The organism is Leeuwenhoekiella nanhaiensis (assembly GCF_002744755.1).
GTDB lineage: Bacteria > Bacteroidota > Bacteroidia > Flavobacteriales > Flavobacteriaceae > Leeuwenhoekiella > Leeuwenhoekiella nanhaiensis.
Genome location: NZ_KZ319287.1, coordinates 749,536 through 807,206 on the forward strand (window position 1 = coordinate 749,536; position 57,671 = coordinate 807,206).

57 protein-coding genes and 1 tRNA gene (2 of these 58 only partly in view) are annotated in these 57,671 nt (G+C 42.7%); 33 read left to right on the plus strand and 25 right to left on the minus strand.

Annotation, left to right across the window (positions count from 1 at the left end):
• Positions 1–381: the 3' portion of a hypothetical protein gene (locus tag CJ305_RS03255; RefSeq protein WP_099644785.1), read on the plus strand. Its footprint begins 357 nt before the window's first position; 381 of the gene's 738 nt are visible here — the last part of the coding sequence; its start codon lies beyond the left edge, outside the window; the stop codon is at positions 379–381.
• Between the two features lie 82 nt (positions 382–463).
• Positions 464–1,498 carry a hypothetical protein gene (locus CJ305_RS03260; protein ID WP_099644786.1) on the plus strand — a complete coding sequence of 345 codons (1,035 nt, stop codon included), beginning with the start codon at positions 464–466 and terminating at the stop codon, positions 1,496–1,498.
• Between the two features lie 54 nt (positions 1,499–1,552).
• Here the strand turns inward: CJ305_RS03260 and CJ305_RS03265 are convergent, their stop codons facing one another.
• On the minus strand, positions 1,553–1,939 hold the full coding sequence (locus CJ305_RS03265) for a hypothetical protein (protein WP_099644787.1): 387 nt from the start codon (positions 1,937–1,939) through the stop codon (positions 1,553–1,555).
• 167 nt (positions 1,940–2,106) lie between these two features.
• Here CJ305_RS03265 and dnaG point away from each other — a divergent pair, with 167 nt between their 5' ends.
• Entirely contained in the window at positions 2,107–4,065 is a 1,959-nt protein-coding gene (gene dnaG, locus CJ305_RS03270; protein WP_099644788.1) for a DNA primase, read from the plus strand.
• On the opposite strand, the gene CJ305_RS03275 is transcribed toward dnaG, so the two are convergent.
• Positions 4,062–4,700 (minus strand): response regulator, encoded by a 639-nt coding sequence (locus tag CJ305_RS03275; RefSeq protein ID WP_189319372.1) that lies wholly within the window; start codon positions 4,698–4,700, stop codon positions 4,062–4,064. The genes dnaG and CJ305_RS03275 overlap by 4 nt on opposite strands.
• A gap of 96 nt (positions 4,701–4,796) precedes the next feature.
• The gene (gene nadE / locus CJ305_RS03280; protein WP_099644901.1) at positions 4,797–5,588 is read right to left on the minus strand and encodes an NAD(+) synthase; all 792 of its coding nucleotides are present in this window, start codon (positions 5,586–5,588) and stop codon (positions 4,797–4,799) included.
• Positions 5,589–5,681: 93 nt separating this feature from the next.
• On the opposite strand from nadE, the gene gldB reads away from it, so the two are divergent.
• Genes gldB through CJ305_RS03295 form a run of 3 tightly spaced genes read left to right on the plus strand, consistent with a single transcriptional unit; the run spans position 5,682 to position 7,349 of the window.
• The gene (gene gldB / locus CJ305_RS03285; RefSeq protein ID WP_223248787.1) at positions 5,682–6,656 is read left to right on the plus strand and encodes a gliding motility lipoprotein GldB; all 975 of its coding nucleotides are present in this window, start codon (positions 5,682–5,684) and stop codon (positions 6,654–6,656) included.
• A 3-nt stretch (positions 6,657–6,659) separates the two neighbouring features.
• On the plus strand, positions 6,660–6,983 hold the full coding sequence (gldC, locus tag CJ305_RS03290; protein WP_099644790.1) for a gliding motility protein GldC: 324 nt from the start codon (positions 6,660–6,662) through the stop codon (positions 6,981–6,983).
• 3 nt (positions 6,984–6,986) lie between these two features.
• The gene (locus CJ305_RS03295; RefSeq protein WP_099644791.1) at positions 6,987–7,349 is read left to right on the plus strand and encodes a GTPase; all 363 of its coding nucleotides are present in this window, start codon (positions 6,987–6,989) and stop codon (positions 7,347–7,349) included.
• On the opposite strand, the gene yihA is transcribed toward CJ305_RS03295, so the two are convergent.
• Positions 7,336–7,944 carry a ribosome biogenesis GTP-binding protein YihA/YsxC gene (gene yihA / locus CJ305_RS03300; RefSeq protein WP_099644792.1) on the minus strand — a complete coding sequence of 203 codons (609 nt, stop codon included), beginning with the start codon at positions 7,942–7,944 and terminating at the stop codon, positions 7,336–7,338. The two genes, CJ305_RS03295 and yihA, sit on opposite strands and share 14 nt — an antisense overlap.
• 12 nt (positions 7,945–7,956) lie before the next feature.
• Positions 7,957–8,721 (minus strand): alpha/beta fold hydrolase, encoded by a 765-nt coding sequence (locus CJ305_RS03305; protein WP_099644793.1) that lies wholly within the window; start codon positions 8,719–8,721, stop codon positions 7,957–7,959.
• A gap of 250 nt (positions 8,722–8,971) precedes the next feature.
• On the opposite strand from CJ305_RS03305, the gene mraZ reads away from it, so the two are divergent.
• The 16 genes from mraZ to CJ305_RS03390 all read left to right on the plus strand — a co-directional run bounded on the left by mraZ (position 8,972) and on the right by CJ305_RS03390 (position 26,225).
• Positions 8,972–9,445, plus strand: a complete 474-nt coding sequence (gene mraZ, locus CJ305_RS03310) for a division/cell wall cluster transcriptional repressor MraZ (RefSeq protein WP_099644794.1) — start codon at positions 8,972–8,974, stop codon at positions 9,443–9,445.
• Complete coding sequence (gene rsmH / locus CJ305_RS03315) at positions 9,432–10,328, plus strand: 16S rRNA (cytosine(1402)-N(4))-methyltransferase RsmH (protein ID WP_099644795.1); 897 nt, start codon at positions 9,432–9,434, stop codon at positions 10,326–10,328. Before mraZ ends, rsmH begins: the two co-directional genes overlap by 14 nt.
• Positions 10,329–10,334: 6 nt before the next feature.
• Positions 10,335–10,652: an FtsL-like putative cell division protein gene (locus CJ305_RS03320; RefSeq protein ID WP_099644796.1), complete on the plus strand. Its 318-nt coding sequence runs from the start codon at positions 10,335–10,337 to the stop codon at positions 10,650–10,652.
• A gap of 7 nt (positions 10,653–10,659) precedes the next feature.
• Complete coding sequence (locus tag CJ305_RS03325; protein WP_099644797.1) at positions 10,660–12,651, plus strand: penicillin-binding protein; 1,992 nt, start codon at positions 10,660–10,662, stop codon at positions 12,649–12,651.
• On the plus strand, positions 12,648–14,111 hold the full coding sequence (locus tag CJ305_RS03330; RefSeq protein WP_099644798.1) for a UDP-N-acetylmuramoyl-L-alanyl-D-glutamate--2,6-diaminopimelate ligase: 1,464 nt from the start codon (positions 12,648–12,650) through the stop codon (positions 14,109–14,111). The genes CJ305_RS03325 and CJ305_RS03330 overlap by 4 nt, the downstream gene beginning before the upstream one ends.
• Positions 14,112–14,137: 26 nt before the next feature.
• Positions 14,138–15,367: a phospho-N-acetylmuramoyl-pentapeptide-transferase gene (mraY, locus tag CJ305_RS03335; RefSeq protein ID WP_099644799.1), complete on the plus strand. Its 1,230-nt coding sequence runs from the start codon at positions 14,138–14,140 to the stop codon at positions 15,365–15,367.
• A 68-nt stretch (positions 15,368–15,435) separates the two neighbouring features.
• Positions 15,436–15,816, plus strand: coding sequence for a four helix bundle protein (locus tag CJ305_RS03340; protein ID WP_099644800.1), 381 nt, complete (start codon positions 15,436–15,438; stop codon positions 15,814–15,816).
• 39 nt (positions 15,817–15,855) lie between these two features.
• The gene (murD, locus tag CJ305_RS03345) at positions 15,856–17,187 is read left to right on the plus strand and encodes a UDP-N-acetylmuramoyl-L-alanine--D-glutamate ligase (protein ID WP_099644801.1); all 1,332 of its coding nucleotides are present in this window, start codon (positions 15,856–15,858) and stop codon (positions 17,185–17,187) included.
• A gap of 132 nt (positions 17,188–17,319) precedes the next feature.
• A complete protein-coding gene (locus tag CJ305_RS03355) occupies positions 17,320–18,522 on the plus strand; it encodes an FtsW/RodA/SpoVE family cell cycle protein (protein WP_099644802.1) in 1,203 nt (400 codons plus the stop codon).
• Between the two features lie 208 nt (positions 18,523–18,730).
• Positions 18,731–19,843: an undecaprenyldiphospho-muramoylpentapeptide beta-N-acetylglucosaminyltransferase gene (gene murG / locus CJ305_RS03360; protein ID WP_099644902.1), complete on the plus strand. Its 1,113-nt coding sequence runs from the start codon at positions 18,731–18,733 to the stop codon at positions 19,841–19,843.
• A gap of 8 nt (positions 19,844–19,851) precedes the next feature.
• Positions 19,852–21,201: a UDP-N-acetylmuramate--L-alanine ligase gene (gene murC, locus CJ305_RS03365; protein ID WP_099644803.1), complete on the plus strand. Its 1,350-nt coding sequence runs from the start codon at positions 19,852–19,854 to the stop codon at positions 21,199–21,201.
• The gene (locus CJ305_RS03370; protein WP_099644804.1) at positions 21,198–21,914 is read left to right on the plus strand and encodes a cell division protein FtsQ/DivIB; all 717 of its coding nucleotides are present in this window, start codon (positions 21,198–21,200) and stop codon (positions 21,912–21,914) included. Before murC ends, CJ305_RS03370 begins: the two co-directional genes overlap by 4 nt.
• 3 nt (positions 21,915–21,917) lie before the next feature.
• Positions 21,918–23,264, plus strand: a complete 1,347-nt coding sequence (gene ftsA / locus CJ305_RS03375) for a cell division protein FtsA (protein WP_099644805.1) — start codon at positions 21,918–21,920, stop codon at positions 23,262–23,264.
• Positions 23,265–23,352: 88 nt separating this feature from the next.
• Positions 23,353–25,365 carry a cell division protein FtsZ gene (ftsZ, locus tag CJ305_RS03380; protein ID WP_099644806.1) on the plus strand — a complete coding sequence of 671 codons (2,013 nt, stop codon included), beginning with the start codon at positions 23,353–23,355 and terminating at the stop codon, positions 25,363–25,365.
• 177 nt (positions 25,366–25,542) lie between these two features.
• Complete coding sequence (locus CJ305_RS03385; protein ID WP_099644807.1) at positions 25,543–25,992, plus strand: GatB/YqeY domain-containing protein; 450 nt, start codon at positions 25,543–25,545, stop codon at positions 25,990–25,992.
• Positions 25,993–26,151: 159 nt separating this feature from the next.
• Positions 26,152–26,225 (plus strand) — tRNA-Arg (locus CJ305_RS03390).
• A gap of 78 nt (positions 26,226–26,303) precedes the next feature.
• On the opposite strand, the gene CJ305_RS03395 is transcribed toward CJ305_RS03390, so the two are convergent.
• A complete protein-coding gene (locus CJ305_RS03395; RefSeq protein WP_099644808.1) occupies positions 26,304–27,152 on the minus strand; it encodes a M57 family metalloprotease in 849 nt (282 codons plus the stop codon).
• A gap of 243 nt (positions 27,153–27,395) precedes the next feature.
• Between CJ305_RS03395 and CJ305_RS03400 the strand changes: the two genes are divergently transcribed.
• The 6 genes from CJ305_RS03400 to CJ305_RS03425 all read left to right on the plus strand — a co-directional run bounded on the left by CJ305_RS03400 (position 27,396) and on the right by CJ305_RS03425 (position 33,194).
• Positions 27,396–28,385, plus strand: a complete 990-nt coding sequence (locus tag CJ305_RS03400; protein WP_099644809.1) for a hypothetical protein — start codon at positions 27,396–27,398, stop codon at positions 28,383–28,385.
• 621 nt (positions 28,386–29,006) lie between these two features.
• Complete coding sequence (locus CJ305_RS03405) at positions 29,007–29,519, plus strand: hypothetical protein (RefSeq protein ID WP_223248788.1); 513 nt, start codon at positions 29,007–29,009, stop codon at positions 29,517–29,519.
• 122 nt (positions 29,520–29,641) lie between these two features.
• On the plus strand, positions 29,642–30,361 hold the full coding sequence (locus tag CJ305_RS03410; protein WP_099644811.1) for a hypothetical protein: 720 nt from the start codon (positions 29,642–29,644) through the stop codon (positions 30,359–30,361).
• Between the two features lie 112 nt (positions 30,362–30,473).
• Positions 30,474–31,550: a peptide chain release factor 1 gene (gene prfA, locus CJ305_RS03415; RefSeq protein WP_099644812.1), complete on the plus strand. Its 1,077-nt coding sequence runs from the start codon at positions 30,474–30,476 to the stop codon at positions 31,548–31,550.
• A gap of 18 nt (positions 31,551–31,568) precedes the next feature.
• Positions 31,569–32,390, plus strand: coding sequence for an orotidine-5'-phosphate decarboxylase (gene pyrF / locus CJ305_RS03420; protein WP_099644813.1), 822 nt, complete (start codon positions 31,569–31,571; stop codon positions 32,388–32,390).
• A gap of 18 nt (positions 32,391–32,408) precedes the next feature.
• A complete protein-coding gene (locus CJ305_RS03425) occupies positions 32,409–33,194 on the plus strand; it encodes an ABC transporter substrate-binding protein (protein ID WP_099644814.1) in 786 nt (261 codons plus the stop codon).
• Between the two features lie 8 nt (positions 33,195–33,202).
• Here CJ305_RS03425 and CJ305_RS03430 read toward each other — a convergent pair whose 3' ends face one another.
• From CJ305_RS03430 to purU, 3 genes are all read right to left on the minus strand, one after another.
• Positions 33,203–34,189, minus strand: a complete 987-nt coding sequence (locus tag CJ305_RS03430; protein WP_099644903.1) for a carbohydrate kinase family protein — start codon at positions 34,187–34,189, stop codon at positions 33,203–33,205.
• A 7-nt stretch (positions 34,190–34,196) separates the two neighbouring features.
• Positions 34,197–34,898, minus strand: a complete 702-nt coding sequence (locus CJ305_RS03435; protein WP_099644815.1) for a DUF4197 domain-containing protein — start codon at positions 34,896–34,898, stop codon at positions 34,197–34,199.
• A 109-nt stretch (positions 34,899–35,007) separates the two neighbouring features.
• The gene (gene purU, locus CJ305_RS03440) at positions 35,008–35,862 is read right to left on the minus strand and encodes a formyltetrahydrofolate deformylase (RefSeq protein WP_099644816.1); all 855 of its coding nucleotides are present in this window, start codon (positions 35,860–35,862) and stop codon (positions 35,008–35,010) included.
• 164 nt (positions 35,863–36,026) lie between these two features.
• Here purU and CJ305_RS03445 point away from each other — a divergent pair, with 164 nt between their 5' ends.
• Positions 36,027–39,476 (plus strand): methylmalonyl-CoA mutase family protein, encoded by a 3,450-nt coding sequence (locus CJ305_RS03445; RefSeq protein ID WP_099644817.1) that lies wholly within the window; start codon positions 36,027–36,029, stop codon positions 39,474–39,476.
• A gap of 531 nt (positions 39,477–40,007) precedes the next feature.
• On the opposite strand, the gene CJ305_RS03450 is transcribed toward CJ305_RS03445, so the two are convergent.
• Positions 40,008–40,532, minus strand: coding sequence for a hypothetical protein (locus tag CJ305_RS03450; protein WP_099644818.1), 525 nt, complete (start codon positions 40,530–40,532; stop codon positions 40,008–40,010).
• Positions 40,533–40,622: 90 nt separating this feature from the next.
• Complete coding sequence (locus CJ305_RS03455) at positions 40,623–41,006, minus strand: hypothetical protein (RefSeq protein ID WP_099644819.1); 384 nt, start codon at positions 41,004–41,006, stop codon at positions 40,623–40,625.
• 113 nt (positions 41,007–41,119) lie between these two features.
• Here CJ305_RS03455 and CJ305_RS03460 point away from each other — a divergent pair, with 113 nt between their 5' ends.
• Positions 41,120–41,623, plus strand: coding sequence for an Lrp/AsnC family transcriptional regulator (locus tag CJ305_RS03460; protein ID WP_099644820.1), 504 nt, complete (start codon positions 41,120–41,122; stop codon positions 41,621–41,623).
• Here CJ305_RS03460 and CJ305_RS03465 read toward each other — a convergent pair.
• The 6 genes from CJ305_RS03465 to CJ305_RS03490 all read right to left on the minus strand — a co-directional run bounded on the left by CJ305_RS03465 (position 41,582) and on the right by CJ305_RS03490 (position 46,964).
• On the minus strand, positions 41,582–42,793 hold the full coding sequence (locus CJ305_RS03465) for an NRAMP family divalent metal transporter (protein WP_099644821.1): 1,212 nt from the start codon (positions 42,791–42,793) through the stop codon (positions 41,582–41,584). The two genes, CJ305_RS03460 and CJ305_RS03465, sit on opposite strands and share 42 nt — an antisense overlap.
• Positions 42,794–42,798: 5 nt before the next feature.
• Positions 42,799–43,356 carry an RNA polymerase sigma factor gene (locus CJ305_RS03470; protein WP_099644822.1) on the minus strand — a complete coding sequence of 186 codons (558 nt, stop codon included), beginning with the start codon at positions 43,354–43,356 and terminating at the stop codon, positions 42,799–42,801.
• The gene (locus tag CJ305_RS03475; RefSeq protein WP_223248793.1) at positions 43,347–44,438 is read right to left on the minus strand and encodes a glycosyltransferase; all 1,092 of its coding nucleotides are present in this window, start codon (positions 44,436–44,438) and stop codon (positions 43,347–43,349) included. Before CJ305_RS03475 ends, CJ305_RS03470 begins: the two co-directional genes overlap by 10 nt.
• A gap of 30 nt (positions 44,439–44,468) precedes the next feature.
• Positions 44,469–44,669 (minus strand): membrane or secreted protein, encoded by a 201-nt coding sequence (locus CJ305_RS03480; RefSeq protein ID WP_099644824.1) that lies wholly within the window; start codon positions 44,667–44,669, stop codon positions 44,469–44,471.
• Between the two features lie 88 nt (positions 44,670–44,757).
• Positions 44,758–45,774 (minus strand): UDP-N-acetylmuramate dehydrogenase, encoded by a 1,017-nt coding sequence (gene murB / locus CJ305_RS03485; protein ID WP_099644825.1) that lies wholly within the window; start codon positions 45,772–45,774, stop codon positions 44,758–44,760.
• Entirely contained in the window at positions 45,774–46,964 is a 1,191-nt protein-coding gene (locus tag CJ305_RS03490) for a pyridoxal phosphate-dependent aminotransferase (RefSeq protein WP_099644826.1), read from the minus strand. Before CJ305_RS03490 ends, murB begins: the two co-directional genes overlap by 1 nt.
• Positions 46,965–47,074: 110 nt before the next feature.
• Here CJ305_RS03490 and CJ305_RS03495 point away from each other — a divergent pair, with 110 nt between their 5' ends.
• Positions 47,075–48,448, plus strand: a complete 1,374-nt coding sequence (locus tag CJ305_RS03495) for a pepsin/retropepsin-like aspartic protease family protein (RefSeq protein ID WP_099644827.1) — start codon at positions 47,075–47,077, stop codon at positions 48,446–48,448.
• 50 nt (positions 48,449–48,498) lie between these two features.
• Here the strand turns inward: CJ305_RS03495 and CJ305_RS03500 are convergent, their stop codons facing one another.
• Positions 48,499–48,885 carry a DUF1573 domain-containing protein gene (locus CJ305_RS03500; protein WP_099644828.1) on the minus strand — a complete coding sequence of 129 codons (387 nt, stop codon included), beginning with the start codon at positions 48,883–48,885 and terminating at the stop codon, positions 48,499–48,501.
• A gap of 209 nt (positions 48,886–49,094) precedes the next feature.
• On the opposite strand from CJ305_RS03500, the gene CJ305_RS03505 reads away from it, so the two are divergent.
• Positions 49,095–51,728, plus strand: a complete 2,634-nt coding sequence (locus CJ305_RS03505; protein WP_099644829.1) for a valine--tRNA ligase — start codon at positions 49,095–49,097, stop codon at positions 51,726–51,728.
• A 21-nt stretch (positions 51,729–51,749) separates the two neighbouring features.
• On the opposite strand, the gene CJ305_RS03510 is transcribed toward CJ305_RS03505, so the two are convergent.
• The 6 genes from CJ305_RS03510 to rsfS all read right to left on the minus strand — a co-directional run bounded on the left by CJ305_RS03510 (position 51,750) and on the right by rsfS (position 56,561).
• Positions 51,750–52,025 carry an acyl-CoA-binding protein gene (locus tag CJ305_RS03510; protein WP_099644830.1) on the minus strand — a complete coding sequence of 92 codons (276 nt, stop codon included), beginning with the start codon at positions 52,023–52,025 and terminating at the stop codon, positions 51,750–51,752.
• Between the two features lie 7 nt (positions 52,026–52,032).
• The gene (locus CJ305_RS03515) at positions 52,033–52,689 is read right to left on the minus strand and encodes a phosphatidylserine decarboxylase family protein (RefSeq protein WP_099644831.1); all 657 of its coding nucleotides are present in this window, start codon (positions 52,687–52,689) and stop codon (positions 52,033–52,035) included.
• Positions 52,679–53,482: a phosphatidate cytidylyltransferase gene (locus tag CJ305_RS03520; protein WP_099644832.1), complete on the minus strand. Its 804-nt coding sequence runs from the start codon at positions 53,480–53,482 to the stop codon at positions 52,679–52,681. The genes CJ305_RS03515 and CJ305_RS03520 overlap by 11 nt, the downstream gene beginning before the upstream one ends.
• A gap of 1 nt (position 53,483) precedes the next feature.
• A complete protein-coding gene (locus tag CJ305_RS03525; RefSeq protein ID WP_099644833.1) occupies positions 53,484–54,098 on the minus strand; it encodes an LUD domain-containing protein in 615 nt (204 codons plus the stop codon).
• 103 nt (positions 54,099–54,201) lie between these two features.
• A complete protein-coding gene (ftsH, locus tag CJ305_RS03530; RefSeq protein WP_099644834.1) occupies positions 54,202–56,181 on the minus strand; it encodes an ATP-dependent zinc metalloprotease FtsH in 1,980 nt (659 codons plus the stop codon).
• Positions 56,182–56,189: 8 nt separating this feature from the next.
• Positions 56,190–56,561, minus strand: a complete 372-nt coding sequence (gene rsfS / locus CJ305_RS03535) for a ribosome silencing factor (RefSeq protein ID WP_099644835.1) — start codon at positions 56,559–56,561, stop codon at positions 56,190–56,192.
• Positions 56,562–56,644: 83 nt separating this feature from the next.
• Between rsfS and CJ305_RS03540 the strand changes: the two genes are divergently transcribed.
• Entirely contained in the window at positions 56,645–57,373 is a 729-nt protein-coding gene (locus tag CJ305_RS03540) for a biotin--[acetyl-CoA-carboxylase] ligase (protein WP_099644836.1), read from the plus strand.
• Here CJ305_RS03540 and CJ305_RS03545 read toward each other — a convergent pair whose 3' ends face one another.
• On the minus strand, positions 57,374–57,671 hold the 3' portion of the coding sequence (locus CJ305_RS03545; protein ID WP_099644837.1) for an SRPBCC family protein. 95 nt of this gene lie beyond the right edge of the window; only the last 298 of its 393 coding nucleotides appear in the window; its start codon lies off the right edge, out of view; it ends in the stop codon at positions 57,374–57,376.

Consider the following 57,671-nt stretch of genomic DNA (forward strand, 5'->3'; position numbering starts at 1 on the left):
ACCGTAAAACCTGTACCTGCTCATACTCCTGTTGAAAAAACCGCGTCTGTCGCAGTTCAGGAAACAGGAAGTGAATCTTTAGAAAAACCGGTTCAGCAAAAAATAGATGCTGAGGTTGAGAAGCTTTTAACTACGGTTACTGAGCAGCAAAACGAAGGCGTCGCGTTTTCTGATGCCGAAATTGACAAACTGCTGCGCGATGCACAACGCGATATCATTTCTGAACAACTACTGGCTAACGACCGCAATGCGGTAAGTGCTGAGGCGCTGCTCTACGAGGTCGAAGAAGAATTGGATCCTTCTTTTAAAGACCGCGTTTTTGAAGCCTTAAAAGAAGGCTTTTTAAAAGCACGTGAGGCTGTGGCTTCGCGCAACAATTAATAAACATTCATTCATCAATCTTTGGGAAGCTGCTCTCCGCCTTTGGGGCGGAGGGAGGTGACCTGAAACTAAACTAAACATTATGAGAACTTTAATTTTACTTTTTATCGTAGTTTTGGGATTTGCGACCCAAGACATTCAGGCTCAGAGTGAGACCAAAACAGAAAGCATTGAGCAATTAAATGCTCAGAAAGAACAGGTGGTTGTCGATGAGAAAGAGGCACTGAAAATTGAAGTGCTTGCCATCAACAAGCGTTTTGAGAATGGGGAAATCAGCAAGGAAGAGGCTGATCTTTTGAAAAAGGAAGCAGCGACCAAGCACGCCCGAAATATCGAAGACAAGCTTGCGATCATCGAAAGCAAGATTGACTTGCTGGAGCGTAATGAGGATTCTATTGAAGAAGATTCGGTTTTTGGGATTTTTATTGGAAACGAAAAATTAAGACTGGGCAGTGAAAAGGAAGAAGTGGTTTATGATCGCCGTACCACATCAGACCTGGTTTTGGGTATCGGCTTTAATAACGCGTTGAGTGACGGTCGTTCGTTAAATGATTCACCTTATAAAATTGGAGGTAGTCGGTTTTTTGAGTTGGGTATTGCCTGGAAAACCCGCGTGTTTGATAATACCAATTTCTTGAGATTGAAATACGGTTTCAGTTTTATGTTTAACGGTTTAAAGCTGGATGATAACCAGTATTTTGTAGAAAATGGTGATCAGACGGTTTTAGAAACCTACCCCACTAACCTTGATAAATCTAAATTTAGAATGGATCATCTGGTTTTTCCGGTGCATTTTGAGATAGGGCCCTCAACCAAGCGTACGGGTGACAATTACATCAGGTATTCTACTAAAAACCAGTTTAAATTGGGTTTAGGAGGTTACGCCGGTTTCAATTTGTTGACCATTCAAAAACTGAAGTATGAAGAAAACGGAGATGAGCGTAAAGATAAATTCAAGCAGAATTTCAACACCAACAATTTCATTTACGGCGTAAGTGGTTATCTGGCCTTTGGAGATACTGCGCTGTATGTAAAGTACGACCTGAATCCCATATTTAAAGACAACCCTATTGAAGAGCGTAATTTTTCTGTAGGTCTGCGTTTTGATATGGACTAAGCCCCAAACCCAAGCCCTTAAAGCTTTAGTTTTTGAAGCAGTATATATGTGGATTTAATAGGTCAAAACTGCCTTGCCTTCTTCGCAGACCACTCCGGTAGGTTCAACAGTTACGGCACAGTCACCGGCGACTCCCCATTTTTGGTTATAGATGGTCTGAGCTTCTATATGCTCTTCAATTTTTTGGAATAAGAGTTCGGTGTCAATGTCTTTGTGGTAAGCGATAAATCCGGTATATCCCCCACAGGATTTACTGCCGATACCGGTAAACTCCCACTCCGTAGCATCAGTACAGTCTTTACTGTTTGCCAAAAGTTCAATTTCTGAAAGCAGTTGATTGAGATACGCGAGGTCTTGCTCCCGTGTCGATTCCTGATCAGCATCACAGGAAATTAGCAAAACTGTAAAAACACTAACCGCAATGAATAGTAGTTTTCTCATAATGTGGTTTTTAGGTTAGATGCTGATTTAAGTTATTGGTTGCGTGAGTATAGAAAATAATTTTCGGCTGGGTTTCGAATCGTTCAGCTGTTTTTATTGTAGTAAATTTGCAACCCTGTTTTTACCTTTAGCAGAAACTAATTCCAAATAAAAAATTACAGCCATCCTTGATTTCAAAAACCACCATAGACAATGTATTTGAGACTGCTCGTGTAGAGGAGGTGATTGGTGATTTTGTGCAGTTAAAAAAGTCGGGTTCTAATTTTAAAGGTTTGAGTCCGTTTACAGATGAGCGCTCGCCAAGTTTTATGGTTTCTCCGGTAAAGCAGATCTGGAAGGATTTTTCAAGCGGAAAGGGAGGCAATGCCGTGGCTTTTTTGATGGAGCACGAGCATTTTACCTATCCCGAAGCCATTAAATATCTGGCCAAAAAATACAATATTGAGGTCGAAGAAACCGAGCAAACCGATGAGCAAAAGGAGCTCGCCGGCGAGCGCGAGAGTATGTATGTGGTGTCTGAATTTGCCCGCGACTGGTTTCACAGAACCTTACTAAAAACCGAACAAGGAAAAGCCATTGGTCTCAGCTATTTTAAAGAGCGTGGTTTTACTGATGAAACCATAGAAAAATTTCAACTTGGGTACTCTCCCGATGAATGGGAGGCCTTTACCAGTGAAGCGCTGCGCAAAGGCTATAAAATGGAATATTTAGAGAAAACAGGGCTTAGCATCGTAAAAGAGGAAAAGCAATTTGACCGTTTTAAAGGTCGTGTCATGTTTCCCATACATTCGCTAAGCGGAAGGGTTTTAGGTTTTGGTGGACGTATCCTCACTAACGATAAAAAAGCCGCAAAATACCTCAACAGTCCCGAAAGTGAGATTTACCACAAATCTAAGGTGCTTTATGGGATTTATTACGCCAAGCAGGCCATCGCCAAAGAAGACAATTGCTATCTGGTTGAAGGCTATACCGATGTGATTCAAATGCATCAGCTGGGTATTGAAAATGTGGTGTCTTCTTCAGGTACCGCGCTTACACCAGAGCAGATAAGGCTTATCAATCGTCTGACGCCAAATATCACGGTGCTTTTTGATGGGGATGCTGCCGGGCAGCGCGCTTCGCTTCGGGGAATTGATCTCATCCTGGAGCAGGGGATGAATGTCAAGGTGTGTAGTTTCCCTGAAGGGGAAGATCCCGACAGTTTTTCGCGCAAGCATACCTTAACCGAAGTAGAAGATTTTTTAAAGGACAACGCTAAAGATTTTATTCAGTATAAGGCTTCCTTACTCGTAGAAGAAGCCGCAGGAGATCCTATAAAAAAAGCCGCTCTCGTCAGAGATATGGTTGAAAGTATCTCTAAAATCCCTGATGTTATTAAGCGCGAAATCTACGTTCAGGAATGCGCGCGAATTATGGACATCAACGAGGCAGTCTTGTTTAATACATTGGCTCAGTTGCGCAATACCGGTAAAAAGGAAGCGCAAAAGGAGCAGGCTAAACCTGCGCAGGGCGAAATGCAGGTCGTTCAAAAAGAACAGGTTGAGAAAATTGACCGGCAGTTTGTTTTAGAGCGGAAGCTTATTGAGTTATTGTTGCTATATGGAAATCAAAAGGTATCTTTTGATGATGTTGTGGTCAATGAGACCGAAGATGGCGACCTGGTAGAAGAAGCGGTAGTACTGGATTTGGATGTGTACGAAAAGATTTATCTGGACCTGCAGGAAGATGAGACCGAATTTGCCAATGAACGATTCAGGATCCTTTACAAGAAACTGATTGATGCGTTGATGCAACAGCAGGGAAATTTTAAAATTGATCAGTTTATAAACAGCGTTGAGCCGGAAGAAGGCGCGCTTATTTCAGATATTGTTCTGGAGGAAGAAAAGTACAGCTTACACCGCTGGGATTCTCAGGAGATTTACGTTAAACTCAAGAGCCAGACTATTCCTCAAATGGTCTCACAAACCATTCTATACTTACGGCGTTTTTACATCACCCGCAAGATCGAAGAGCTCGCAGAGTCTATCAAAGAGCAAAACGAATCAGTACGTGATGTATTGATGGAGATCAAGGATTACCAGGAACTCAATAAATTAATCGCCCAGCGGCTTAACAGGGTGATTTAAAGATCTGAAGTCTGTAATAATCGGGCTTGCTGAATCAATTCTGCCAGGCTGCTCGCATCCAGTTTCTTAAGTAAACGGGTTTTATACGTACTCACGGTCTTCTCATTGATATCCAGAGTTTCGGCAATATCTTTATTGCGCTTTCCTGCTGAAAGCATATTGAGTACTTCAGTCTCCCGGGTAGAAAGTTTTTTATAGCGGTAAGCCAAAGAATTATTTTTGGAAGGATCTGTATTGGATAACATCTCCACCAGCGAGTTGTTGAGGTAAATCCCTCCTCGGGCTACCTGTACCAAAGCTTTTAGAATCACTTCAGAATCTGCTGTCTTGCATACATAACCCATCGCGCCGGCCTTAATCGCGCTCAACGCATACATTTCTTCAGGGTGTATACTGAGAACCATAATTTTAATTCCCGGAAAGAGTTTACGCAATTCTTTGATAGCCGAAAGCCCTTGTAGGTTAGGCATATCAATTTCCATCACAACAAGGTCAGGCACCTGTTCTTCCAGTGATGGAATGAGGTCTTTGCCTTCAACGATGGTGTCAATAATTTCGTGAGGAGTTTCTTTTAAAATATGTGACAGACCGTCAATAATTATTGGATGATGATCTGCTATCGTGAGTGTAATCATACAGGGACTTTCCTAGATTTTCCTTCAAATGTAAAGCCTACATTTTAAAATGCAAATGCTTTTCGCTGTAAGAATAAATTTACAGGTTAAAAGTCATTATTCCTTCAAATTTTCAGGAATAATACAAACAGGAATAGGTTCCATTTTGTGTTTGTTGGCTGTATTGAAACGTTTGTAAATCTCAAAAACCTGTCGTTTATGACCTTCAAAGTCGGTTGCAGTCTTTCCTTTTTCATCCTGTAGCATAGCCCATTCCAGGTCATCATAACTGGCGCCTATTTGATCTTCATCGCTTCGGTCATCTCCCCAAAGTCCGTCTGTAGGTTTAGCTTGTTGTATACTTTCGGGTACGCCTAAGGCTGCAGCAATATTGTAAACTTCGCTTTTCATCAAATCTGCAATCGGGCTGAGATCGACCCCGCCGTCACCGTATTTGGTATAAAAACCAACACCAAAATCTTCTACCTTATTACCGGTTCCGGCAACGAGGTATTTATGTAAACCTGCGAAATAATACAGCGTACTCATGCGCAGTCGGGCACGGGTATTTGCCAGCGAAAGAAACAAATCATCGCTCTCAGAGGCCAAAGGAAGCGCAGATTTAAGCGTCTCAAAGGTGTCTGTGAGATTTACCCGCACATCTGAAACATTGGCAAAACGTTGCTTTAATTGGGCAATATGCTCCTGAGCACGGGTGACGTGGCTGGGTGGCTGATGTATGGGCATTTCGACACATAAAACGCGCAGACCGGTTTTTGCGCAAAGACTTGACGTGGTTGCACTGTCAATACCCCCGCTGATGCCTACAACAAACCCGGAGATGTTTGCGTTTGTGGCATAGGTTTTTAACCAATCTACTATGTGATCGATGACTTTTTCGGTTTGCATAAGTAACAGGATTTGTGGTTTGTAAATAGTACCTTTGCGGCGCAATTTTTTATGAGTGTGAATTTACTAAATTTAAAATGGTTAAACAGGCAGATGCCCTCAGGACGCGGCGTATTTAGCATTTTTTTAATGCTCCTGGCGGTATTTTTCACAAGTTGTAAAAATGAGGTGAAAATACCCGATGAAATTTCAGAAATCCCTGTTTCATTAACTGTAAAACGGTTTGACAAACAGTTCGCTCAGGTTGATTCAGCTTCGCTACCCGCTTTGATTGAAGAGTTTCCGTATCTCTTTCCGGGAGATTACCCGCAAGCTTTTTGGCAGGAAAAGTTACAGGATACCATTCAGCTGGAGCTCAATTCTGAAGTGGAGAAGGCTTTTCCTGATTTTGAAAAGGAGACTGCTGCACTTGATGATTTATTTAAGCACATAAAATACTATTATCCAAAAACGTCTCTGCCCGAAGTGGTTACTGTGACCTCAGATGTCTCGTTTCGTAGACCGGTTATTTTAACCGATAGCTTACTGATTATTGGGCTGGATAATTATTTAGGCCCCAAACATCATTTTTATACCGGGATTCAGCGTTATTATGCTCAAAACTTCCGAAAGGAGCAGATTGATGTAGATGTAGCTGATGCTTTTGTGAACAAATGGGTAAAACGAGAAGGCAATCGCCGATTTCTGGATGAAATGATTTACCATGGTAAACGCCTGTTTATGATGGAGCAGCTGTTAACGCTGAAAGATAAAAATGAAATCATAGATTATACGCCTGAACAATATGAGTGGGCGATGGCTAATGAGACCGATATCTGGACCTATTTTGTAGAAAACAAACTCTTATTTGATACCGATAGTAAGTTGTTAAGTCGGTTTATCAACCCGGCCCCGTTTTCAAAATTCTATCTGGAATTTGATAACGACAGTCCGCCAAGACTGGGTCGCTATATCGGCTGGCAGATCGTCAAGGCTTATATGGAGCGCAATAACATACCTTTGCAGATGTTACCCGCTAAATCTGCAGACGAGATTTTTAAAGAAGCAAATTACAAACCCCGCAGATAAACTATGAAAACCGAAATAAAACTCAGCGTAGAATTAGACTCCAACCGTGTTCCCGAAAAAATACATTGGGATGCTCCTGACGGAGGCGTAAAAAATGAAGCGGCAAAAGCCCTGATGCTCGCCCTGTGGGATCATAAAAAGCAGGAAGCTGCGCGCATTGATTTGTGGACCAAAGATATGCCGGTAGATGAGATGAAGGTGTTTTTTCATCAAACCCTGGTGAGTATGGCGCAAACTTTTAAGCGTGCCACAGATGATGATAAGATGGCGGCTACGATGATGGATTTTTGTGATTATTTCGCCGAAAAACTGGAGCTTAAAAAATAAGGAGTGAAACTCCTGTTAGTCTATAACGCCCGTTCGGGTGGGTTGCAAGCCGCTTTAGATAATTTGCATAAGATCGTAAGTCCGGCTACTTATGCCTGCGATTTATGCAAGTTGACACACGGCAATCTTACCATACGTAAACGCTGGAAGCAATTTTTAAATCAAAGCGATTTAGAAATTAGCGTCTATCACAAAGATGAATTTCAGAACGAGTTTGGAAACGAAGCTCTCGCGTTTAAGCTGCCGGTAATTCTGGAGCAGAAGCGTGATAGGCTCACTCTGTTTATTTCGCAAAGCGAAATTCAAACACTTAAAGACGATGCGGCTCTAATCGAATTGATAAAAGCTAAATCTACGACTCTTTAAGCTGTTCATTAATCTGCTCAATATAATTGATGATCTCGTCTTTCCCGGTGGTGCTTGTGGCGCTGCTTACGAAATAATTTGGCATTTCGGCCCAGGCACCGGCCAGTAGCTCCTGTTTGTAGTTCTCAATATTGCGCTCCAGAGCTTTGGGCTTTAGCTTGTCGGCTTTGGTGAAAATAATCGAAAACGGAATCTGCTTCTCACCAAGATATTCCATAAATTCTTTATCAATAGGCTGCGGTTCGTGCCTGCAATCTATAAGCACAAAGGCCGAAACCAGCTGTTCCCGCTCTTCAAAATACTGGGTAATAAATTTCTGAAACTCCTTTTTTACTTTTTTAGAAACCCGGGCATAGCCATATCCGGGTAAATCAACGAGATACCAGGATTGATTGATAATAAAATGGTTGATAAGCTGGGTCTTTCCCGGCCTTCCGGAAGTCTTGGCCAGGTTTTTACGATCGGTAAGCATATTGATCAAACTAGACTTTCCTACGTTTGACCGTCCAATAAATGCATATTCAGGCAGGTTATTTTTAGGGCATTTAGCCACATTAGAATTACTTACCAGAAATTCAGCAGTTTTAATAGACATAACAGCTTGGTTTTAGAAGTTTCGTTTCTTTAGCCACTCGGCTAAAATACCGTTGAATTCTTCAGGGCGTTCCATCATGGCGGCGTGGCCACATTTATCAATCCAGTAAAGGTCTGAATCAGGTAACAGCTTATTAAAATCTTCTGCTACTTCGGGTGGAGTTACATTATCGTTGCGCCCCCAGATGATGCAGGTAGGCGTTTTCATATGCGGTAAATCCTGAGCCATATTGTGGCGTATCGCACTTTTGGCGATAGCGAGGGTTTTGATGAGTTTATTGCGGTCATTTACCGTTTCGTAAACTTCATCTACAATTTCTTTGGTCGCAACCGCAGGATCGTAAAACACATCTTCAGCCTTCTTTTTGATGTACTCATAATCTCCACGCTTCGGGTAGCTTTCACCCATAGCGCTCTCATAAAGTCCGGAACTTCCGGTAATGACTAGAGCTTGCATCACATCAGGATAGAGCTTGGTGTGATATAAGCCGATGTGACCACCCAGAGAGTTCCCGAGCAAGATCACTTTATCAAACTTTTTAAGCTTGATAAAATCGTTAAGGTACTTGGCAAAAGTTTTTACCCCGGTCTTAATGAGGGGCATGGTGTAAAGCGGCAGTTCGGGGATAACGACTTTGTATCCGTTTTCCGAGAAATATTCGGTTACCGCGTCAAAATTACTCAAACCACCCATAAGCCCGTGAAGAACTACGATTGGGGTACCTTCGCCGGCTTCAATGTAGGTGAATTTCCCCTCTTTTTTTAATTGGTGCTTCATAATTGGTGGCAAGACGCTTTGAGACAAATATAGACATTTAGCCCAAAAACAAAATCGAAAATTGCAAAGGCATTTGGCAAGCCGGTCTGGTTTGGCTAACAACTGGTTTGAAGACAAGCGTCTAGGGCTTCAATTTAGATTAAAAAAATAAACAAGTGGAGTGATTTATCAACAAAGTGGTAGAAAGTGGGAAAATGTGGTAATAAATTCTATATATTTGAAGTTATAATACCTAAAACCTACTGTATTCGTGCTCAGCCTGATAGGGACATATGAGTGTAAAGTTGACGCTAAAGGAAGGCTCATGATGCCGGCTGCGTTGAAAAAACAGCTTGCAAAAGAGTTGCAGGAGGGGTTTGTGGTAAAGCGATCGGTTTTTAATTCGTGCCTGGAGTTGTGGCCTATGTCTGAATGGCAGGTAATGATGCAAAAACTGAATGGTCTCAATCGTTTTGTAAAGAAAAACGTGGAGTTCATACGTCGTTTTACTGCAGGAGTGAAGGTGGTTGAGGCAGATGCATCCGGAAGGTTGCTCATTCCGAAAGATCTGATCGCCTTTGCATCAATTAATAAGGATATCGTGTTGACCTCAGGAGGAAACATCATTGAAATATGGGATTTAGTAGCCTACGAGGCTGCAGTAAGTAATGAAGATGGTGATTTTGCTTCTCTGGCAGAAGAGGTAATGGGCGATCAAAACAGCATACCAGATGGACTATCATGATCCCGTATTACTGCACGAAAGTGTTGACGGTTTGGCGATTAAACCCGGTGGGATCTATGTAGATGTCACTTTTGGTGGTGGCGGGCATTCCAGAGAGATTTTAAAACGCCTGGATGCTTCCGCAAAATTGTTTGCTTTTGATCAGGATCAGGATGCTTTGGCAAACGCGATTGACGACGAGCGGTTTACCCTAATCCCGGAAAACTTTCGCTTTGCGAAACGTTTTTTAAGGTTTTATGGCGCAGCTCAGGTTGATGGTATTTTGGGGGATTTCGGGGTTTCGTCACATCAGTTTGATGTGGCAGAACGCGGATTTTCAACCCGTTTTGATGCGAAGCTCGATATGCGGATGAATCAGAAAGCGAGACTTTCTGCGCATCAGGTGGTGAATGAATATGAAGAGGGAGAGTTGAGCCGGGTACTGTTGCAGTATGGTGAATTGCGTAACGCGCCTAAGCTGGCAAGAACCCTGGTTTCCGTGCGTAAAGAGAAAAGCATTGATACCACCGAGGATTTAAAAGAAGCGCTACAGAGCTTTTTGCCGCGTGGGCGTGAACATAAAATACTGGCTCAGATTTATCAGGCGATTCGCATCGAGGTTAATGAAGAGCTAGAGGTTTTGAAAGAGTTTTTGCAGCAAACGGAAGATTTGCTCAAGCCGGGAGGCAGGCTCAGTCTCATCTCGTATCACTCGCTCGAAGACCGGCTGGTAAAGCGCTATATGCGCAACGGCTTATTTGAGGGAGAGCCTGAGAAAGACATGTTTGGGAATTTTAGTGTCCCGTTTAAAAAGGTAGGCGGACTCATTGTTCCGTCACGAGAAGAAATAAAAAAGAATAACCGTGCGCGCAGTGCCAAGCTGCGAGTGGCAGAAAAGATCTAGCAGCAGTTGAAAGAAGGTATTTATAACATACTTAAAGGTAAGTTTCTTTTTAGCGATGACGCTATGAAGAACTGGCGCGTGATTCTGTTTCTGTCATTTCTGGCGATCATTATGATTGGCAGTTCGCACCGGGCAGATAAGAAAGTGCATTACATCGCCCAGCTTAATGCTGAGGTTAAGGAATTGCACAGCGAGTTTGTAGATACGCGGCTTGAGGCACGCCGGCTTAAAATGGAAAGTGTCGTCACCAGAAAAGTAGAAAAGCTGGGTCTGGCGCCTTCTTTAACGCCGCCCAAAAAGATAAAAGTAGTAGAAACCCCGTAAGTTCAGCATGGCGACTAGTGAAAAGAACATATTGAACCGGATGTATTTAGTGGCAGGAGGTATGTTTCTCTTCGCCCTGCTTGTTGCGTTTAAACTTTGCAATATTCAGCTGGCTGAAGGGGATAAATACAAGGCTCTTGCCGAGGCGCGGACTGAGCGTATGTTTACCATACCTGCAAACCGCGGCAATCTGTATGCCGGCGATGGGAGTTTGCTGGCTACATCGGTGCCCAAGTATACCATTCGCTTTGATGCGCTGGCTCCAAAGGAAGAGGACTTTGAAGAAAACGTTCAGGCGCTTGCGCAGGGACTTTCAGAACACCTGGGTAAACCTGCTTCGCATTATGTAAGCGAATTGCGTCGCGCCCGCCAAAACAAAAACCGCTATTTATTATTGGCCCGCAACCTGGGGTATTCTAAATATCTGGCGATTAAAAAACTTCCGCTTTTTAACAAAGGTCCCTATAAAGGTGGCATCATAACCGAGCAACGTACCGTGCGTGAGCATCCGCTTGAGAAAATCGCAGAACGTACTATTGGCTACGATCGTTTAACCGAATACGGCCGTTACAGCGAAGCCGGTCTTGAAGGGGCTTACGGCCCCTATTTACGCGGAAAGGAAGGTCGCAGGCTAAAACAACGCATTGCTAAAGGTCAGTGGAAGCCGCTGGGCGACGACAATATCGTTGAGCCACAGGATGGCTATGACGTGATTTCAACCATTGATGTCAATATTCAGGATATCGCGCATCATGCGCTTTTAGCTTCGCTGGAAAAATTTGAGGCTGATCACGGCTGTGTGGTGGTAATGGAAACCAAAACCGGAGAAGTAAAAGCCATTTCCAATCTGGGTCGTACCGAAGATGGAAACTACTACGAGGACCGAAACTATGCGGTTTACGAATCGGCTGAGCCGGGCTCAACCTTTAAGCTGATGGCTATGGTGGCTGCGCTTGAAGATCGCGTGATTGATAGTAGTACCGTGGTAGATACCGAAAACGGAAGGGTTCGGTTTTACAATCGCACCGTGTATGACTCGCACTGGGGAGGCTATGGCAAGATCTCAGCTGCACGCGCTTTTGAACTTTCTTCCAATACGGCTTTCGCCAAAATGATCAACGAAAATTACAAGGATGATCCCAAGCGCTTTTTAAAGCGACTGTACAATATGGGGCTTAACGATAAACTGGGTCTTGAAATTAAGGGAGAAGGTACTCCGCGTTTCCCGTATCCCGGCGATAAGAACTGGTACGGTACGACCCTTCCGTGGATGGCCTTTGGATATGGTGTCTCGCTTACACCCTTGCAAACATTGACGTTTTACAATGCTATTGCCAACGATGGGGAGATGGTGAAGCCCAGATTCATCAAAGAGATCAAAAAGTGGGATGTTTCCGTAGAGAAATTTGAAAAGGAAGTCATCAATCCTGCGATTTGCTCACAAACCACGATTGATAAAGTTAAGGATATGATGCTGCACGTGGTAGAGCGGGGGACAGCACAAAATATTTATTCCAAAGAATTTTCGATGGCCGGTAAAACCGGAACCTGCCAAACCGAATACTGGTTAGAAGAAGGGAAGTACATCAGTTCGTTCGCGGGCTATTTTCCGGCAGAAAACCCGGAGTATTCGTGCATCGTGGTGATTCACAAACCCAATAAAAAATTAGGCTACTACGGTAATGTGGTTGCCGCTCCGGTTTTCCGAAAGATCGCTCAAAAGATTTACAGCGATACTCCTTTGGTAGATGAGGTACAACTGGCTTCGGCAAACCTGCCTAAGGTAGATCAGGATTTTGAAACCTATTATACAAAAGCCCAAAAAGCAGATGTGACTATGCCTAACGTAAAGGGTATGCCGGCGATGGATGCTGTGGCGCTTTTAGAAAACCTGGGTCTTAAAGTAGAATTTAACGGAATTGGGAAGGTTAAAAACCAGTCCCTGCAAGCCGGAAAGAAAATAGCTAAGAATCAAAAAGTAGTTCTCGAACTGTCGTGATCGTATTAAAAGACATATTATTTAAAGTAACCTTAGAGTCGGTAACCGGTAATCCCGGGGTGCCGGTAAATGCAATTCATTTTGACTCCCGTAAAGTGGGTCTCAATGATGTATTTGTGGCGCTTCGCGGAACTCAAAGTGATGGTCATGCTTTTATCAAAAAGGCAGTTGATCAGGGTGCGATTGCGGTTATTTGCGAGGAACTTCCGGAGGATTTTGTAAATGGGGTGACCTATGTGCAAACTTCAGATACGGCTCAGGCATTGGCTATTATGGCTTCTAACTACTACGGGAATCCTTCGGCTAATTTAAAGCTTGTAGGCATTACGGGGACTAACGGTAAAACTACAATTGCAACGCTGCTTTATCAATTGTTTACCAAAGCCGGTTTTAAAACCGGTTTGCTTTCAACCGTGAAAGTTTTGGTAGCCGAACACGAATATCCTGCAACGCATACCACGCCAGACTCCCTTACGATAAATAAGTATCTGGCTGAGATGAACGAAGCCGGTGTGGAGTATTGCTTTATGGAAGTAAGCTCTCACGGTATTCACCAAAAGCGATCTGAAGGTTTACAATTCGCCGGTGGAATTTTCACAAACCTCACCCACGATCACCTGGATTATCACGCGAGCTTCGCCGAGTATCGCGATGTGAAAAAGTCCTTTTTTGACAACCTGCCAAAGTCTGCCTTTGCACTCTCAAACATAGATGATCGCAACGGGCAGGTAATGTTGCAAAACACCAAAGCAAAGAAAGTTACCTACGCGCTGAAATCGTATGCAGATTATCGTGCACAGATTTTGGAAAATCAGCTAAGCGGCCTGTTGCTTAAAATCAATGATCAGGAAGTTTGGGTAAAATTGATAGGCTCGTTTAACGCGTATAATGTTTTGGCGATTTATGCTGCTGCGGAATTACTTGGCTTAACCCAGCTAGAGGCGCTTCAGTATTTGTCTGAGCTTACCAGCGTAAGCGGTCGCTTTCAGTATTTGATTTCGCCCAAAAAAATCACGGCTATAGTTGATTATGCCCATACACCCGATGCACTTAAAAATGTGCTGGAGACGATCAATGATATCCGTACCAAAAATGAAAAGCTCATTACGGTGGTTGGCTGTGGCGGAGATCGGGATCGTACCAAGCGCCCTAAAATGGGCAGGATTGCAGCAGCTTTAAGCACTCAGGTGATTTTCACAAGCGATAATCCGCGCACCGAAAATCCCGAAGCCATTATTGAAGAGATCGAAAAAGGAGTAGAGCCGGTTGATTATAAGAAAACCCTATCGATCACCTCACGGAAACAGGCGATCAAAACCGCCTGCCAGATGGCCGAAGAAAACGACATCATCCTGATTGCCGGAAAAGGGCACGAGACCTATCAGGAGATTAACGGAGTGCGTACAGACTTTGATGATTTTAAAATCGTAAACGAATTATTAACCCAACTCAACAAATAAAAACCACACCCTAACCAAACAACCAGATGCTGTATTACCTATTTGAATATTTAGAGCGCGCATACAACTTCCCGGGAGCGAGTCTTTTTGGCTTTATCACCTTTAGGGCAGCTGTCGCGATCATTATGTCTCTGGCGATTTCGACCATTTGGGGTAAGCGTATCATTTTGTATTTACAGAAGAAACAATTGGGTGAGTCGATTCGTGATCTGGGGCTTGAAGGTCAGGTAGAGAAAGCTGGTACACCTACAATGGGTGGAGTGATTATCATCCTAGCGACTTTGGTGCCGGTGTTCCTTCTTGCAAGGCTTGAAAATATATATGTTATCCTGCTTATCATCACGACGCTGTGGATGGGAGCCATAGGTTTTATGGACGATTTCCTGAAAATCAGAAAGAAAAACAAAGAAGGTTTACAGGGGAAGTTTAAGATTTTCGGTCAGGTAGGACTGGGGATCATTGTGGGGGCAACGATGTTTTTCCACCCCGGGATAACCGTTAAAGAAGAAAACCCGGGATCAGATACGCTTACCGAAGCTGTTGAGACACAGGAACGCGAGACAGCACAGGAAGAAAAGGCGCTTACGACCACCATTCCCTTTGTGAAAGATAACGAGATCGACTATAGCATTTTGGTAAGCTGGATGGGTGACGATTATGTGAAATATGCCTGGTTGCTGTTTATACCTATTGTGATTTTTATCGTAACCGCGGTATCAAATGGAGCTAATCTAACGGATGGGATAGACGGTCTTGCGGCGGGATCTTCGGCAATAATCGTATTAACACTTGGCATATTTGCCTGGGTGTCGGGTAACATCATTTTTAGTGATTACCTGGATGTGATGTACATACCCCGATCTGGTGAGATGGTAATTTTCATCACTGCTTTTGTGGGAGCACTTATTGGGTTCCTCTGGTACAATACCTTTCCCGCACAGGTTTTTATGGGTGACACGGGTAGTTTGACTATTGGTGGAATCATCGCGGTAATCGCGATTGCCATCCGGAAGGAATTACTCATTCCCATTTTATGTGGAATCTTTTTTATGGAAACGCTATCTGTGATGCTGCAGGTAAGTTGGTTTAAATACACCAAAAGCAAAACCGGTGAAGGACGGCGCATCTTTTTGATGTCACCGCTACATCATCATTACCAGAAAAAGGGAATTCACGAAAGTAAAATTGTGACCCGGTTCTGGATTATCGGCATTTTACTGGCGATCATCACCATTGTCACTTTAAAAGTCAGATAGGGTTAGAAATATCAAGTACAAAATACAAAATACGAAGTAAATAGATTAAGAAAATAAAGGAAAACTGATTGAGTCGAGAGTTAAAAAATAGAACTATAGAATTTGCAATTGCGTGTGGTGAGTTGTGTTCAAAACTTCCCGTTAACAGAAGATACGATGCATACTGCAGGCAACTCATAAGATGTTCAGCCTCGGTTGGTGCAAATTATAGAGCTGCTTTAAGGGCAAAATCAGATAGAGATTTTTTAAACAAGCTGAAGATTGTTGAAGAGGAAGTTGACGAAAGTCAATTTTGGCTGGAGCTATTGGAGCGAATAGGGGAGAAAGAAATACACAGAATTAAAATTTTACAAAAAGAAGCGTCTGAACTTACTGCAATTTTCGTGGCGAGTATTAGGAAGGTAAGATCTAAAATAAAAGAGACCAAAAATGGGCCAGGCACCAAGTAAATCTATTTTGTATTTCGTATTTCAAATTTCGTATTTCTTATGAGACTAGTAATACTGGGAGGTGGAGAAAGCGGAGTAGGAACCGCAATTTTAGGTAAAAAGCAGGGGTATGCGGTTTTTGTTTCCGATTTCGGAACGATCAAAACCAAATACCGGGACGTTCTTAAAAATTATGAGATTGAATGGGAAGATGGCGGTCATACCGAAGCCAAAATCCTCAATGCAGACCTGGTGATGAAGAGTCCGGGAATTCCTGATAAAGCACCGCTAATTCAGAAGTTGGTTGCAGCAGGAATACCAGTGATATCAGAGATTGAGTTTGCTTCCAGATATACCAATGCCACATTAATAGGCATTACCGGAAGTAATGGTAAAACTACCACTACGCTGATGATGGCTCAGATTTTAAAACAGGCCAAATTTAAAAGTGTGGCGGCGGGCAACATTGGAGACAGCTTTGCACGATGGGTGGCCCTTGATGATCAGGATTATTACGCGTTGGAGATCAGTAGTTTTCAGCTGGATGGGATTGTAGGTTTTGCGCCGCATATCGCGATTTTGACCAACATCACTCCAGATCATTTGGACAGATATGAATATAAGTTTGAAAATTACATCCGCTCAAAATTCCGCATAGCAGAAAATCAAACGGAGAACGATTACCTCATCTACGATGCAGATGACCCGGTAATCACAGATTGGCTGGAGCAACATCCGGTAAAGGCCAGGTTGATGCCTTTTTCAATTTCAACAACAGTAAAACAGGGAGCATTTTATGCTCAGGACGAAATAACAATTATAACTGACGATACAAGCATGACGATGTCAACAAAATCAATGGCGATTAAAGGCCAGCACAACACCAAAAACGCAATGGCAGCAGCTACTGCGGCAAAACTTTTAAGCATTCGCAAAGCGACCATCCGGGAGTCTTTAGAAGGATTTCAGGGTGCAGAACACCGTCTGGAGCACGTGCTTAAAATCAATCATGTATCGTATATCAACGATTCTAAAGCCACTAACGTCAATGCTACTTTTTATGCTTTAGATAGTATGAGTGCCCCTACGGTATGGATTGTAGGAGGTGTTGATAAAGGCAACGATTACAAAGATTTGTTTCCGTTAGTTAATGAAAAAGTGAAGGCGATCATTTGCCTTGGGAAGGATAACAGTAAGCTGTTGCAGGCATTTGGAAATATGGTTGAAACTATTGTGGAAACCCAGTTCATGTCTGAAGCAGTAAAAGTTGCCTATAAGCTAAGCGAAAAGGGAGATGCTGTATTGTTATCACCTGCATGTGCAAGTTTCGACCTTTTTGAAAACTACGAAGACCGCGGGCGTCAGTTTAAAGAAGCTGTGAGGAATTTGTAAAATACGAAAAGTAGAAAGTAAAAGGTGAGAAGTAAAAGGAATAAAACAATTCAACTTTTTTTCACAGCTTAAGAAACCGAAAACCGAAAACCGAAAACCGAAAACCGAAAACCGAAAACCGAAAACCGAAAATTGAGCAGTACTAAAAACATATTTTCAACCTTAAAAGGAGACCGGGCGATCTGGGCGATAACCGCATTTTTGGCGTTGTTTTCCTTTTTGCCTGTGTTTAGTGCGAGCAGTAACCTGGCTTACCTCTACGGCAATGGCGATACGTTTCCGTTTTTAGTAAAGCATTTTATGCATTTGGTGTTGGGCTTTGCTATTATTTACGGGGTTCATAAGGTACCGGCGCATTACTTTAAGGGCCTGTCTATTATCGGAATTCCTATCGTATTGCTTTTGTTGCTCATTACCTTAGTTCAGGGAACTACCATTGACGGAGCGAACGCCAGTCGCTGGATTAAAATACCTTTTGTTGGAATTACATTTCAGACTTCGACTTTGGCTTCGGTGGTGCTGATGATCTACATAGCGCGCTATCTGTCTCGCATAAAGGACAAAACCATCACATTTAAAGAAAGTATTTTGCCGCTTTGGGTACCTGTGGCTTTGGTAGTAGGGCTCATTTTACCGGCAAACTTTTCAACCGCGGCGATCATTTTTGCGATGGTGCTTACGCTGGTTTTTATGGGTGGTTATCCTTTTAAATATCTAGGAATCATTGTTGCGGCGGGCTTGCTAACCCTCACACTTTTTATTCTTACTGCGAAAGCATTCCCCGGGGTTTTTCCTAACCGGGTAGATACCTGGATGAGCCGGATTGAGAATTTTACCGGAGAAGAAGATGGTGAAGGCGATTACCAGATTGAAAGAGCAAAAATTGCGATTGCGACCGGGGGAATCACAGGTGTTGGGCCCGGTAAGAGCGTGCAGAAAAACTTTTTGCCTCAGTCTTCATCAGATTTTATTTACGCCATTGTGGTGGAAGAATTTGGTTTGATTGGGGGTCTTACGCTCCTGCTGATGTACTTGCTGCTATTGTTCCGTATTCTGGTTGTGGCGAATAAGGCAACCACGGTTTTTGGAAAGTTAACAGCCATCGGGGTTGGGTTGCCTATAGTGTTTCAGGCGCTGATCAATATGGCAGTGGCGGTAGAATTATTTCCGGTGACCGGGCAAACGCTCCCGCTCGTGAGTAGTGGAGGTACCTCGATTTGGATGACCTGTTTAGCGATTGGTGTGGTTTTAAGCGTAAGTGCAAAACGCGAAGAGGCAAAAATTAAGGAAGAAGAAGAAATGAATCCGCTTGATATTTTGAGTGAAGCGATTTAGAAATACGAAATACGAAATACGAAATACGAAATACGAAATACGAAATACGAAATACGAAATACGAAATACGTTTTTTAAAGAACCAAGAACACAGAAGTGAAAAGTAAAAGGTAAGTGGTGAAAAGTGAAAGAAATAAAACGATTCAGCGATTCAAAAAATTCACGATTCAACTTTTTTTCACAGCTTAAGAAAACCGAAAATAACGAATTGAAGACTTATAAATTCATATTATCTGGCGGCGGAACCGGGGGGCATATTTACCCGGCGATTGCGATTGCAGATGCTTTAAAAGCAAAGTATCCGCAGGCGGAATTTCTTTTTGTGGGTTCGCAGGATCGTATGGAGATGCAAAAAGTGCCTCAGGCGGGTTATAAAATTGAAGGACTTTGGATTGCGGGAATTCAGCGGAAGCTTACCTGGTCAAATCTGATGTTTCCGTTTAAGCTAATCAGCAGCCTGTTTAAATCGGCACGCATCATTAAAAAATTTAAGCCCGATGTGGTGATAGGTACCGGCGGTTTTGCCAGTGGACCTTTACTGGAAATGGCGACCCGCTATCACGTGCCGGCCCTGATTCAGGAGCAGAATAGTTTTGCAGGGATTACAAATAAACTTTTGGCTAAAAAAGTGCAGAAAATCTGCGTGGCCTATGATGGGATGCAGCAATTTTTTCCGGAAGAAAAAATAGTAAAGACCGGTAATCCCGTGCGTCTCGATTTGCTAAAAACCGAAGAAAACCGCGAGGCAGGACTTACAAAATTCAATCTGGATCCCAATAAAAAAACCTTGCTTATTCTGGGTGGAAGTCTGGGTGCGAGAGCTATCAACAGATTAATTGATCGTGAATTGCAGTTTATTCTCGATCAGGGTTTACAGGTAATCTGGCAATGCGGACAGTTGTATTATGAGGAATATAAAGCTCATAACAATACAGAAAACGTACAGGTGCTGGCGTTTATAGATACGATGAATCTGGCTTATGCCGCGGCAGATGTGATTATTAGTCGAGCCGGTGCAGGTTCGGTTTCTGAATTGGCGCTGGTAGGTAAGCCGGTGATTTTTATCCCGTCACCCAATGTGGCCGAAGATCATCAGACTAAAAATGCCGAAGCGGTAGTAGCTAAGAATGCGGCGATAATGTTGAAGGAAAGCGAACTCGAAACGCATTTTGAACCGGAGTTTAAAAAATTGATTGGTGACGAAATTCGCCAAAATGAATTGGGCGCAAATATTAAAAAGTTGGCTTTACCACAGGCGACACAACGTATTGTACGGGAAGTAGAAAGCCTGCTGAAACTGAGCAAACAAGATAAAGAATAAAGAACGAATTGAAGAACCTCGATAACATATCACACGTTTATTTCATCGGCATCGGCGGGATTGGGATGAGTGCGCTGGCACGCTATTTTAAGGCGGCCGGTAAAGCTGTTGCTGGGTATGATAAGACTCCTTCGGGCATTACAGATGCTTTGGAAGATCTGGGTATTGCCATTTCGTTTGAAGATTCAGCAGAAACCATTCCTTCGGCATTTAAAAACAAAGAAACTACGCTGGTGGTGTATACGCCTGCGGTTCCTAAAGCGCATAAAGGCTATCAGTACTTTGTACAACAAGGATTTGATATTCAGAAACGTGCAGCGGTACTAGGCTTTTTAACCCGCGAAAAGTTTTGTCTGGCTGTCGCCGGTACTCATGGTAAAACCACAACCAGTGCTATGCTGGGTCATCTCATGGCGGCTTGTGATTTACCGGTTACTGCATTTTTAGGCGGCATTGCCGAAAACTACCAGAGTAACCTCATTCAACAGGGTGAAGATATCGTGGTGGTTGAGGCTGATGAGTTTGATCGCTCGTTTATGCAATTGTATCCCAATATTGCAGCCATTACCTCAATGGATGCAGATCACCTGGATATTTACGGGGATGCTGAAAGCTTGCAGCAAAGTTTTCGTGATTTTGCAGCGCAGGTGAAAGAAGACGGGGTGTTGTTTGTCAAAAACGGACTCCCATTAGACGGAATAACGGTTGGGGTCGAAGATGATTCGGCCTATACCGCTTTAAATATTAGAATAGAAAACGGGGCGTATCGGTTTGATTTAAAACATCCCGATGGCCTGATTGAAGATTTAGTGCTTAACCTGCCTGGTAGACATAATTTGTCTAACGCGATAACCGCTTTGGCGATGGCTTTACGATACGGCTGCCCTGCCGAGAAGCTCGCCAAAGCACTATTCGCCTTTAAAGGGGTTAACCGCAGATTTACCTATAGAATTAACACAGATGCCGAAGTGCTCATAGACGACTATGCGCACCATCCTACCGAAATAGATGCCGTGCACAGCGCGGTACGCGAAATGTATCCGGGTAAACGGGTGCTTGCGGTTTTTCAGCCGCATCTGTACAGCCGTACCCGTGATTTTATGGAAGATTTTGCAGCCAGTTTGTCGCAGTTTGATGAACTCCTGTTGCTTGATATTTATCCGGCACGGGAAGAACCTATTGAAGGCGTGAATTCCCGGAGTTTATTGAATTTGATCACTACTCCGCGTAAGGAATTGGTTCAAAAACAGGAACTCCGCGAAAAACTGGAAGCTTCCGAGGCATCGGTAAAAGTGATGATGGGCGCAGGTGATATAGGGGAAGAGATTTTAAAACTCACTAAAACTTTAAGTCTATGAAGATCAATTGGTTTTACATAAGGATGGTGGTTTTGGTGTTGGTGACCTTGTTTCTGGTGGCTTTTTCGCACAAGCGAAATGCTTCGCGAAAGGTGAAGCGGGTGGAAGTATATTTTGAGGCCGGGGCAAACCTGTTTATTACGGAGGAAACGGTTGATAAATTGTTGATACAAAATCAGAAAGCCCTTGAGGGACAGGCTAAAGAAATTCTAGATTTGAGAAACTTGGAGCAAAAACTCGACGCGCACGCAATGATTTCTGATGCAGATGTTTACCTCACCCTAGATGGTGTTGTGGGAGCAACTGTTAAACAACGAAAGCCCCTTGCGCGTGTGCAGGCTCAGGAATCGTATTACATTGATGAAACCGGGGCAGCGATGCCTTTGTCTTCTAATTATTCTGCCCGCGTACCGCTCATTACGGGTTTGACGCGTGAGCAGATTGATGAAGTATATCCGCTATTGAGCTATTTACAGGAGGATGAACTGTTGCAAAAACAGATAATCGGGATAGAACGGACTAAGGGCGGGGACTATATTTTAACACCTCGGGTGTTAGACTATAAGATCAATTTGGGAAAGGTTAGCGGCTTGCAATCTAAGTTTGCAAATTATAAGGCTTTTTACCAAAAAGCTATTAAAGATAGCAGTCTTGCGGTGTATAAAACCGTTGATTTACGCTATAAAGGACAGGTCATAGGGACAAAAAAATAAGTTATGGAGCAGAAAGACATAGCAGTAGGACTGGATATCGGTACAACTAAAATTGTAGCGATGATTGGCCGTTATAATGAATACCACAAACTCGAGATTCTGGGCATAGGTAAATCGAAGAGCCTTGGCGTACATCGGGGTGTGGTAAACAACATTACCCAGACCATACAGTCTATTCAACAGGCGGTGCAGGAAGCAGAAAGCGTTTCGGGGATGAAGATTGAAGATGTTGTGGTAGGTATAGCGGGGCAGCACATACGCAGCCTGCAGCATAGCGATTACATTACGCGTCCTGATGCAGATGAAGTGATAGGACCTAAAGATATTGACACCCTGTGCAATCAGGTACATAAACTCGTGATGCTTCCGGGAGAGGAGATTATACACGTGCTTCCGCAAGAATATAAAGTAGACGGTCAGGCCGAGATCACCCAGCCTATCGGGATGTACGGCGGCAGACTGGAGGCTAATTTTCACGTTGTGGTAGGTCAGGTAAGCAGCATCCGTAACATTGGGCGTTGTGTAAAAAGTGCCGGTCTTAATCTCGATAAAATTACTTTGGAGCCTTTGGCTTCGGCTAATGCGGTGTTGAGTCAGGAAGAAAAAGAAGCCGGTGTTGCGTTGATTGACATAGGTGGTGGTACAACAGATCTTGCCATTTTTAAAGATGGAATCATCAGACATACGGCGGTTATTCCTTTTGGTGGTAACGTAATCACCGAAGATATTAAAGAAGGTTGCAGCATTATTGAAAAGCAGGCTGAATTGTTAAAGATCAAATTTGGCTCTGCCTGGCCTGGAGAGAATAAGGATAATGAGATTGTTTCCATCCCCGGTTTACGCGGAAGGGAGCCTAAGGAGATTACCCTTAAAAATCTTTCAAAAATCATTCATGCGCGCGTGGTTGAGATTATTGAGCAGGTGTATCTCGAAATAAAAAATTACGGTCACGAGGAGCAAAAGAAAAAACTTATTGCGGGTATTGTGCTTACAGGTGGTGGCTCGCAACTCAAGCACCTGAAGCAGCTGGTAGAATATATCACGGGTATGGATACGCGTATAGGTTATCCTAACGAGCACCTGGCCGGCGATAGTGATGCAGAAACTACGAGTCCGCTTTACGCGACGGCTGTAGGTCTGGTTATGAACAGTCTGGAGCACCGTAGAAATGAAGTAGTAGAGCAGCAGGATACTGCTGTAGTTGAAGAAGAACCTGTAATTCAGGATTCTGAAATTGACGATGAGATCGAAGAACCCCAACTTCAACAGCCTAAAGAGAAAAAGGTGCGTAAAAGCATTTTTGACACCTGGGCTGAGAAGTTCAAAGATTTTTTAGATAACGCAGAATAAAAATTGACAACAACCAACTAAAGCTTGCATACCCGTTTGCTTTAGCGATGAAAAAGAAAACAACAGAAACCGGTAAAACGAATATATTATGAGCAACACAGATTTTGAAAACATTTCGTTTGATTTGCCCAAAAATCAAAGCAACGTGATCAAGGTAATTGGCGTAGGCGGAGGCGGTAGCAATGCTATCAACCACATGTTTAGCCAGGGTATTAAGGGTGTGGACTTTGTGGTCTGTAACACAGACGCGCAGGCACTAGAAAACAGTCCGGTGCCTATTCGCATTCAGCTGGGTGTGAGCCTTACCGAAGGTCTTGGCGCCGGTGCCAATCCCGAAGTAGGAGAGCAGGCAGCTATTGAAAGCCTTGAAGAAGTAAAGCAAATGCTGGGAACTAACACCAAAATGGTATTTATCACAGCCGGTATGGGTGGTGGTACCGGTACGGGTGCGGCTCCGGTAATTGCAAAAATGGCTAAAGAGATGGATGTGCTTACCGTGGGTATTGTCACTATTCCGTTTCAGTTTGAAGGTAAGATGCGTAACGAGCAGGCTCAGCTTGGGGTAGAGCGTTTACGTTCTCACGTAGATTCACTTATCGTGATCAACAACAACAAGCTGCGCGAGGTTTACGGTAATTTGGGCTTTAAGGCCGGTTTCAGCAAAGCTGATGAGGTGCTTGCAACGGCCTCAAGAGGTATTGCAGAGGTGATTACGCATCACTATACGCAGAACATTGACCTTCGTGATGCAAAAACCGTATTAAGTAACAGTGGAACTGCCATAATGGGTAGTGCCAGTGCCAGTGGTGGTAGTCGTGCTCAGGACGCCATTAGAAAAGCGCTTGACTCTCCGTTATTAAATGACAATAAAATCACCGGTGCTAAAAACGTATTGTTGCTCATCGTTTCGGGTACCGAAGAGATTACTATTGATGAAATAGGAGAAATCAACGATCATATTCAGGATGAGGCCGGTCACAGCGCAAACATCATTATGGGTGTGGGTGAAGAAGAAAGCCTGGGTGACGCAATTTCGGTTACCATTATCGCAACGGGGTTTAATGTTGAACAACAAAACGAGATCGTTAACACCGAAACCAAAAAAATTATTCATACGCTTGAAGACGAGCAGCGTGCACAGCACGATCTTTCGCCTAAAAGCACCGGCCGTACCTTAGACTTTTCGGCGCCAGCCCAAAAAGAAGAGCCAAAGCCAGAAAAAAAACCTATCGTACACACGCTTGATGATACCGATGATCCTATGGATCTAATGGTTAACAAGCCCAGGGAAGAAGCGCCTAAAAATGAAATGGATCTGATTCCTACGACCGATTTAATTCGGAATATTCAGGTGGTTTATGAAGAAGTTATTGATTACAGCTCCGCATCTGAACCTGTAGCCGAATCGAATGATGAGGAGCTTGAGTTTAAGATTGTAAGCGTTGAGGAGCCAAAACGGGAACCAGTTATTAAGCCTAAAGAAGAAGAACAGTTTACGCTCTCTTTTGATCTTCCGTTAAATGAAGAGAAACCTCTTAAGCCTGAAATTAAGAAAGAGGAAGAACCTCAGGAAATTGTCTATACATTAGACGACGATATCAGCGAAATCGAAGTGAACAGTCCTATCGAGATTGTTTCGGTGACCGAAGTTAATGAGAACGGCGAGAAGCGTTACAGTCTGGATGATTATATGGAAATGGAGGAGCATTTGAATAGTGCAAAACCCGTACAAACAAAGAAACAGGAAGTTAAAAAAGTAGAGGAAGAGCCTCAGGTAAAGCAGGTGCAGGCTAAAGCTAAACCTGAAGAGCACGTAGAAGAAGGTGATGAAGATCCTACAAACACACCCATTTCGCAGTTGCTTACCGAGCGTGCGGCAGAGCGCAGACGTATGATGAAGGAGTTTAATTATAAATTCCACAACAACCAGTCGCGCATTGATGAGATTGAAAAGCAGCCGGCTTACAAGCGTATGGGAGTAAATCTTGATGAAAACCCTTCGGCAAAAGGGTCTATGTCCAGAACTTCATTAAGTACAGATGAAAATGATGAGATCCAGTTGCGTAAAAACAACTCGTTCTTACACGATAATGTCGATTAGTTAGTAAAACCGATGTGAAAGGGCCGGTAGCGTGAGTTACCGGCTTTTTTATTGGCGCTGCTCTTAGATACATTAACTTATGACTTGCTATAAGGTGGTTCATACTTATTTTTTGAACAAAATATGGGGAAACCATCAAAAAGTAAGTATATTCGCAATCCGAAAATTATACCCGATATGAGTTTGCAAAACGAAGTTATGGCGGCTATGAAAGCAGCGATGAAGGCTAAAGATCAAAATGCTTTAGCATCCCTTCGCGCAATCAAGTCGGCTATTTTAACTGCTCAAACAGAGAGTGGTGCTTCCGGGGAGCTAACTGAGGAGGAAGAGGTGAAAATGCTTCAGAAACTGGTTAAGCAACGTAAAGATAGTGCAGCGATTTATCAGGAACAGGGGCGTGAAGAGATGGCTCAGGAAGAGTTGGCTCAGGCAGCAGTAATTGAGCAGTTTTTACCCGAGCAGATGAGTGAGGAAGAAATTGAAAAGGTAGTAGCTTCAATAATTGAGAAAACAGGCGCTTCTGGTATGCAGGATATGGGTAAAGTGATGGGGATGGCTTCTAAAGAACTGGCCGGCCGTGCAGATGGCAAAACCATCTCTACTATAGTAAAGAAAAAGTTGTCTTAAGTCAAGATTGTAAATAACAGGTTTTCAGTCCTGATTAAACTGGAAAAAGGCTACGTGGCGCTCCCGAAGCGTCGAGAGAATAGCGAACATTAGATTTCACTGAGAGTTTTACAGTGATTTATAAAATTAACGCCTGAAAGTGCGACTAAACTTTCAAAGGGCTCCGTGGCGCAACTGAATAGCGCATCAGATTTCGGCTCTGAGGGTTGGGGGTTTGAATCCCTCCGGGGTCACAAAAAAACGCTGTCATTTAAATGACAGCGTTTTTCTTTTTTAAGAATAAGATTTGTGTTTTAAATCCTAGAATTGCTTTAATAGAGATAATTTAATGCAACAATGTCATTGGGTCCAAATTCTCCTGTAACTCTTGTTGAAAAGCACGACAGCATGATTGATGTAGGATCAAAGCCATAAGGAGTTCCTGGTATGTGAACCGCTCCGCTAGGGTTTGCCAATTCTCCAAAGCTAGGTCGGCCACAACTCTGGCGCGTAAACCAATCTGTATGGCGAAGACCTACTGTGTGTCCAAGCTCATGGGTTATTACGTGCGTATTAACCTGAAGTGAAAAAGCTTCCATTCCAGAGAAGATTTGAACAGTACCAAAAGGATTGCCAGCACTTGGAAAGCCGGCAACACCACCTGCCTGGCCATTTGGGTTTTGAAATACGTAGGTATCGCCACTTAATAAAGTGGGTATGTCTGAAGTTATAGTTAGATTAAACGTTAAACCTATTCCTAAGTCATTATAGTTATCTATGGCTGCCTCAAGAGCCTCTAGTTGTTTTGGAGTTAAATTTAAAGGGTCTCCATTACCGGCATAACCTGTTACTTCAATTACTCGTGGTGACTCAACAAGATTGTAGGTGCGGTATTGCTTTGTATTAGTCTTAGCTACCTTCATACTCTCAAGCTGAGATTTACTTATTGCGATGTCACCTTCTACAAGGTAACTGGTTTCGATTTTTCCGTCAGGAAATCTTGTAGTTATTGTTTCAACATCATCGCTATTTAAGCTTAAGGATTTGATTTTTGAGATCGTTTGAGCAGTAATCTCTAGGTTTTCAGTTTGAATTTCTTCAACCTCTGAAGTTACTTCATCAGTCTGGCAGGAGATAACTAATGAAACTCCTGTTACAAAAAGTAAAAATTGTTTTTTCATAAAGATTGCTTTAAGTTGGTTTATAGGTATTAATTTAATTAAAAAAAAATCATATAAAGCCTTGATTTTTAATTTTTTATAAATAAATCCGTTTATCTGTAAACTCGGGGTTTTAACGAAAAATTTGTATTAAGTAAATTTTATGACCTAGCTTGATGACACTGAAGAAAGATCTACAGCTTCATAATTAATGAGGAGTTGGCCTACTTTTTTCAATCAACATCAACTTAAACTTATCAATCGATGAAAAAAACTATTATTTTATTAGGTAGTGTGCTTTTTGTAGCAGCTGCCTCAGCACAGAGCAATGAAAGTCTTGTGAGTCAAACAGGCGATAACAACGAGATTGTTGTATCGCAAACGGGGCAAAGTAATTTTTCCAGCGCTAATCAGAATGTTCTTGGTAACGAAGCTGATATTACCCAGGATGGTCTTATAAACCAAAGCTTCCTGGATCAGACAGGAAATGCCAATCTAACAAGTGTTGACCAGCTAGGGAGTTTTAATTTCTCTAGCGTAAATCAAACAGGACAACAAAATATAGCATCTGTCGATCAGGACGGTTCTGGGAATACCGGTTTTATTACTCAGGTAACTAATGCGGGAGGGTCGTTAAATAACTCCAGTATTATTCAGGAAGGTAACGGTAACTACGCCCTTGCAGACGTTTTTGGTAGCGAAAATGAAACGGATATCTTACAATGGGGTAATTCTAATCAAGCTTTTCAAATTGTCGAAGGGGCAGCAAATGTGGCAACAATTACGCAAGGTGAGGCCTTAACGGGCTTTGCGTCTTCTCAGGGAAGTTTAGCGCAGCAGGAGCAGTATGGTAATGATAATAGTTCTAGTATAACTCAAAGAGGTACGGGACAGTTTGCGCTGCAGGCTAGCTTGGGTGATGATAATGAAGTTATTGCATATCAGGGTAATATTGGTAATTTCTCCAGACAAGTTCAAATTGGTAACGGTAACTTTGGTCGTACTCAGCAATATTTTTCTTCTAATATTTCTCTGCAAGAGCAATTTGGAGATGATAATACTGCAATCACCAGACAAACAGGCGTAGGAAATAATTTTGCAACCGTCGCTCAAAATGGTGCAGAGAATTACGCCCTTCAGACACAGAACGGTTTAGGCAATGGAGCTGCGGTTACCCAATTGGGACTTGATCATTCTAGTATAATTAATCAGCTGGGAACTGGCAATCAATCTGATGTTTTTCAAACGGAATAATACAAATTGGTTTATGTTATAAAAGAAGGGCTTGTCCAAATGGATAAGCCCTTCTTTTATCTATATATTTTCGAAAATAAAGCGTAATTAATGTTCGCATTTGAAGCAAAGTTTTGCTTTGCTTTTAAGAATTGCGATTATTTTTTGTTTGATAAGTTTATTTTAAATAGTTCAGTTTAATAGCGTTTCAATTAGGCGCTGCGCGCTGCGCTTGAATTATTTTACAACACACTTATACTACCAGATTTCGGCTCTGAGGGTTGGGGGTTTGAATCCCTCCGGGGTAGCAGCTTAAACCGCAATTGAAACATGTTTCGATTGCGGTTTTTTTATTTATTTCGGTTTCTTTTCGGGAAAAACAATATCTTAGTCATCACTATTAATTATAAATAATAGCAAAGTTTGCAGCCCCACAGACTCAATAAATATTCAGGGATCCTCATTTTAGTGCTTGTGGTCCTTGGGATAAATCTTTTTTCGGTATACCGATTTGACCTACAGATCATGAGAATGGTGAGGTCAGTGTCTACATTGGTTTTTTTGCTGGTTTATTTTTTGCTTACAAATAAGCGGGACCGTTGGATCACCTGGGGTCTGATACTGCTAACACTTCGGGATTTTGTGCATCTTTTTTTTGAAAGAACCTGGGGAGCAGAACTTTATTTAATTTTAAGCACATTGAGTTATATCCTTTTCATTATAGAACGACTGCCTTTTTTAAAGGCATCCGGCTTTAAAAAATCGTCTTTTTTGATTGCCGGATTACTTTCACTGGGAAATATCACCATACTCTATATGTTATCTGGTTTTGTAGAGAATCAAATGCAGGATACTTTAGAATTACCCCTGTTTTATTGCTTGGGCGGGTCTTTAATTCTACTGGTTTCAAGTGCGTACTATTATAACTTCACACTTAATAGCAATCGCTCCCTGCGATTTGCGTTAATGGTTACCGGATTTATCATTGCAGATGTCTCCGCCTGTTTGGCTTATTACAATGATTATGAAGGGTTATGGTATGCAGATCGTTTCTTTTATGCGTTTAGTCTGGGTTGCCTAATTTGTTTTGCTATTGATAGCGAGGGTGCACTTAGAGAACAGGAAGATATTGAGATGTTAAAAGATAGATTATAAAAGAACTCAAAGATATTTTCATATTTGAGTGGTGATGCGAGAGAAGAGCTTGATAGAAAGATTTTAGAATTTTGCGTTTCTTTGTAGCACCAACTTTTATTTTTCTTATAATTTAAGAGAGTATGAAAGGCATAAGTATTAAAAATTCAGAGCGGTTTAAAACGCTTGCAGGTATTTGTGCTGTGCTCATACTGATCAATGTTCTTGCCGTGTTTTTTTTCTCAGCGTATTTGTCGCGCACTGTTAGATTTGTTGGTTCGACTATTTTAATCAGTTACTTTTTAGTTGTTTTTCCGCAGCAGCGCAATAAGGTTCTACTGGTGCTTGGAGCGTTCTGGCTAAGAGATATTGCAGCCATATTTTATGAGGAAGACTCCAATACCTTGGGGTATTTTATATTTGGAGCTATAGCCTATTTAGGCATGTTCTTCAGGCAATTAAAAAGCTTGCTACGCTTTAAAATAATTACACCCTCTATTACAATTACCGGTGTAGTGGTTTTGGCTTGTTTTGGTTTGTTGTATAGTTTAGAGTCTATCCTTGATGAAGGGGAATATGAACACAGTTTAATCTATTACTACTATTTTCTGGGAATAAGTATTGTTTTCTCAATCCTGCTTGCTATCTACTATTACTATAGAATAGGAGGTCTGCGCGCTTTGCTCTTTTCTTTCGCGGTTTTTTCATTTACGATCTCTGATATAGCGGCTTATCTTGGGATTTATCAGGAGAACTATTCGTTTTTTTTGGTTACCCGTATATTCTACTTTGCAGGATTATTAATGCTTATGAATTTCTCCTTATCTCAGGATGCTGACCGGGATGAAAGTTTACCAGAGTAAGCACCGCTGTACCTGTACAATTACAAAATTACTTTTATAGCTTTCCATACCTTGCTTTAGATAACTGAATAAACCTTTATTTTACGTAAATTCGCGTGCAATTAAAATTCCCATGCTAGACAGATTAAACTTTATAAAACAACGCTTTGACGAGGTGAGTGATTTAATTATTCAACCGGATGTGATCAGCGATCAGAAGCGTTATATAGAACTCAATAAAGAATACAAAGACCTGCGCGCCATTATGGATGAGCGCGAAAAATACATTCAGCTTACACAGCGCATTGAGGAGGCTGAAGAAATCATTGCCGATGGTAGTGATCCTGAAATGACCGAAATGGCCAAAATGCAGCTTGAAGAAGCGAAAGAGGCTAAGCCGGGTCTTGAGGAAAAAATACGTTTTATGTTGGTTCCTAAAGATCCCGAAGATGCCAAGAATGCGGTGATGGAAATCAGAGCAGGAACCGGTGGTGATGAAGCCAGTATTTTTGCCGGAGATCTCTATCGTATGTATATGAAATATTGCGAGAGCAAAGGTTGGAAAACCAGCACGATTGACTACAGTGAAGGTACCAGTGGCGGTTTTAAAGAGATTCAGGTTGAAGTTACCGGTGAAGATGTTTACGGAACACTTCGTTTTGAGGCCGGTGTACACCGTGTACAGCGGGTACCGCAGACTGAAACCCAGGGGCGCGTACACACCAGCGCGGCAACTGTGATGGTTTTTCCGGAGGCCGAAGAATTTGATGTGGAAATCGATCCTAAAGAAGTACGTATCGATTATTTCTGTTCGTCTGGACCCGGTGGTCAGTCTGTAAACACCACCTATTCTGCAGTGCGTTTAACGCACATTCCAACCGGACTTGTAGCTCAATGTCAGGATCAGAAATCCCAACACAAAAACAAAGAGAAAGCTTTTAAAGTACTACGTTCGCGTTTATACGATATGGAGCTTGCCAAACGTCAGGAAGAAGAGGCAGCTAAGCGTGGTTCTATGGTGACCAGTGGAGACCGTAGTGCTAAAATACGCACCTACAACTACCCACAGGGGCGTGTAACCGATCACCGTATCAACCTTACGCTTTACGATTTGTCAAACATCATTGATGGGGATATTCAGCGTATCATAGACGAACTCCAGCTTGTGAGCAATACTGAAAAATTAGCCGAAGGTGGAGAATCTATTTAATTCTTAAAGCATCAAGACGTGACTCTGGAGCAACTGGTAGAACAAATCAAAATTAAAAAGGCGGTACTTTGCGTGGGTCTTGATACCGATCTCGATAAAATACCCAGGCATCTTTTGGAAGACGAAGATCCGATTTTTGCCTTCAACAAGGCGATTATTGATGCCACGCACCAGTACGCGGTTGCTTACAAGCCCAATACTGCTTTTTATGAGGCCTACGGTTTAAAGGGGTGGGAGTCACTTGAGAAAACTATTAACTACCTCAATTCTGAATATCCGGAGTGTTTTACGATTGCAGATGCTAAGCGCGGAGATATAGGCAATACTTCAAGCCGCTATGCCAGGGCATTTTTTGAAGATCTGGGTTTTGACTCGGTAACAGTCGCCCCATATATGGGTAAAGATTCGGTGGAGCCTTTTTTGGCTTTCGCCGAAAAGTTTACCATAATGCTGGCGCTTACTTCAAATCCCGGAGCATTTGATTTTCAAACCCAGAAAATTGAAGCCGAAGAATTATATAAACGGGTTTTAAAAATCTCAAAAACCTGGGAACATAGCGAAAGATTGATGTATGTGGTTGGGGCCACAAAAGCCGAATATCTAGCTGAAATACGGCAGATTATCCCTGAAGCCTTTCTGTTGGTTCCCGGAGTTGGAGCGCAGGGTGGAAGCGTTGACGAAGTATTCAAGTATGGTGCAACCCCAGATGCCGGACTACTTATCAATTCGTCCCGTGGTATTTTATATGCTTCCAATCAAAAGGATTTTGCTGAAGCTGCTGCTGCGGAAGCTCAAAAACTACAAAGTCAGATGGCCGCTCATATTGAGAAGTTGGGTTAAAGTCCTAGCTTTGACCTTATGAATGATCAATTGGGCCGGGTACTCACAATAACTTCTCCCCCACAGCGTATAGCTTTTCTGGTTCCCAGTCTCACAGAGCTTTTGGTTGATTTAGGCCTTGAAAAACGTCTGGTGGGAGTAACCAAGTTTTGTGTACATCCTAAAGATTTACGGTCTAAAAAGACTGTGGTTGGAGGTACAAAAGCCATTCATGTCGATCGTGTCGCAGCGCTGCAACCTGATTTTATACTGTGCAATAAAGAAGAAAATACTCCTGAGATTGTTGAAGCCTGCACCGCTCTGGCACCGGTTTACGTTTCAGATACCATAAGTTTTCAGGATGTCTATGCTTTGCTTGCTGATCTGGGTGAATTACTTGAGATTAAAGAGAAAACGAATCAGCTTACTCGTGATTTACAAAACCGAATTTCTGCTTGCCATAGAAAAACAGCCGCTCAGCCAAAACGCTCTGTGGCCTATGTGATTTGGAATGATCCGTTAATGGTAGCAGGCAATAACACTTTTATTAATACTATTCTCGATTTTTTGGGTTTCTCGAATGCTTTTGCCCACAAAAAAGAGCGATATCCGGTTATCGATCGAAATGAACTGAATGAGTTGGATTTAGTTTTGCTTTCATCGGAACCTTTTCCGTTTAAAGAAAGGCATATCGAATCTTTTAAGCAGTTTACTGATGCGAAGATTCTTTTGGTAGATGGCGAATACTTCAGTTGGTACGGTACCCGACTCTTAAAGGCTTTTGATTATTTTGATGAGTTGCTGAAAACTCTCAACAAAAATTAACGTGTGCCTTATTTATCAGTGGCGTAACTGGATTCCCGAATAGCTTCAGTCTCTTCTGCAGTTTTAAAAACATCCCAGCCTTTACCCTGTGTGCGTCTTGCTCCTAAAATATTAGCGTACTGAGCAGCCCGCACAGGATCATTGTATTTTGCAAAGCCATAAGCGAGTCCGCCGGCAAAACTGTCTCCGCAGCCGGTGGTGTCTACAACTTTATCAACCTTAATAGAAGGAATCCAGTCTTTTTTAACCTTCCCGTCCTGCATATGGTAAAGAATACAGCCCCGCGAATCCATAGTGACGTAGAAATAGGAAACGCCTTTTTTCAAAACGTGTTCAGCCAGGTCATCCAGGTGTTCTGTTGCGTTTTCGTCGTAAATAGAGGGGATTTCGTGCTCATATTCTCTTGCGAAAGACATGCACTGGGACTCCTCAAGATTCATTTTAAGCACGTCTATGTAAGGTAACCATTCATCCCGGTCAACCCAGAATTTTCTATGACGGTGCCCTTTGACATCCATCGCGGTTGTTGCGCCGTGCGCATCAAAAATAATTTTGCCTTTGCTGTGCTTTTTGATGTGCTTCAACGTGCTCAGGCTGATTTCAAAATCAGTAATCGGCACAAAAACAAAAGCATCAGCATCCAAATGTTGTTTTATATGCTTCGGGCGTATGGGATTCATACAGGCAAGCTGCTTTTCTTCCCGATTGTTTTGATCTTTAAAATCGAGTAAAATAACAGTGCCCCGGTCTTCTTTACTGTTTATACCTTCGAGACTTACATTCCTAAATGCCTCAAATTCCTTGGCAATTCCGGCTTCATCTTTTTGATGAATATTGGTGACCGGCACTACACTGCCTTCATCTGCCAGCAGTTTTGATAAGGCAATTACCGGGTGTGTAACACAACCGTAGCGCATAATGATGTCATTTTCATACGTTGAAATGGTATCCCTTGGGATGGGGCCTGCTACAACTATTTTTAAAGGCTTACTCATAATTTTTTTAATCTTGAAGTGCAAAAACCCGTTTTAACAAAGCAGTAGTGCGCGCGGCAAAATTGTTGCGAATATCTTTTTCCTCTACAGCGATCATCGTATAAACACCCTTTAAGGCTTCATTGGTGACATAATCAGTGAGGTCAGGGTTAACGTCATTGGTAAGGGGTAAAGCATTATAACGGGTAATCAAATCAGTCCAAATTCTATCGGCACCTACTTTGCTAAACGAATTTTGAATCACGGGATTGAATTTGGCATACAGCGCAGTCTGTGTCCGGTTTTGCAGATAACTGGTAGCTGCGGTGTCGTTGCCCAGCAGTATATTTTTAGCATCGGTAAAGGTGATGCCTTTTACAGCATCCACAAAAATAGGAGTTGCTTCACTCACGGCATCTTCGGCAGCACGGTTAAGTACCTTCAAACCCTCATCAGCCAGACTGCCTAATCCCACATTTCTAAGGGTGCGATCTACTTTTTGAAGTTCTTCGGGTAATAGTATTTTTACAAGCTGATTGCCGTAAAAACCGTCTTTCTGGGTGAGCTTGCTTACCTGTTTTTCGATTCCAAAATCAAGTGCCTGACGCAGACCGCTGGCGATGGTGGCATTATCTACGCCCACCTGATTGGGCAGGCTGTCTACAACAGATTGCAATTCGGCGCAGGCGCTTAACGTAAGTATACAAACAAGGGCTATTATTTTTTTCATGAAAAAGTCTAAATACTTGATTTTTAGTTTTCGCTAACGCGAAAAGCAAACAGGAGTGATCCTGCCTATTCTGAGTTAAGTTAAGCTATTCTCTTAAGATTAAAAAACCTTAGGCAAAAATCACTGTTTTGTTGCCGTAGACCAGAACCTTGTGCTCAATATGCGCTTTGATCGCGCGGGCGAGTACTACTTTTTCCAGATCGCGGCCTTTTAAAATGAAATCCTGTACCGAATGTACGTGAGAAACCCGAACGATTTCCTGCTCGATGATTGGGCCTTCGTCTAAATCTGCCGTGACGTAGTGGCTGGTGGCACCTATGATTTTCACCCCGCGTTCAAAAGCGGCGTGATAAGGCTTGGCACCGATGAATGCCGGAAGAAACGAATGGTGAATGTTAATAATCTGGTGTTTGAACTGCGACACAAAATCATTGGAAACAATCTGCATATAGCGGGCCAGGACAATCAAATCGATTTTGTTATCGCGTATGATGCGTATTTGTTCTGCTTCGGCCGCTGCCTTGGTTGTTTTAGTAACCGGAATGTGCTTAAATGGAATATCAAAACGTTTAGCCACGATCTCTAAGTCTGGATGGTTGCTGATGATGAGCGGGATTTCTACTTCCAGTTCTCCTGAAGCATTTCGCCCTAAAAGATCATAAAGGCAATGATCGTACTTCGATACAAAGAGGGCCAGTCGAGGTTTATGCAGCGCATCATAGAGCTGGTATTTCAGCTGGTAATCGGCCTCAAACTGGTCAACAAATTGCTTTTCAAATTGCGCCAGGCTAAAATCGGGTTCGTCAAACTCAGCTTCAACCCTCATAAAAAACACCCGTTCCTCTCGATCTACGTGTTGATCGAGATACACGATGTTTCCTTGTTTTTCTAAAATAAACTGCGTGATGGTGGTTACAATCCCTTTGCGGTCAGGGCAATTGATTAAAAGCGTAATTTTCTGCATAATATGGTGATGCGGTTAGTTACAACCTGTATTTTTAGCCGATGTTTTGATTAAAGCTAATCTAGAAAATTACCTTCCAATTTAGAATATTAATACTGTAAAATAAATGCTATTTAGGTAGCAATTATTTAATTTAGTAGCCTCTGTAAAGTAAAATATTACGAATGAATCAAATTAAGCCCTATTCGCCTACTCATAAAGTACGTATTGTAACCGCAGCCTCACTATTTGACGGTCACGATGCTGCCATCAACATCATGCGCCGCATCATTCAGTCTACCGGGGTCGAAGTCATTCACCTGGGCCATGACCGCAGCGTGGAGGAGGTGGTTAATACGGCTATTCAAGAAGATGTGCAGGCAATCGCCATGACTTCGTATCAGGGCGGACACACCGAATATTTTAAATATATGTATGACCTGCTTCAGAAGAAAGGAGCGGGGCATATTAAAATTTTCGGCGGTGGTGGCGGTGTGATCCTTCCCGAAGAGATCGAGGAGTTGATGAATTATGGCATTACCCGCATTTATGCACCCGATGATGGTCGCGAAATGGGTTTGCAGGGAATGATTAATGATTTGGTGGAGAAAGCCGACTTTAAAACGGAAGCCTCAGCTTTACCGGAGGCTGCTGAAATTCCGAAGAAACTAAAAGAAAAAGACGTAAATACAATAGCACGCCTGATTTCGCTGGCGGAAAATGATCACGATGCTTTTAAAAGCTACTTTGAATGGAAAAATCAAAGCAAGAGCACTCCTGTCTTGGGAATTACCGGGACCGGTGGCGCCGGTAAATCATCATTGGTTGACGAACTCGTACGTCGTTTTCTGACCGATTTCCCTGAGAAAACCCTTGGGATTGTGTCTGTCGATCCTTCAAAACGGAAAACCGGCGGAGCACTCCTAGGTGATCGAATTCGAATGAATGCGATTAATTCACCAAGGGTGTATATGCGTTCGCTGGCGACCCGTCAGAGCAATCTGGCCCTTTCAAAACACGTGCAGGAAGCGGTTGAAGTGCTTAAAGCGGCTGAGTATGATTTGATTATCCTGGAGACCAGTGGTATTGGTCAGAGCGATACCGAAATCCTGGATCACAGTGATGTCTCGTTGTATGTGATGACGCCTGAGTTTGGTGCGGCCACCCAGCTCGAGAAAATCGATATGCTTGATTTTGCAGATTTGGTAGCCATCAACAAGTTCGATAAGCGCGGAGCGCAGGATGCCTTGCGTGACGTAAAAAAACAATATATGCGCAATCATCAATTGTGGGATACTCCGCAGGATGATTTGCCCATTTACGGCACTATCGCCAGCCAGTTTAACGATCCCGGAATGAATCGCCTGTACAAAGCGATTATGGATGCGTTGGCCACCAAAACCAATGCCGGTCTGAAAAGCACGTTTGAGATCAGTGATGAGATGTCTGAAAAGATATTTGTGATCCCCCCGGCACGTACGCGCTACCTTTCAGAAATTGCCGAAAACAACCGCAGCTATGACGCTACCGCAGTTTCGCAAAGTGCCGTGGCACAAAAGCTTTTTGGTATTTATAAAACCATTGAAACAATTACCGGTAAAGTGCCTGATCTGGATAAAGCAGGTCTTGTTTTGGAGGAAGATTTACAGGAAGGTGATTTGGCTAAACTTTTATTGGCCGAATTTGATAAACTCAAAATGGATCTCGATCCCTACAATTGGGAAGTGATTACCGGCTGGGAAGAGAAAGTCAACCGTTATAAAAATCCGGTTTATACCTTTAAGGTAAGGGACAAAGAAATTAAAATAGATACGCATACCGAATCGCTTTCCCATCAGCAAATTCCTAAAGTGGCTTTGCCAAAATATGAGGCCTGGGGTGATGTTTTAAAGTGGGTATTGCAGGAAAACGTACCGGGAGAGTTCCCATATACGGCCGGACTATATCCTTTTAAACGTACCGGCGAAGATCCTACCCGAATGTTTGCGGGCGAGGGTGGACCCGAGCGTACCAACCGCCGTTTTCATTATGTGAGTATGGGTTTGCCTGCAAAGCGCCTTTCTACGGCTTTTGACAGTGTGACGCTTTACGGTAATGACCCCGATCACCGTCCTGATATTTACGGAAAAATTGGGAATGCCGGGGTTTCTATCTGCTGTCTGGATGATGCCAAGAAGCTGTATTCGGGCTTTGATCTGTCAAACCCGATGACTTCGGTGAGTATGACCATAAACGGGCCGGCGCCTATGTTGCTGGGCTTTTTTATGAATGCGGCAATCGATCAGGCTTGTGAGAAATATATTAAGGAAAACGGGCTGGAAGATGAGGTTGAGGCAAAGCTGAAAGCAAACTACGACGACAAAGGCCTGGAGCGTCCCAAATACCAGAATTTTTCTACAGAAGTCAAACAGGCGGAAGGGACCTTGCCGGAAGGAAACAACGGCTTGGGACTTATGCTGCTGGGTATTACCGGAGATCAGGTTTTGCCAAAAGCCGTTTATGAAAAAATCAAAGCTGAAACCATCAGTCAGGTGCGAGGCACCGTACAGGCCGATATTTTAAAGGAAGATCAGGCGCAAAACACCTGTATTTTTTCTACGGAATTCGCGCTACGTCTGATGGGTGATGTGCAGGAATATTTCATCGAAAACCAGATCCGTAATTTCTACTCGGTTTCCATTTCGGGTTATCACATTGCAGAAGCGGGTGCGAACCCCATCACCCAACTGGCATTTACACTGGCAAACGGTTTTACCTACGTGGAATATTACCTGAGCCGTGGGATGGATATTAATAAATTTGGTCCCAACCTTTCGTTTTTCTTTAGCAACGGGATTGATCCGGAATATGCGGTGATTGGGCGTGTGGCGCGTAAGATTTGGGCGAAAGCCTTGAAGCTTAAATACGGTGCCAACTCCAGAGCGCAAATGCTGAAGTATCACATACAGACTTCGGGTCGCTCGCTGCACGCGCAGGAAATTGACTTTAACGACATACGCACCACCTTACAGGCGCTTTATGCGATTTACGACAATTGTAATTCGCTGCATACCAATGCCTACGATGAGGCGATTACCACGCCAACTGAAGAAAGCGTACGCCGTGCGATGGCGATACAGTTGATTATCAATAAGGAATTGGGTCTGGCTAAAAATGAAAATCCTATTCAGGGTGCTTTTATTATTGAAGAACTAACCGACCTGGTGGAAGAAGCTGTATTGCTTGAATTTGATCGTATTACTGAAAGAGGCGGAGTACTTGGTGCGATGGAAACCATGTACCAGCGCAGTAAAATACAGGAAGAAAGTTTGTATTATGAAACCCTGAAGCATAACGGGGAATTCCCGATTATCGGGGTGAATACCTTTCTGAGCAGCACGGGTTCGCCCACCGTAAAACCTATGGAAGTCATCAGAGCTACCGAAGCTGAAAAGCAGGCGCAAATAAAAACCCTGACGCAGCTACACAAGGCTTATGAAGACAAAGCCCAAAAAGCGTTGGAAGGCATACAAAACGCGGCAATTCAGAACGAAAATATCTTTGAACACCTGATGGAAGCCACCAAGGTTTGCTCTTTAGGTCAAATAACCAGTGCTCTTTTTGAAGTAGGAGGGCAGTATAGGAGAAATATGTAAGCAGGATACCAAGATTTTAAAGCGCAAGCGCATAAAATCTTGAGTATATCGCTTACCCTGAGCGAAGCCGAAGGGTCGTCGCTCTTTCAATCTGATTTTTTTTTAGTCGTTTAAAGGTTTCTTTAAAAGAAGGCTTTGCCGCAGGAAATAGTGTGCGAATCGCTTACCCTGAGCGAAGCCGAAGGATTTTTTTGGTTATGACAAACTTTTGTTTGGGAGATAATGCAGATAAAATTTCGAGTATATCGCTTATTCCAAGCGAAGCCGAAGGGTTTTTAAATTCTTATTTGAAATGAAATTCAGACCTCACAGGTTTTTAAAACCTGTGAGGTCTTTTTTTTTAACTGGAATTATTCTTGTAAACCCGCGTGAGGGATAGTAGCGGAAATCCTGTTTTTGCTTTCAGGCAAAAATAGATTGCAGCGTATAGCCCGACCCGCAGGGGCACGCCCAAATGCAAAACAGTAGACTTCGTACTATTGATTCCGGGGTCTAATGTCTAAAATCTATAGTCTCAAGTCTCCCATCTATCTAATCCTCAAAATCAAAATCATCGGGATCGAAGGGTATATCGTCATCCGGGTCGGGATCGTCGTAGTTCACTCCCGGCGGATTAAACAAGCCCCAGCGGTCTATGATGTAATTCCACGGGTCAAAAGTCTGCACCCACTGAGCAAATAAAACCCGGAAATGCTCAATCTCGTCGCGCAGTAAATCGAGGTATTCGGTTTCTTTAAAGCCATACATCTCGAGTCCGGTCATATGTGTGGCGAGTTCGCGGGCGCACTTGCGTATGATTGCGGCCTTTTCCATTTTGATGTCGTATAGATCGCAGTTCCACGCGCCGGCAATCTTCGCAGGGATGATCGAAGCATCTTCGCGTATGTATATTGCGTGGCTACGCAGAATTTCCTGCTCTTCAGGCGTGTCGCTCTGCAGTTCGTAGGACGAGGCGATTTCGGCAATTCGGTTGGCCAGCTTTAAAATTTCGTAAGCTTTCTGGTAAAGCGGGCTAAAACGGTAATCCTCATAAGGAGTATCATCTTCTGAAGACATGATTTTTGGATTTTTTGCTGTATCCCTAAAATAGGGTTTTCTTAAGGAATAGACAGAGGCGGGCGTGGAAAAATAAAAAGGAATTCTGCTTTATAGCGTCATCATCCACTTGCGCTGCAGTCTGCGGAATTTACGCAACTCGATTCTAAGGATGTTGAGAAAATCTTTACCGTTGCTTTCGGCACGCTCCAGGCGCTCGCAAGTGCTGTACAGGCGAGCCGTAAGTCGTTCTAACGAGGCTGCGTAACGCAGGCGGTCATCCTGAAAAACCTGACTTTCGGCTTTCAATATTTCGGGTGCCAGGGAGTCTGAGTCCCGAACGATATCTCCGGAAAAGTAGACGTACGGATTCTCGCTTCCATTGCTTTGCAACGGAGCTAAATCGTAAACCAGATAGCTTGAAATAGAGCGCGATAGCTTCAGAATTTCCTGTGCCTGGTTGTACAGTTTACTATTTAACGGAGTGTATCTCATAATTTTAAAACTCACTCAAATTTACCTGAATTCACAGAGTTTTGTATGTAGTAATTAAATTTTAGATGTACATTTACTTTAAAATTTAAAGTAAAAATGCTTTTTTATTTAAAATGCAAATAGACGCCACAAATTGGAAAATACTGCAAATCTTGCAGCGCAATGCGCGTATGTCTGTAAGTGCTATAAGCCGCGAAGTTGGAGTTACGTCACCGGCTGTTGCAGAACGCATTCGTAAAATGGAGGATGCAGGGGTTTTAATTGGCTATAAAGCCGAAGTTTCGCACATAGGTTCGGGACATCAGCTTAAAGCCATCATTACCCTGCGCGCTTTTATGGGTAGGCTTAAACCCTTTTTAGAGAAAGTGCACGACTTTACAGAAGTGCTCAATTGTTATCGCATCACGGGTAACGAAAATATTTTTATGGAAGTGGTGCTTTTTGACCAGTTTCATCTGGAGGAATTTATAGACAAGCTCATCACGTATGGTGAGACCAAAACACATATTGTGTTATCTACCGTGATTGAAAATGCGCCCATACGCACTCGCAGGGAAGATCGGGAAAAGCTGAAACTAAAGAGTGCTCAAATACCAAATCCCAAAGGCAATCAATAAGACAATACCTACCCAGCTGGCAATTTTAAGTGCGGTACTGGGGCGATCATCTTCGGCGACATCTTCAGAATTCATTGCAAAAAAGTTTGCAATCGCAAAAAAGGGAGCGGTTAAAAATGAAAGAATGGTAGCAATCTCCACCAGTCTGCCCATTTCGCTGGTTAAAAAGAACAGAATACAAACGGTGCCGGAGATCAAAACGAGCATCCAGGCCGCATAACCCCGTTTTTGTGTTTTGCCTGTAAGCAACTCGAGGGTTTTATTCATCGCCCGGGGCGATGCGTCAAGCGTGGTCAGCGTAGTGCTGAACATGGTGGTAAGCGCTGCCAGGCCTATGATGTAAAACGCCCAATTGCCGAGACTGCTGGTATACATATCAATAAGCTGTTTGGCAAATGCTCCGCCGCTGGCGCTAAATGATTCGCCCGAATTGTTCATAATAAGGGCTCCAAGGCTTATAAAGCAGGCGCCAACAATAATGGTTCCCAAAAAACCGATATTGAAATCAAACACAGCCGATTTGCGGGTAATTTTACCTTCTTTGGCTTTCTCTAAAGACCAAAGCGAATGCCAGATCGAAATATCGAGCGGCGCAGGCATCCACCCCATAAAGGCGATTAAAAAAGCGATTCCAATAGTGTCTTTGGGGATGATTTGCTCGAAAGATACGGGCTGATGGGGTTCAAAACCCGCAATTAGAACCGCAGCCAGGGTACTTATCGTAAGTGTTATCACAATCACCTTCATCAGTTTGTCTAAAAAAGAATACCGGCCTACTAGTAGGATAGCCGCACAACAGGCGGTGACAATGAGAGACCAGGTGGTAATGCTCCAGTCCATCCCAAAAATATAGGTCGCAATACCTGCGGTCACAATGGTTACCGCCGTTTGAATGGTAAACATCGTAAGCAAATTGATGATGAAATAAAGCACTAATAACGGCTTACCCAGCTTAAGATAACCCTCAAGCAAACTGGTGCCGGTGGCAGCTGCGTAACGTGGGCCAAACTGAAAAAACGGATATTTTATGAGGTGTATGAGTACCAAAGCCCATAACAGACCCAAACCATAGTCGGCACCGGCCCGGGTAGACTGTACCAAATGCGAGACGCCTATTGCCGCCCCGGCGAACAAAAGCCCGGGTCCCAGCTGCCTGAGCAGGTTTTTCATACGTGTTATTGATTTTTCTTGATCGAGTCTGAAAGCAGACGTCTTGCCCGCAGGAGTTTTACCTTGACGTTGCCCAAAGGTTCGTCAAGTTTCTGCGCCATCTCCTTATAACTCATTTCCTGAAAATAGCGCAAATTGATCATTTCCTGATAATGCGGTTTCAATTTTTTTATCAGGGTTTGCAATTCAGAGAGGTTTTGCTCGGTAATCAGCGCGTCTTCGGCGGTGGGGTTTTCATCAATTACTTTATTGAGCTGATTGTCTTTTTCGAGATGTCGCTGTCTGCTTTGTTCTTTTCGGAATAGATCAATCTGAAGATTTTTGGAAATGGTAATTAGCCAGGTTCCAAACTGATAACTGCTGTTGTAGGTGTGCAGTTGATTAAAGGCTTTTGAAAACGTCTGAATAGTAATTTCTTCGGCTTTAAATTCGTCCTGAGTACGCGCCAGCTGAAAGTTGTAAACCAGATTCCAATGCGAGTTAAGCAGGTAGTTGTAGGCTGCCTGATTTCCGCATTGTGCTTCCGTGATTTTTTGATCTAAAAGAGGTTTATTCAATTCCAACGTTGGGGTTTTACTACAATATTACTTATAAAAATAAGCATTTGCACGCTTATCATAAAAGGCTCAAGAATAAGTGTATACAAAGCTAAATTTCGTTCTTTGAGTCGGATGCTGACTTTAACTATTACACGCAATACCAAAAGCTCCCTGAAAATTAACAAAACAGGCAGGACAATAGACCCATACCCTACAGTTAATGACGCTATTGCCAGAGAGTAAAATGCCAATTGCGAGATATAAAATAAGCCCAACTGCAGCTGGTGCTTCGGTTTATACAGATGCGAAACACCAATGTGCCTTCGCTTTTGAATAAACCAGGATTTCCAGCTTTTTTCGGGTTCAGAACGCGTAAATGCATCGGGGTTTAAACAAATGGCAACGTTCTCCCGTGTGGCATTTTGGTTTACGAACAAATCGTCGTCCCCGGCCTTGTGGTGCAGGTGTTTTTTAAAACCTTCTGCCCGGTTAAAGAGTTTTTTGGTGTATGCCAGATTGCGCCCCACGCCCATATAGGCATTTTTTGCTTTCGCGTAAGCGAAATATTGCATCGCCGTAAAAAGGGTTTCAAACCGAATCAGGGTATTGAGCACAGACCTTTTGTACGTTTTGTAGCCACCATATCCCAAAACGATCTGCTTTTTCTTGGTAAATTTTTCAGTCATTAAGCCTAGCCAGTCTGGGGAAGCGGGGATGCAATCGGCATCTATAAGCAGTAGCTTGTCGTATTGCGCTTTATGCACAGCTTGGGTGATTCCGGCTTTTTTGCCGTGTGTTGACTGAAGATTGATAATCTCAATATTCGGCTTTCGCAAAGCGAAAGCATTCAGGATATCAAGGCTGTGGTCTGTACTGTGGTCGTTGACGAAAATGATTTCAAATACCGGATAATTCTGCTTGACAAGAGACTCCAACAGCGCCGGAAGATTTGGTGCCTCATTTTTAACGCAGCTAATTATACTTACGCCGGAATCAGATTTAGAAATCTTAGTTTTTGATTCCTTAGAAAAAATCCAAAAACGGGAAAAATAAAGGTAATACGCGCAATTGAGTAATGTGAAACCTGCCAAAAGCAGAACCAGCACATCGGGCAGCGCGCTCAAAAGAAGCTCTTGTTAAGCTTTTGGAGTGGAGCAATCTCCAATCTCATCAGGCATTTTACCACACATACCGCAGGCTTCGCCTGATTTGTTCAAATACGGATTTTGACTTGCGCAGGTGCCTGCAAACTTCCCGTCCTTTTTTGCCCAGATTTTTATAGCAATCCCGGCAAAAGCAAGACCTAGTAGTACAAGTGTGATTAGTAGAAGTTTCATACTGTAAAATTTGATGCAAAGATACGAACTGAAGTGCTGAAGCACAAAGAATACGCTGTTAAGCTGTTCGTTAAAATAGCGGTAAAACTTATTCGATGATGTTTACTTCGGGATCTATGGTAATACCAAACTGCTGCTGCACCTGTTCTTTAACTTTAAGCGCCAGTTCCCAGATTTCGGCGCCCGTAGCATTACCGTAGTTAACCAAAACCAGCGCCTGATTTTTGTGTACTCCTGCGTCGCCAAAGCGTTTTCCCTTAAAGCCGGCCTGCTCTATAAGCCAGCCTGCCGGTACTTTTACGGTTGTTTTCGATACGGGATAATGTGGCATTTGTGGGAATTTTTCTTGTAAATTTTCAAATTGTTCCCTCGAAATAATAGGATTCTTAAAAAAGCTTCCGCTATTACCCAGTTCCTTAGGGTCAGGTAGTTTTGACGAGCGAATGGCGATCACGGCATCTGCGATATCTGCGATTCCCGGATTTTCGATTCCTTTTGCTTCCAGCGTTTCCTGAATGGCGCCGTATTCGGTATGAAGCTTGTGATTGGCCTTGGTCAACTTAAACGTCACCGAGGTAATCACAAAACGATCTTTCAGTTCATTTTTAAACACCGATTCGCGGTACCCGAAATTACATTCAGCTAGCGAAAAGCTGCGTTCTTCAAGATTTTTTCGGTCTATAGCTGTGCATTTATAAAAGACATCTTTAAGCTCAACCCCGTATGCACCTATGTTTTGCACGGGTGCGGTACCGGTATTGCCGGGAATAAGCGCCATATTTTCAACACCGCCATAGCCGTGCTCCACGCAGTACATCACAAATTGATGCCAGTTTTCACCCGCAGCAACCTGAACCCAAACCTCTTCTTCGGTTTCTTTAACAAGCTCAATTCCCTTAAGGGCCACGTGAACCACCAGACCGTCTATATCTTTTTTAAGCAGCATATTGCTTCCGCCTCCTAAGATAAAAGGATCCGGGTAATCAGAATGACTTAGGGCTTCCTTGAGCTCTTCTTTAGAAGTTACCGCAATAAAAGCTTCCGCCTTTGCGGGGATGCCAAAGGTATTGTGTTCTTTTAGTGAAAACTGATGCTGTAGGTTCATTAATCTTTATACAGACTAAGGGCTTCCTTCAATAAGGCAACAGCTTCGATTAGGTCTTCCTTTTTCAATACATAAGCGATACGTACCTGATTAAGGCCTTCGCCGGGTGTCGAGTAAAAACCGGCTGCAGGAGCAACCATTACTGTTTTTTTATTGTGTTCAAAAGATTCCAGTAACCACTGCGCAAAATCATCTGAATTTTTAACCGGTAATTCGGCAATACAGTAAAAAGCACCTTTAGGCTTTGCAACGCGCACTCCCGGAATAGCCTCAAGACCGGCAACAAGCGTATCTCTGCGGTCTACATATTCTGAAATAACCTCGTCAAAGTAGGATTGTGGCGTATCTAAAGCGGCTTCACTGGCGATCTGGGCAAGTGTTGGCGGACTCAAACGCGCCTGTGCAAATTTCATCGCAGTAGCCATGAACGCTTTATTACGGCTCACCAGGCAGCCTATACGGGCACCACACATCGAAAACCGCTTGGAAACCGAATCAATCATGATCGTGTGTTGATCAATTTCGCGCTGGTTTAATACCGAATTGTGCTGCAAACCGTCATAGGCAAACTCGCGATATACTTCGTCTGCAATCAGAAAAAGATCATGTTTTTTTACCAGTTCAGAAAGTTGGTCAAGTTCTTCTTTGCTGTACAGGTAGCCGGTAGGATTGCCGGGATTACAAATCACGATCGCCTTGGTTTTTGGTGTGATTTGCTTTTCAAATTCAGAAATTGGAGGCAGGGCAAATCCGCTTTCAAAAGAAGAAATCACCGGTTTTACCGTTACGCCCGAAGCCGTGGCAAAGCCATTATAGTTTGCGTAAAAAGGTTCGGGGATGATGATCTCATCTCCGAGATCTGTAATGGTTCCCATTGCAAAAAGCAAAGCTTCAGAACCACCGGTAGATACGATGATGTCATTTGCAGTGATCTCAATGCCCTGCTTGCCATAATATGCGGCAAGTTTTTCGCGATAGCTCAAAAAGCCTGCAGAATGGCTGTAAGACAACACTTCGATATCTGCATTTTTTACAGCGTCAAGGGCGTGCTTTGGTGTCTTAATATCGGGCTGGCCAATGTTGAGTTGGTGTATCTGAATGCCTCTGGCTTCGGCAGCTTCAGCATAAGGTACCAGTTTACGTATAGGCGATTGAGGCATATCCTGCCCCTTTTGAGATAACTGTGGCATGTTCTTTTTCTTTAGGCTGCAAATTTGCGAATTATAAACGAGAAAATAATTTCAAACAGGAGCTTAAAATTTTCCTATAAAAATAGTAAATTCATACAAAAGAGCGTGTTATGGTGAGGTTTGTCTATTTTTTAGCTGTATTGTTTACATTTTTAACAGGAAAAGAGGCGTTAGGGCAGGGAACTTTTCAATTGCCTGAAGGGGAGAAGCGCTTAAAAATAAAGGCAGGTGTTGTCAATAATCTGGTTATTATACCCATTACGGTAAATGGTGTAGAACTTTCTTTTCTTTTAGATACCGGCGTGCGTTCTACAATTTTGTTTGGGATTGATTCTGATGAGGATCTCAAACTAAATAATAAATCTACTGTCTGGCTCACTGGCGCAGGCGATGGCGAACCCACAGAAGCCATAAAATCTACCCACAACATTATTAGCGTTGGTGAGTCTACTGCAATTGACCAGATTGTTTATTACATCCCTGATGGAGAGACTAATTTTTCGCCCAGACTGGGATTTGCTGTTCACGGAATTATAGGCTACGAACTCTTTAAGGACTTTGTTGTTGAGGTTGATTATCAGCGGGAATATGTGAAATTGCACGATCCAGACTATTTTAAATCTTCAAGATATGGTTCTGACTCTGCTGTTGCCTTAGATATGATAGGAGGTAAGCCTTACATAGATCTTAAAATTTTGGGCGAAAATGATGCAGCGATTGCTTCCAAACTCTTACTGGACTCCGGAAGCGGCGATGCCTTATGGCTTTTTGAAAATGAGGAGAAAGGGATTCAGGTCTCTGAAAACTCATTCAAAGATCATCTGGGTTTAGGTCTAAGTGGTGAAGTTACCGGTTATCGCGCCCGTTTACCCCGGCTTGAATTGGGAAGTTATACGCTGAACGAAGTCAATGTCGCTTACCCCGATACCACTTCCTTAAATTATTTACGCGGCGTAAATTTTAGAAACGGAAGCCTGGGTTCAGAGATTTTGAAACGCTTTAAGGTGGTATTGGATTATCAAAATGAGCTGATGTACTTACGTAAGAATAGGTATTTTGATGAGCCTTTTAGATATGATCGTAGCGGTCTGGTTGTACAGCATACCGGTTTTGAGCTTGTGGCTCATTTGGATTATCGCATTTCTAAAGAGCAGAACATGACCGAAGCTTCGAAAGGGGCCTGGAGTAGTGGTGGGTCTAGAAGCAGTATATTTCTGGAAACCAATATGGTTCAGTTTCCGCAGTTTAAATTAAAACCGAATTACGAAATTGCTGCCATTCGCGAAGATTCTCCCGGGGCAGAAGCGGGTTTAAGTGTGGGGGATAAGCTCATCAAAGTAAACGGAAGGGCAGTCGCTAATCTTAAGCTTGAAGAAATTACCCGATATTTTTACCGGAATGAAGGTTCGGTCTTAAAACTTCAGGTAGACCGAAACGGGATGGTTTTTAATTGTAAAATCAGACTAAGAAAGATGCTGGACTAAATAAAAAAAGCGGCTCATTGAGCCGCTTTAGCATATTAAATAGGTGATTCCTAATTATCTGCCGGAAGCAGGTTCCCTTTAATTTTAAGGGTGTAGGGTTCTGCGGAAGCATTAGTGTAAACGGTTATCGTTTTGCGGATAGGTCCCGCTGCACGATTCGTATCATACTTTACTTTAATCACTCCGCTTTCTCCTGGTGCTATCGGGTCTTTTGGAGGACTTGGTACTGTACAGCCACAGGTGGAATAGGCTTTTGAAATAACCAAGGGTGCATCTCCCGTGTTGGTAAACTTAAACTCGCGTTCACCATCTGCGCCGTGCGCGACATCACCATAATCAATAACATCTGTTTCAAATGTGATGGCTGCTTTTTTCTCCTGAGCCTGAAGGCCTAATGTCATCAAACCAACGGCAAGTAGTAAAACAATTTTTTTCATAATTCTAAGTGTTATTAGAGTCTAAAATTAAACTTAATCTGTGGTCTTTGCAAAGAGTTGCCTCTTTTTCATACTGAATTGAAACCTTTAAAACCTTCAACTCCCTCATAAACCGGCTCAGAATAAGTCTTTTTTTAATGCTCTCGTTCTTTTAAAAATACTTTGTATATGAGTATTTTTGCCCACTTAAAGACAAAAATCAGACCAAGATGGCATTAGCGGCACAATATAGTTCAAAAGAAGTAGAGCAGAAGTGGTATGACTACTGGATGAAGCACAACTACTTTCATTCTGAACCCAATGACAAAGAACCCTACACGATTGTAATTCCACCGCCTAACGTAACCGGAATTTTACATATGGGGCATATGCTGAATAATACCATTCAGGATGTTCTGATTAGAAGAGCGCGTCTCAAGGGGTTTAATGCCTGCTGGGTGCCGGGAACAGACCACGCGTCTATCGCAACCGAAGCTAAAGTAGTGGCTAAACTGAAGGCTGAAGGAATCAATAAAGCCGACCTTACCCGGGAAGAATTCTTAAAACACGCCTGGGAATGGACCGATAAATACGGTGGAACCATTTTAGAGCAGCTTAAAAAGTTGGGTGCTTCTTGTGACTGGGAACGCCTGCGTTTTACACTGGATGACACCATGTCAGCCAGTGTGATTCAGTGTTTTATTGATTTGTATAATAAAGGTCTGATTTACCGCGGCCATCGTATGGTAAACTGGGATCCTGAGGCCAAGACCACGCTTTCTGATGAAGAAGTGATTTATGAGGAGCGTCAGGGCAAGCTGTATTACATCAATTACAAGTTGGAAGGCTGTGAGGAGCATTTGGTAATAGCCACCACGCGCCCAGAAACTATTTTTGGGGATACCGCGATCTGCATCAATCCCAATGACGAGCGTTTTACACATTTAAAAGGTAAAAAAGCCATAGTGCCGGTGGTAAACCGCGTAGTCCCTATTATTGAAGATGAGTATGTAGACTTGGAATTCGGTACCGGTTGCCTGAAAGTAACGCCTGCGCACGATGAGAATGACAAAATGCTTGGCGATAAGCATAAGCTTGAAGTGGTTGATATTTTTAACGATGATGCCACGCTAAACTCCTTTGGTCTGCACTATCAGGGCAAAGATCGTTTTGTAGTGCGTGAAGAAATTGTAAAAGAATTGGAAGAGCTAGGTGCTTTGGTAAAGACAGAAAGTCACCTGAATAAAGTGGGGACTTCAGAGCGTACCAAGGCCGTTATAGAGCCTAAACTTTCAGATCAGTGGTTCGTGAAGATGAAAGATTTGGCAGAGCCTGCGATCAAAGCCGTTCTCGATAGCGATGACGTAAATCTTTTTCCAAAGAAATTTGAAAACACCTACCGCCACTGGATGGAAAACATTCGCGACTGGAATATCTCCCGTCAGCTTTGGTGGGGACAGCAAATCCCTGCCTATTATATTGGAGACGGAAAAGAGGATTTTGTTGTTGCTAAAAATATGGAGGAGGCTTTAGCTTCCGCAAAAGCGAAAACCGGAAACAATAATCTGACCAAAGCCGACTTAAAGCAGGATGAGGATGCGCTCGATACCTGGTTTTCTTCCTGGTTGTGGCCTATGAGTGTGTTTGACGGAATCGCAAATCCTGATAATGCCGATTTTCAGTATTATTATCCTACCAATGACCTGGTAACCGGACCGGATATTCTGTTTTTCTGGGTGGCGCGTATGATTATGGCGGGTTATGAGTATACCGGAAAGCAACCTTTTACGAATGTGTATCTCACAGGGCTCGTGCGTGATGCCGAGCGACGTAAAATGTCAAAATCGCTTGGTAATTCACCCGACGCGATGAAGCTGATTGATGATTATGGGGCAGATGGCGTACGGGTAGGTTTATTGCTAAGTGCTTCTGCCGGTAACGATTTGCTGTTTGATGAAGATTTGTGCAAGCAGGGTAAAGGTTTTATCAATAAAATCTGGAATGCTTTCAGACTCATCAAGGGTTGGGAGGTCGATGCAAGCGCTGAGCAACCTGAGGCCAGTAAAAAAGGTCTGGAATGGTATTCAGAGCGTTTTAAACAGGCTACCGAAGAGATTGAAGATCATTTCAGTAAATACCGAATCAGTGATGCATTGATGGTAACCTATAAATTGGTTTGGGACGATTTCTGCAGCTGGTTACTCGAGATTGTAAAGCCGGAATATCAAAAACCAATTGACAAAAAGACCTACGATGCGGTAATTGCAGCCCTGGAAGATAATCTGCGCATACTGCATCCGTTTACGCCATTTGCTTCGGAAGAAATCTGGCAAACTATTGCAGACCGTACTCCAGAAGAAGCTCTAATCGTTAACGAATGGCCTGCTATCGCGAAGCCAAACCTTGCGATGCTTGAAGACTTTGAACTGGCAACTCAGGTTATTACCGGAGTTCGTGCTATTCGAAAGGATAAGAATATTTCCTTTAAAGAAGAGCTGGAGCTTCACGTGCTGAATACCGAAGGTTTTTCGGCTGACTTTGATGCGATCATTAAAAAACTGGGTAATCTTTCGGTATTAAAAACTACAGAATCACCAGTTGATGGAGCATTGTCTTTCCGGGTAAAGGCCAATGAATATTTCATTCCGCTAACCGGAGCTATTGATGTGGGTGCCGAAATTGCTAAAATCAAGGAAGAACTTGCCTATACGCAGGGCTTTATCAACTCGGTTACTAAAAAGTTATCTAACGAGCGGTTTGTAAATAATGCACCTGAGCAGGTGGTGGCTTTAGAGCGTCAAAAACAGGCCGACGCGCAGGCTAAAATTGATGCATTAGAAAAGAGACTTGCTGCTTTAAGCTAGAACTTAAAAAGGTCGAAGATTTTAAGAGGGAATGTATTTATCTACGAGTTTGATATATTCCTTCTTAGCTTCTTTGGTTGAAAGCCCTTTAAGCTGAATAAGTGCGTTGTATTTAAAGGCGCTGCGCAGGTCGTTTTCTTTAATATTTCCTGCGTTGAGAATAGTATTCTCTTGATTTCCCTTTTTATAATACGCGTAGAGGAGCAATTGTATGTCCTGTGGCAACGCAATACTGGTATTGCTCGCACGGTGTGCGGCTTCCTCAAAAGCCTTGTCTAATGCTTCTTTTTTGCTCAAAACACAACTAGTTTTCGCGGGTTGCAATGATGCTTTCGGCTCCCCTTACCTTTTGATTGAGTTTAACTGCAAGTGGCGTTCCAATTGGTAAAAAGAGGTCAACTCTTGAGCCGAACTTTATAAAGCCACTGTCTTCGCCTTGTCCGGCAGTGTCACCTTCCTTAGCGTAATTTACAATGCGTTTAGCCAAAGCGCCTGCGATCTGACGATATAGTATATCTCCAAATGAAGTGCTGCGAACAACCACCGTTGTGCGCTCGTTTTCTTCGGAAGCTTTAGGGTGCCATGCAACCAGATATTTCCCGGGATGGTATTTGCTAAAGACTACCTCTCCGCTTACCGGGTAACGAGTCACGTGTACATTGATGGGAGACATAAATATTGATACCTGAAGGCGTTTTTCCTTAAAATATTCTTTTTCAAAAACTTCTTCAATTACTACGACCTTACCATCTACTGGCGAAACGATTTCATTTACGTTTCCGCTTGATTTCCGCCCGGGGTTTCTAAAAAACTGAAGGATTAAAACCAATAAGATCAAAAGCGCGGCATAACATAAATACTGCAGCCATTCCGGTGAAACCCACGTATGTGTAGCCAAGACACCTGCAATAACAATAAGCAGTGTAATCGTAATGATGGTATAACCTTCTTTATGAAACATATTCAAATACTATTAAAACCAGATAAATAAATGGACTGGCAAACAAAATGCTGTCCAGCCTGTCGTAAAGTCCGCCGTGTCCCGGCATGAGCGTGCCGCTGTCTTTTACTCCAGCTTCCCGCTTCAACTTAGATTCTATAAGATCGCCAAAAGTTCCCAGAGTACTCATAACCACTGCGAGCGATAACCAGATGTTAAAGTTAAGACTTCCGGTGAATTTATGAATGAAATAACTTGCTCCGCACGCAAATACTAAGCCTCCAAAGAAACCTTCTATTGTTTTTTTAGGCGAAATGCTTGGGAATAATTTATGTCTTCCAAAGCTTTTTCCAACAATATAAGCAAAGGTGTCGTTAGTCCAGATCAGAATAAACAAACCCGCTACGGTGTAGGGCGAAAAACCATCTCCATGGGAGGGTAGCAGCGTCAGAAATACGAAACTGGCAATCATATAAAAGATGGTGATGTGCAGCTTTTGAAGCTTGCCGTATCTTCTTATTTTTTCACTGAAGAGGTTTTTCATCAGGTACAGGCCAGTTACTACAGTGATTCCTAATAGGAGTAAAGTTGCTATATATGAAACCTTATAATAGCTAAAGAACAGAATGAACCCAATCAGAATGAGATAGGTGTACCAAAATTGAAAGCCGATAAGTCTTAAAAATTCACGAAGCGTGATTATTCCAAAAAGTAGAAATAATAAAATGTACCAATTTTCAGAAATGAATATGGCAGCGAGAAGGATTACAACATAAAGTAAGCCCGAAAGTGCACGTATGGAGAGTTCACGCATACTACAAGTCTTCTAACAGCAGCAGATAAAGATTTTTTGCGCTACTGCCATAGGACATAAAATCTTTAGCCCCTTCTTTAGGTTCAAAATTCTTGATCGTAGTAATATTTGTAGGAATCTGACCGGTGTTTTTCTTTTTGATACCTCGCAAACCTTCGCCTATGCTGTTTACAATTTGACTGGTAGTGGCAAAAATCACAAAATTTTGAGGGAGTTCTTTTAGTTTTTTCTCCTTGATTTGCTTGGAAGAAATAAGCAGGCTTCCATCATCTGCAATTAGATTTTCACAGACTGATAGAAAGAAACTCGACTCTTTGTTGGTATTGAAATTGAGGTTGTAGCCATCAAAAAGTTTTTCCAGTTTGGGGTCTAAGCAATATACGTCCTGCTCGTACCAATCATTTTCTAACAGAATGTTGTCAAAACTTTCGTGTACTTCATCCATATCTGTGCAATACAGAAATTTTCCACCGTTTAAAATGAAATGCTTGGTGAAGCGCTCATCTGCCGGTGCGCTGATGTCTGGCATATACTTACCACGCTCTGAACCCTTGAGATTTGGGTTTTCAGTGCTGGCAGTTTTTTTAGGCTGAAAAAGCTTTTTTAGGATACTCATAAATGAGTGGCTGTGCTACAAATTTAGGATTTAATCAAATATAAAAAATCTTAACTCAACATTGCGTTAAGTTAAGATTTATATCTCGTTCCTATAAAGAAAATTAGTTTTCTTCTACAATAGTGCTTTCTGACTCTTCCGTTTCCTTTCCGGTTTCGGGTTTGTCAAATGGACGTTTGCCAAAAATCTTCTCTAAATTGTCTTTGAAGATAACTTCTTTATCCAGTAAAACTTCGGCAAGCTCATTAAGTTTGTCTTTATTGTCTTCCAAAATCTTAATAGCACGTTGGTATTGCTCTTCAATGATGGAAGAAATTTCCTTGTCAATCAGTTCAGCGGTTTTCTCACTGTAAGGCTTGCTGAAATTGTACTCATTTTGACCTGAAGAATCGTAATAGGTAAGGTTACCAATTTTATCATTCAGACCGTAAGTGGTAACCATCATTCGTGCTTGCTTGGTTACCTTTTCAAGGTCACTTAAGGCTCCGGTTGATATTTTGTCAAAAGTCACTTTCTCAGCTGCGCGACCACCCATAGCTGCACACATCTCGTCAAGCATTTGCTCAGGTCTAACAATCAGGCGCTCTTCGGGTAAATACCATGCAGCACCCAAAGATCTTCCGCGAGGCACAATGGTTACTTTAACCAAAGGTGCCGCGTGCTCCAGCATCCAGGAAACGGTTGCGTGACCTGCTTCGTGAAAGGCAATAGCACGTTTCTCTTCAGGAGTGATGATTTTATTTTTCTTCTCAAGACCACCTACAATACGGTCAACGGCATCCAGAAAATCCTGTCTACCAACGGCGGTTTTACCTTGTCTTGCTGCAATAAGAGCTGCTTCGTTACATACGTTGGCAATATCTGCACCAGAGAAACCAGGCGTTTGCTTGGCCATAAATTCAGTGTCCAGTTCGTCTGCTACTTTTTTAAGCGGACGCAGGTGCACTTCAAAAATTTCCTTACGTTCTCTTACATCTGGAAGGTCTACGTATATCTGACGGTCAAATCGGCCGGCACGCATAAGTGCCGTGTCTAGTACATCAGCACGGTTGGTGGCTGCAAGTACGATTACGTTTGTGTTGGTACCAAAACCATCCATCTCGGTAAGAAGTTGGTTTAAGGTATTCTCACGCTCATCGTTAGAACCGCTAAAATTAGCCTTACCACGGGCACGACCTATAGCGTCTATCTCATCAATAAATATGATTGCAGGAGATTTTTCTTTTGCTTGTTTGAACAAGTCACGAACACGCGAAGCACCCACACCTACAAACATTTCCACAAAGTCAGAACCTGAAAGGGAAAAGAAAGGTACTTTGGCTTCACCGGCTACGGCTTTAGCCAATAAAGTTTTACCGGTTCCGGGAGGGCCTACAAGTAAAGCTCCTTTAGGAATCTTACCACCCAGATTGGTGTATTTTTCGGGATTCTTCAGGAAATCAACAATCTCCTGTACTTCCTCTTTTGCGCCTTCCAGACCGGCAACATCTTTAAATGAAGTCTTTACATCGGTTTTTTCGTCAAAAAGCTTAGCCTTAGATTTTCCGATATTAAAAATTTGTCCACCAGCACCACCAGCACCACCAGATGACATACGGCGCATAATGAAAATCCAGATACCGATGATTATCGCAATGGGTAACAAGGTGATCAGGATATCGCTAAACATCGTGTTATCTGCTTCCAGATATTTGACATTAAAGTCTTGAGTAGACTTTATCTCTTTCAATTCATTCTCAAAATTCTCCAGAGTTCCGTAACGAAAAATATAGCTGGCACCTTCTTCGGAATTTAGCAGTGATAAACCGGGATCACTGGGTCTTGAATGTACTTCCTTACCCTTTGCTTCGTCGGTAAGGTAGATGTAGGCAACACCTTTTGATTTGCTGATATCTATTTGCTTAATATCACCACTTTCAGCGTATTTAAGTAATTGATTTTCAAGTATTTCTTTCGGATTGCCATAGTCAGAACCGCTGCTGAAAAAATTGAGTCCAAGAAAAACGAGTATGATTGCGGTGTAGATCCACCAGGCGCTGAACTTGGGTTTATTAGGGACGGGCTTTTTTGATTTTTCTGCCATTATGTTTTTTAATAATTTGATTCGATTGATGTTACTTTAGCATCACCCCAAAGACTTTCAATGTCGTAATATTCACGGGTATGTTTTTGAAACACGTGCACCACAACATTCACATAATCCATCAGGATCCATTCTGCATTTTGCATGCCTTCCACATGCCAGGGTTTGTCTTTAAGTTTTTTGCTAACTGTTTTTTGGATAGAATTGACAATAGCGGTAACCTGGGTATTAGAAGTACCATCACAGATTATAAAGTAATCACAAACCATGTTCTCTATTTCCCGCAGGTCTAATAAATCAATATGTTGACCTTTTACTTCTTCAATCCCTTCAATAATAGTCGTTATCAGTTGATCTGTGTTTACTTCTTTTTTTGTCATTAAATCTTTTTTAGTCTGGCAAAGTTATTACAATTTTGTTTGATACCCTTTCTTGTACTAACATTTCAGCCTTTAGGTATACAATGCATATTGTCAAACTTAATGCCACAACCTCTACCAATACCTATTTGAAGGAATACGCCCGCGAACTTGACTTTAAAGAGGATATTTTGGTGTGGACACATGCTCAGGTTGAAGGTCGCGGACAGCGCGGTGCTATATGGGAGTCTGAGCCGGGCAAAAACCTTACGTTTAGTGTGTTTAAACGGGTTGAAGGTTTCCGGGCAGACCGCACTTTTTATATGAGCATGGCTGCTTCATTAATGGTTGTTGAAACCCTTGAGCATTTTGGGGTGCGCCAACTTGCTGTAAAATGGCCAAACGACATATTGGCAGGTGCTCGAAAAATTTGCGGTATTTTAATTGAAACCATAATCAGAGATGGCTTGTATGGCGTTATTTTGGGAGTAGGGATTAACGTAAATCAAAAGGTTTTTGAAAAAGCTCCACGTGCAACTTCAGTGCTGCTTGAAACAGGAAGGGTAACAGATTTGAATGAGGTCTTGGATTACTTTATAAAATCATTTTATAAATATGCAGAACTGGTAAGTCAGTTTGATTTTGCAAGGCTGCATCAGCTTTATGAACAGCAACTTTTTCGAAAGGATAAGGTATCAACTTTTGAATTGCCGGGAGGTAAACACATAGCCGGTGTTATCAATGGCGTCTCAAAAAATGGAAAGCTCATCCTTCAACTGGAAGATGAGCTTTTAAAAGAATTTGATCTTAAGGAGATAAAACTCCTGTACTGATTAGATGTTCTGCAGATTTTCGCTTAAGGTTTGTATGAATTTAGTAATAGGGCCTTTAATCATCATAGACATCATCGCGTTAAACTCTCCTTCAAACTCAAACTGAGCTTCACTGGTGTTTTCTGCGAGTTCTTCAATATTAGCAGTAAGCGTAAAAGGCAATTTATCACTGGCAGCGCCTAATACGACTTTATTGTAAGGTACAGTGTTTTTAAGCTCCAGTACAATTTCCGGCATTCCTTTAAGGGCAAATAGAAAGCGTTTTTCGCTTAAAATTTCAAATTTGCTGATGCTCTCA

Excerpts from the sequence above, each read along its gene's own strand:
- CJ305_RS03515 (WP_099644831.1), bottom strand. The coding sequence starts at position 52,689 with ATGTTTCATAAAGAAGGTTATACCATCATTACGATTACACTGCTTATT.
- CJ305_RS03275 (WP_189319372.1), bottom strand. The coding sequence starts at position 4,700 with ATGATTACACTCACGATAGCAGATCATCATCCAATAATTATTGACGGT.
- CJ305_RS03410 (WP_099644811.1), top strand. The coding sequence starts at position 29,642 with ATGAAAGGCATAAGTATTAAAAATTCAGAGCGGTTTAAAACGCTTGCA.
- CJ305_RS03500 (WP_099644828.1), bottom strand. The coding sequence starts at position 48,885 with ATGAAAAAAATTGTTTTACTACTTGCCGTTGGTTTGATGACATTAGGC.
- CJ305_RS03260 (WP_099644786.1), top strand. The coding sequence starts at position 464 with ATGAGAACTTTAATTTTACTTTTTATCGTAGTTTTGGGATTTGCGACC.
- murD (WP_099644801.1), top strand. The coding sequence starts at position 15,856 with ATGAGACTAGTAATACTGGGAGGTGGAGAAAGCGGAGTAGGAACCGCA.
- CJ305_RS03435 (WP_099644815.1), bottom strand. The coding sequence starts at position 34,898 with ATGAAAAAAATAATAGCCCTTGTTTGTATACTTACGTTAAGCGCCTGC.
- CJ305_RS03540 (WP_099644836.1), top strand. The coding sequence starts at position 56,645 with ATGCATATTGTCAAACTTAATGCCACAACCTCTACCAATACCTATTTG.
- gldB (WP_223248787.1), top strand. The coding sequence starts at position 5,682 with ATGCCCTCAGGACGCGGCGTATTTAGCATTTTTTTAATGCTCCTGGCG.
- rsfS (WP_099644835.1), bottom strand. The coding sequence starts at position 56,561 with ATGACAAAAAAAGAAGTAAACACAGATCAACTGATAACGACTATTATT.
- CJ305_RS03265 (WP_099644787.1), bottom strand. The coding sequence starts at position 1,939 with ATGAGAAAACTACTATTCATTGCGGTTAGTGTTTTTACAGTTTTGCTA.
- CJ305_RS03450 (WP_099644818.1), bottom strand. The coding sequence starts at position 40,532 with ATGTCTTCAGAAGATGATACTCCTTATGAGGATTACCGTTTTAGCCCG.
- ftsH (WP_099644834.1), bottom strand. The coding sequence starts at position 56,181 with ATGGCAGAAAAATCAAAAAAGCCCGTCCCTAATAAACCCAAGTTCAGC.
- CJ305_RS03495 (WP_099644827.1), top strand. The coding sequence starts at position 47,075 with ATGGTGAGGTTTGTCTATTTTTTAGCTGTATTGTTTACATTTTTAACA.
- CJ305_RS03505 (WP_099644829.1), top strand. The coding sequence starts at position 49,095 with ATGGCATTAGCGGCACAATATAGTTCAAAAGAAGTAGAGCAGAAGTGG.
- CJ305_RS03460 (WP_099644820.1), top strand. The coding sequence starts at position 41,120 with ATGCAAATAGACGCCACAAATTGGAAAATACTGCAAATCTTGCAGCGC.
- CJ305_RS03480 (WP_099644824.1), bottom strand. The coding sequence starts at position 44,669 with ATGAAACTTCTACTAATCACACTTGTACTACTAGGTCTTGCTTTTGCC.
- rsmH (WP_099644795.1), top strand. The coding sequence starts at position 9,432 with ATGGACTATCATGATCCCGTATTACTGCACGAAAGTGTTGACGGTTTG.
- murB (WP_099644825.1), bottom strand. The coding sequence starts at position 45,774 with ATGAACCTACAGCATCAGTTTTCACTAAAAGAACACAATACCTTTGGC.
- CJ305_RS03445 (WP_099644817.1), top strand. The coding sequence starts at position 36,027 with ATGAATCAAATTAAGCCCTATTCGCCTACTCATAAAGTACGTATTGTA.
- CJ305_RS03520 (WP_099644832.1), bottom strand. The coding sequence starts at position 53,482 with ATGCGTGAACTCTCCATACGTGCACTTTCGGGCTTACTTTATGTTGTA.
- gldC (WP_099644790.1), top strand. The coding sequence starts at position 6,660 with ATGAAAACCGAAATAAAACTCAGCGTAGAATTAGACTCCAACCGTGTT.
- prfA (WP_099644812.1), top strand. The coding sequence starts at position 30,474 with ATGCTAGACAGATTAAACTTTATAAAACAACGCTTTGACGAGGTGAGT.
- CJ305_RS03425 (WP_099644814.1), top strand. The coding sequence starts at position 32,409 with ATGAATGATCAATTGGGCCGGGTACTCACAATAACTTCTCCCCCACAG.
- CJ305_RS03370 (WP_099644804.1), top strand. The coding sequence starts at position 21,198 with ATGAAGATCAATTGGTTTTACATAAGGATGGTGGTTTTGGTGTTGGTG.
- CJ305_RS03525 (WP_099644833.1), bottom strand. The coding sequence starts at position 54,098 with ATGAGTATCCTAAAAAAGCTTTTTCAGCCTAAAAAAACTGCCAGCACT.
- yihA (WP_099644792.1), bottom strand. The coding sequence starts at position 7,944 with ATGTCTATTAAAACTGCTGAATTTCTGGTAAGTAATTCTAATGTGGCT.
- CJ305_RS03305 (WP_099644793.1), bottom strand. The coding sequence starts at position 8,721 with ATGAAGCACCAATTAAAAAAAGAGGGGAAATTCACCTACATTGAAGCC.
- CJ305_RS03325 (WP_099644797.1), top strand. The coding sequence starts at position 10,660 with ATGGCGACTAGTGAAAAGAACATATTGAACCGGATGTATTTAGTGGCA.
- CJ305_RS03465 (WP_099644821.1), bottom strand. The coding sequence starts at position 42,793 with ATGAAAAACCTGCTCAGGCAGCTGGGACCCGGGCTTTTGTTCGCCGGG.
- CJ305_RS03385 (WP_099644807.1), top strand. The coding sequence starts at position 25,543 with ATGAGTTTGCAAAACGAAGTTATGGCGGCTATGAAAGCAGCGATGAAG.
- ftsZ (WP_099644806.1), top strand. The coding sequence starts at position 23,353 with ATGAGCAACACAGATTTTGAAAACATTTCGTTTGATTTGCCCAAAAAT.
- CJ305_RS03395 (WP_099644808.1), bottom strand. The coding sequence starts at position 27,152 with ATGAAAAAACAATTTTTACTTTTTGTAACAGGAGTTTCATTAGTTATC.
- ftsA (WP_099644805.1), top strand. The coding sequence starts at position 21,918 with ATGGAGCAGAAAGACATAGCAGTAGGACTGGATATCGGTACAACTAAA.
- CJ305_RS03490 (WP_099644826.1), bottom strand. The coding sequence starts at position 46,964 with ATGCCACAGTTATCTCAAAAGGGGCAGGATATGCCTCAATCGCCTATA.
- purU (WP_099644816.1), bottom strand. The coding sequence starts at position 35,862 with ATGCAGAAAATTACGCTTTTAATCAATTGCCCTGACCGCAAAGGGATT.
- CJ305_RS03455 (WP_099644819.1), bottom strand. The coding sequence starts at position 41,006 with ATGAGATACACTCCGTTAAATAGTAAACTGTACAACCAGGCACAGGAA.
- CJ305_RS03400 (WP_099644809.1), top strand. The coding sequence starts at position 27,396 with ATGAAAAAAACTATTATTTTATTAGGTAGTGTGCTTTTTGTAGCAGCT.
- nadE (WP_099644901.1), bottom strand. The coding sequence starts at position 5,588 with ATGCAAACCGAAAAAGTCATCGATCACATAGTAGATTGGTTAAAAACC.
- CJ305_RS03430 (WP_099644903.1), bottom strand. The coding sequence starts at position 34,189 with ATGAGTAAGCCTTTAAAAATAGTTGTAGCAGGCCCCATCCCAAGGGAT.
- mraY (WP_099644799.1), top strand. The coding sequence starts at position 14,138 with ATGCTGTATTACCTATTTGAATATTTAGAGCGCGCATACAACTTCCCG.